The following is a 56,572-nucleotide window of genomic DNA, read 5'->3' as shown; positions in this document are numbered from 1 at the left end:
CCCAGCGCGTGGAGTCCCTCGCCCCGGCCCACGGCGCGAGCTGAAGCCGCCGCACGACCGGCCGCCCCGCCCCGCCCCGCCGCGGACGAGGCAGGCGATGCCACCCGCGGCGGCGGCCCCGACGGCCGGGGCCGCCGCCGCTACACCCGCTCCAGCCGCCACCACTGGCCCGGCGAGTCGGTGTCCTCGCACTGGCGGGCCCGGCCCTCGGCGTCCGCCTCCAGCGGGAGACCGCTGATGGCGGCGACCAGCGAGACCACGCCGGGGGCGTCGAGGTGCTCCTCGACCAGCCACTCCTGCGCCCCGAAGGCGTTCGCCTTCCACACCTGCACGCGGGCGCCGCTCTCGGTGGAGGCGTTCGCCACGTCCAGGCGCCTGCCGTTGTGGACGCTCACCAGGTGGAACAGCCCCCCGCCCGCGTGCACGGGCGAGACCTCCCACCGCGCGGCGTCCGGCACCGGCCCGGCGTGCGCGACCACCACCCGGTTGCCGGCCTCCACCTGGAGGAGCAGCCCACTGGCGACGTTGCGGACCTCGTAGGTCCCGTCAGGGACGTTCACGCGCGCGAGTCCCCCCGGCCCTCAGACGTCGAAGACGGACGGGTCCGGCCCGATCCGGCGGCCGGCGGCGCCCGCGCCCAGCGCGTCCAGCGCCGCGACGTCGGCGGCGTCCAGCTCGAAGCCGAAGACGTCCAGGTTCTCCCGGATGCGGGCCGGGGTCACCGACTTGGGGATCACCACGTTCCCGTGCTGGAGGTGCCAGCGCAGCACCACCTGCGCGGCGGAACGCTCGTGCCTGGCGGCGATCGCGGCCACCTCCGGCAGCGCCAGCAGCTCCTTGCCCTGGCCCAGCGGGGACCAGGCCTCGGTGACGATCCCGCGCTCCGCGTGCAGGGCGCGCAGCTCGGTCTGCGGAAAGAGCGGGTGCAGCTCGATCTGGTTCACGGCCGGGACCAGCGGACTCTCCGCGGCGAGCCGGTCCAGGTCCGCCGGGCGGAAGTTCGACACGCCGACCGCCTTGGCGCGGCCGCTCTCCGCGAGTTCCTCGAAGGTCTTCCAGATGGCGAGGAAGTCCTCGCGCATCGGGCGCGGCCAGTGGATCAGGTACAGGTCGACGTGGTCCAGGCCCAGCTTCCCGAGCGAGTCGTCGAACGCGCGCAGGACCTCGTCGCGCCCCCACGCCTGCGACGGGCCGTTCCACAGCTTGGTGGTGACGAACAGTTCCCCGCGCGGCACGCCGGAGCCCGCGACGGCCCTGCCGGTACCGGCCTCGTTGCCGTAGACGGCCGCCGTGTCGACGCTGCGGTAGCCCGCCTCCAGAGCGGTCGCGACGGCCTGCTCCGCCTCGTCGTCCGGCACCTGCCACACGCCGTAGCCGAGCTGGGGCATGAGCGTGCCGTTGTTGAGCTTGATGGTGGGGACCTGGTTCACGTCTGGCCGTTCCCTCGCGTCGGTTCGGTTGCGTCGTACGGGGGCGGCAACCGGCCCCCCGTACGACGTATTCCCGCCACGTCAGGGCACCCGCCCCCCGTACGGAAGGCCTCCCCTCAGGAGGTTCCCAGGTACGCCTCCCTCACGGACGGGTCGGCCCGCACCTCGGCCGCGGTCCCCTCGGCCAGCACCGTCCCGAGGTCCAGGACCACCACCCGCGTGCAGAGGTCCATCACGAACGCCACGTTGTGCTCGACCAGCAGCACCGCGCAGCCGTCCTCCCGTGCGAGGCGCCGGATCACCGCCGCGAGCCGCTCGCGCTCGGGTGCCGACATGCCGGACGCCGGCTCGTCCAGCAGCAGCACCCGCGGCGGGTCGGCCACCGCGCGGGCCAGCTCCGCCATCCGGGCCTGCCCGACGGGCAGTCCGCCCGCGTACGAGGCGCCGAGCGCGCCGATCCCGCAGCCCGCCAGCACCCGCTCGACCCGGGCCCGCCGCTCCCGTTCCCGGGCCAGCCGGGCGGGGAACGCCAGCAGGTCGGCGGCGAGACCGCCCCCGCCGCCCCGCCACTCCTGCGCCACCAGCACGTTGTCGGCGACGCTGAGCTGGCCGAACAGCTGCTGGCGCTGGAACGTCCGGCGCATCCCGTGCCGGGCCCGCCAGACGGGGGAACGGCGCGTGATGTCGGCGCCGTCGAGCAGCAGCCGCCCCTCGTCGGGCCGCCGGATGCCGGACAGCACGTCGAACAGCGTGGTCTTCCCGGCCCCGTTCGGCCCGATCAGCCCGCACACCTCCCCGGCCCGGACGCCGAGGTCCACCCCGGTCAGGGCCCGGACACCGCCGAAGCGGACGCTGACGCCCGTGGCCCGGAGCACGTCGCCGCTCATGTCGCCATCCCCAGGTAGGCCTCGGTGAGCCGGCCCGCCTCGACCTCGGCCCGCGGACCGCACCACGAGACCCGGCCCTGGGAGAGGTACGCGACCGTGTCCGCGACCCCGAGGATCCCGGCCGCCTTCTCCTCCACCAGCAGCAGCGCCGTACCGGCCCCGCGGAGCTCGGTCAGCAGCGCGTACACCTCCTCCACGACCCGGGGCGCGAGCCCGAGCGAGGGCTCGTCGGCGATCAGCACCTCGGGCGGCCGCTGCAGCAGCGGTGCCAGCGCCAGCATCTGCTGCTCCCCGCCGGACAGGGACCCGGCGGCCACCCCGCGCCGCTCCCCGAGGCGGGGGAAGCGGTCATAGACGGCGGTCCGGGCGTCGGCGTCCCGGAGGTACAGCGCGAGGTTCTCCTCGATGGTGAGCGCGGGGAAGATCCCCCGGCCCTCCGGGGCGAGCAGCACGCCGGCCCGGGACCGGCGCACGGGCCCGTCCCGCGTCGCGTCCCGCCCGGCCACGAACACACTCCCGCCCCCGGCGGGCAGCAGCCCGGCGGCCACCTTGCAGGCGGTGCTCTTCCCCGCACCGTTGGGCCCGAGGACGGCGAGGATCTCCCCCCGCCGGACCACGAGGTCCACCCCGTGCAGGACGAGCCCGCCGTCGTACCCGGCGGTGACCGCGCGCAACTCCAGCGCGGGACGCGCCTCGGCCGTCGCCGACACCGGCCGGGGACCGGGGACCGGGGCGCCGGAGCCCGGACCCGGGCCGGGACGCGGGACCGCGGAGATGCCCGTCGGCCCGGTCCGGCCGGCCGGGGCGGCCGCCGCCCGGTCCGCGGGGCCGCCCGCCCGCGCCACTCCGCCTGCCCGTTCGGCCTCGTCTGCTCGCGCCACCCCGTCCGCCTGCCCCGCTCCGTCCGCCCGCGCCACTCCGTCCGCCCGCTTCGCTCCGACCCGCCCGGTGCCCGCGGCGCGCCTGCGCGCCCACCGCACCGGAACGGCGGCGCAGTAGCCGTCGGGATCGTTGGCGAGGGCCAGGCCCGCCAGGCCGAACAGGATCACCGGCAGGTGGGCCGACTCCGTCACGTAGTCCGCGAGCAGCCGCGGCGCGACGGCGAACACCAGCCCCGCCACCACCGCGTACTGCGGCCTGCGCACTCCGGCCGCCACCACCACGGCCAGCCACACCAGCCCCGTCATCGCCGTGAAGTCGGTCGCGGTGATCCGGGTGTTGTACGAGGCGTACAGCACGCCCCCGAACCCGGCCAGCCCCGCCGACAGGGTGAACATCAGCAGCTTCGTCCGCAGTACCGACACCCCCGAGGCCATCGCCGCCGCAGGAGCCGACCGTACGGCGAGCATCGCCCTCCCGGACGGCGAGTTCCGCAGCGCGCTCAGCCCCGCCGCGACCGCCGCGACCAGGACGACCAGGGCCACCCCGAGCGCCCGGTCGTCGGACAGGTCCACCGGCCCGAACACCGGTCGGGGGATCGACCACCCCGCGTCCCCGTTGCGCAGCCACCTCAGCTGGAACAGCACCTGGTCGGCGAGGAACGCCAGTGCCAGCGTGGCCAGCGCCAGGGACCGGCCCCCCAGCCGCAGCGCCGGCAGCGCGACCAGCGCCCCCAGCAGCGCGGCCACACAGGTGCCCACCGCCAGCGCGGCCACGAACGGCCAGCCGCGGCTCATCAGCAGCCCGGCCACCAGCGCGGCGCCCGTGACGAAGGCGGCCTGGGCCAGGGACACCATCGCGCCGAGCCCGGTCACCACCGTGAAGGACATGAACACCAGGGCGATGGCCAGCCCCTGGGCCAGCAGTCCGCTCCAGAACGGTGTCGCCACCGTGTAGAACGCCGTGCCCAGCAGCACGGCGCCCGCCGCCCACCCGCCCCAGCGCCGCAGCCAGGACGCCCCGGCCAGATGGTCCACCGGCGGCGCGTCCACGGCGGAGGTCCCCGCGGTCCGGGCCCGGCGGGTCAGCACGAGCAGCCCGCCGAACAGGATGAGGAAGGGCACCGCCGTCCGCAGCCCGGTGATGTCCTCGGCGAAGGAGGCGTACCCGGCGACGAGGTTCTGCAGCACGCCCAGGCCGAGCCCGCCGGCGAACGCGAGCGGCACCGACGCGAACCGCCCGATGACGGCGGCCGTCGCCGACACGAACAGGAACAGCGTGAAGTCGTGCGCCGACAGCCCCAGCAGCGGCGTCGCCAGTACGCCCGCCAGTCCGGCCAGCCCCGACGCGATCATCCACGCCACCGAGGAGAGCCGGTCGGCACTGATCCCGCGCAGCTCGGTCAGCGAGCGGTTGTCGACGGCCGCCCGCAGCCGCAGCCCCAGCCGCGTGTGCCGCATCAGCACCCACAGGGCGACCGCCACCAGCGCCGTCACCACCCAGGTGATCAGCTGGTCGGAGTCGATGCCGACGCCGTCGGCGAGCTGCCAGGAGACCGCGGGGCTCGGCCCCACCCCCGGCAGCCCGAACTGGTTCTCCGCCGGTTTGACGGGCGCGCCCGCGTCCGCGAGCAGCTCCACCGCCCATAGCCCGGCGGCCGGCAGCGCGACCAGCAGTCCGATGGTCGCGACGATCTGCGCGGTCTCGCCGACCCGTGCGAGGCGGCGGAACATCAGCCGGTCCAGCGCCCATCCGAGGCCGGGCGCCAGCACGAACACCACCAGCAGCGCCGCGGGGACGGCCGGCCAGCCCAGTCCGGAGTGCAGTTCGTAGAAGGTGAGCGCGCACAGGTAGGCGGTGGCCCCGTGGGCGAAGTTGAACAGCCCGGACGCCGAGTACGACAGTACGAGCCCGGTGGCCAGCAGCGCGTACAGGGCGCCGGAGACCAGACCGCTCAGCACGAAGACGAGCAGATCTCCCATTCGGCTGCCCGGCCCCTACGAGAAGGGGATGGGTTCGTGGCACTTGAACGGGACCGACACCTTGTACGCGCCGTCCTTCAGCTGTACGAGCGCTCCGCAGCCGAAGCTGTCCTTCTGCCCCTTGGGTTCCGCCCGGTCGCCGACGAGGGTGCCGGTGTCGGAGAAGCCCTGCGCGGCGGCCTGGAAGGACTCGACCGTCAGGTCCTTGCCCGCCTTCCGCGCGATGGAAAGGAACAGGTCGGCCGACATGTACCCGGTCACCATGTGCATGTTCAGCGGCACATCCTGCCCGCCCGCCGCGGCCTTGATGTCGGCCTTGAACTGCGTCATCTTCGGGTTGTCCGACTCGAAGGGCTCGAACTGGAGCAGTACGTGCACCCCGTCGAGGGCCTGCTTGGTGGCCTCCTTCGCGAGCAGGCCGGGATCGTAGTCCGTGGGGTCGGAGATCAGGCCCTTGTAGCCGGCGCGCTTGAGCGCGGTGAACAGCCCGATGTTGTTGGGCGTCTGCATGACGGACACGACGGCGTCGGGCGCCTTGCCGCCGTTGCTCTGCATGATCTCCTTGACGTACGCGGACCAGTCGCTCGGCACGGCGGTGGCGGGCACGGATGCCTTGGCGTACGAGACGGTGAACCCGGCGCTCGCGAAGCCCTGCTGGAAGGTGCGGATGCCGAACTTCCCGGCATCGCTGTCGTTCGCGATGACCGCCACCGACTTGCCCGCGGCCCCGCCGAGCACCTGGCCGATGCCTTCCGGCCAGGTCTGGTTGAGGGTGCCGCCCGGGGAGGGAACCAGGCAGCCGTTGAAGCCGTAGATGTACTTGGGCCCGCAGAAGGAGGGGAGGGTGCCCCAGCCGAAAGTGGGAACCTTCTCCTGCTCCAGGAAGTCGGCGCCGGAGAAGGTCACCGAGCTCATGGGGGAGACCGCGAACACCTTGTCCTGCTGGACGAGCTTGCGGGCGGCCGCCATGTTCTTCGCCGGGTCCTGGCCGTCGTCCTCCGCCCCGAGGTAGTCGATCTTCCGGCCGTTGACGCCTCCCTCGGCATTCGCCCTCAGGTACCGGGCCTTGGCCCCGAGATCGGTGTCCTTCTTGCTGTAGCCGCTGGCGGTGGTCATCGACACGATGCCGCCGACCTTGATCGAGTCCGCCGTGACGCCGCGGGAGTCGCCGGACGTGCCGGGGGGCGCCTTGTCGGGGGTGGCGGCGGAGTTGCAGGCGGAGACGAGCGCGAGGGCCGCCGCCGCGGCGGCCAGGGTGCGGATCGATCGCAACATCGAGGGTTCCCTCCGGTCGGGATCCCCGCATTCTGTGTGTGACCTGACGGATCGTCAATATCGGCGGACGAAGTGAAGTGACGGTGTGTCAGATTGCGGCCGGGCCGTGATGTTCACGTCTGGTACAGCGCCGCGACCTCCTTCGCGTACGCCTTCTCGATCGCCCGCCGCTTCAGCTTCAGCGACGGGGTCAGCAGGCCGAGCTCCTCCGTGAACTGCCCGGGCAGCACCCGGAACGTACGGATCGCCTCCGCCTGCGAGACCAGCGTGTTGGCGGCCACCACCGCCCGGCGGACCTCCGTGGTCAGCTCCGGGTCGTGCACCAGCTCCGCCGCCGGACGCTGCGCCAGACCGCGCATCGACAGCCAGTGCGCGATGCCCTCCGCGTCCAGGGTGAGCAGCGCCGCGATGTACGGCCGGTCGTTGCCCACCAGCACGCACTGCGACACCAGTGGATGCGAACGCACCCGCTCCTCCAGGGCGGCGGGCGAGACGCTCTTGCCGTTGGAGGTCACCAGGATCTCCTTCTTGCGCCCGGTGATGGTGAGGTAGCCGTCCGCGTCCAGCCGCCCCAGGTCCCCGGTCGCCAGCCACCCGCCGCGCAGCACCGCCTCCGTCGCCCGCGGATCGTTGAGGTACCCCGAGAACACGTGGCCGCCGTGCAGCCAGACCTCCCCGTCGTCGGCGATGTGCACCGTGCTGCCCGGGATCGGCGGGCCCACCGTGCCGTACTTCGTCGCCCCCGGGGGGTTCGCGGTGGCCGCCGCGCTCGACTCGGTCAGGCCGTACCCCTCGAACACCGTGATCCCGGCGCCGTCGAAGAACAGCCCGAGCCTCCGCGACATGGCGGACCCGCCCGACATGGCGTGCCGCACCCGGCCGCCCATCGCCTCCCGGACCTTCCTGTACACCAGCTTCTCGAACAGCTGGTGCTGCACGCGCAACCCCGCCGACGGCCCCGGCCCGGTCCCGAACGCCTTCGCCTCGCGCGCCTCCGCGTACCGTACGGCCGTCTCCACCGCCCGGTCGAAGGGGCCCCGGCGCCCCTGCGTCTCCGCCGTGCGGCGGGCCGCCGCGAACACCTTCTCGAACACGTGCGGCACCCCCAGCACGAAGGTGGGCCGGAACGCGGCCAGGTCCGGCAGCAGTTCGGCGGCCGCCAGCACCGGCTGGTGCCCGAGCTTGACCCGCGACCGGACGGCCGCCACCTCGACCATCCGCCCGAAGACGTGGGCCAGCGGCAGGAACAGCAGCGTGGACGGCCGCTCGCCCGGCCCCGCCTGGAACACCGACTCCCAGCGGCTCACCATCGTGTCGGCCTCGTACATGAAGTTGGCGTGGGTGAGCACGCACCCCTTGGGCCGGCCCGTGGTCCCGGAGGTGTAGATGACGGTAGCGACCGCGTCGGGCGTCACCGCGCCCCGGTGCCGGTGCACCACGTCCTCCGCGACCCCCCGCCCGTCGGCGACGAGCGCCTCCACGGCCCCGGCGTCGAGCTGCCACAGCCGCCGCAGACCGGGCAGCCGGTCGATCGCCGAACCCACCGTCATGGCCTGGTCCTCGTCCTCGACGACGCAGGCCACGCAGGCGGAGTCCTCGAGGATCCAGTGCACCTGGTCGGTGGAGGAGGACGGGTAGACCGGAACCGGCTGCGCCCCGATGGCCCACAGCGCGAAGTCGAAGAGCGTCCACTCGTACCGGGTACGGGACATCAGCGCGACCCGGTCCCCGAACCGCACCCCCTGGGCCAGCAGCCCCTTGGCCAGGGCGAGCACCTCGGCCGCCAGCTCGCCGGAGGTCACGTCACGCCAGACGCCGTCCGTCTTGCGGCCGAGCACCACGCGGCCCGGGTCCTGGTGTGCGTACTGGAAGACGACGTCGGCCAGGCCGCCGACGGGCGGGCCCGTGACGACGGGTGGGACGGTGATCTCGCGCAAGGCCCCGCTCCTCTCCGCACAGCGCGGCGACGCTACCCCACGCCTGGCGGCAGTTGATCAGCCGGCGAACTCCTCCACAAGACCTCCGCAGGGGGCGCCTGACCACCTGGTACGGCGCCGAGCGCCTCGGCTTCGGCCGCGCCGACCGCATCGCCATCCAGTTCGCCGGCTCGAAGAAGAGCCTGGCCGCCGGACTCCCCATGGCCAGTGTGCTGTTCGGGGCCCACGCGAGCCTCGCCGTGCTGCCGCTGATGCTGTTCCACCAGATGCAGCTGATGGTCTGCGCCGTCCTGGCCCGCCGCCGGGCACGCGACGCCGAACCCGCGCCCCACCGTGTGGCGGAGGTCTCCCGGGCGCCCCAACACCCCGCCCCCCGGGCCCGGTAACGTGCGGCGGTGACCTGGATACGCCCGATCGCCGCCCGCACCGAACGCCCCTGCACCCTGGTGGTCTGCCGGGGCTGCTGCTGCGGCGACCCCCGCAAGAACCCCGGCTCCGACCACGCCGGCCAGCTCGCCCGGCTGCGCGCGGCCGCCGCCGATTCCGGGGGGCGGCTGGCCGTCCGTACGAGCGAGTGCCTCGGCCCCTGCGCGCAGGCCAACGTCATCGTGGTCCAGCCCACCAGCGAGGCCCGCCGCCGGGGCGCCCGCGCGGCCTGGTTCGGCTGGGCCCTGGACGACACCGCGACCGACGAGATCATCGCCTGGGCGCGATCGGGCGGCCCCGGAACCACCCCGGTCCCGGACACCCTGGACCTCCACCGCATCGACCCCCCGGAGCCCAAACCGGCCGCGAACCCCTCCCGCCGCTCACGCCGCGGCCGCTGAAGGCGGCCGGCGGTGGCGGCCGGCGGCGCACGGCTACACCGTGATCCGCTCCTCGCCCGCGTAGATGTTCATGTCCGGCCCCCGCAGGAACCCGACGAGCGTCATCCCCGACTCCAGCGCCAGGTCCACGGCCAGCGAGGACGGCGCCGAGACCGCCGCCAGCACCGGGATCCCCGCCATCACGGCCTTCTGGGCCAGCTCGAACGAGGCCCGGCCCGACACCAGCAGGACCGCACCCGTCAGCGGCAGCCGTCCGGCCTGGAGCGCCCGCCCGACGATCTTGTCCACCGCGTTGTGCCGGCCCACGTCCTCCCGTACGTCCAGCAGCTCGCCCTCCGCCGTGAACAGCCCCGCCGCGTGCAGCCCGCCCGTACGGTCGAAGACCTTCTGGGCCTCGCGCAGCCGGTCCGGGAACCGGGCGAGGAGCTCCGCGGACAGCCGTACGGGGTCGGCCGCCGCGGCACCCGGGAACCGGCTCGCGGTGCGGACCGCGTCCAGGCTGGCCTTGCCGCACAGCCCGCAGGAGGAGGTGGTGTAGACGTTCCGCTCCAGCGTGATGTCCGGCACGGGCACGCCGGGCGCCAACTGCACGTTGACGACGTTGTACGTGTTCGTGCCGTCCTCGGCCGCGCCCTCGCAGTAGGTGACGGCCCGCACGTCCGCCGCCGCACCGAGCACGCCCTCGCTCACCAGGAAGCCCACCGCCAGGGCGAAATCATCCCCCGGGGTGCGCATCGTGATCGCCAGGGGCTTGCCGTTCAGCCGGATCTCCAGCGGCTCCTCGGCCACCAGCGTGTCCGGGCGCACCCCGGCCACCCCGTTCCGGATCCGTACGACCCGGCGGCGCTCGGTGACGCGTCCCATGGTGTTCCCCCACCTCGTTCTGTTTCCTGCCGCGGCCGACATGGTCATTGTCGCCGTTCCGCTTCCCGCGGGGCTCCCGGCAGGCAGATCCTCGGGAATCTCCAAATTCCGGTGCCCGAATCCTGTCGGATCACGCGCACTCGTACCCATCGGTAGCAGGCGAAGCTGGGTGGTCATGACTGCCAACGAGGGGGGACCCCGCCCATGACCGGTTCACGCGTGGTGGCGCTAGGGCACTACCAGCCCGCGAGAGTGCTCACCAACGAGGACCTCTCGGCCATGGTCGACACCACCGACGAGTGGATCCGGTCCCGGGCCGGGATCAAGACCCGCCACATCGCGGGCCCGGAGGAACCGGTGGACGAGCTGGCCTTCCAGGCGGCCGGCAAGGCACTGGCCGGTGCCGGCCTGACCCCGGACGACATCGACCTCGTCCTGGTCGCCACCTCCACCGCGATCGACCGCTCGCCCAACATGGCGGCGCGCGTCGCCGCCAAGCTGGGCATGGGCGGCAACCCGGCCGTGATGGACATCAACGTCGTCTGCTCGGGCTTCACGCACGCCCTGGCCACCGCCGACCACGCGATCCGGGCCGGCTCGGCCACCCGCGCGCTGGTCATCGGTGCCGACAAGATGACCGAGATCACCGACTGGACCGACCGCACCACCTGCGTCCTCACCGGCGACGGGGCGGGCGCGGCCGTCGTCGAGGCCTGCGAGGAGCCGGGCATCGGCCCCGTGCTGTGGGGTTCCGTGCCCGAGATGGGCAACGCGGTCCGCATCGAGGGCTCGCCGCCGGTCTTCGCCCAGGAGGGCCAGTCCGTCTACCGCTGGACCACCAGCCAGCTCCCGCCACTGGCCCGCAAGGTCTGCGAGAAGGCGGGGGTCGCTCCCGAGGAACTGGCCGCCGTCGTCCTCCACCAGGCCAACCTGCGGATCATCGAGCCCCTCGCCGCCAAGATCGGCGCGGTGAACGCGGTCATCGCCCGCGACGTCGTCGACTCCGGCAACACTTCGGCTGCCAGCATCCCGATGGCCCTGTCCAAGCTGGTGCAGCGCGGTGAGATCCCCTCCGGGGCCCCCGTCCTGCTCTTCGGCTTCGGCGGGAACCTCTCCTACGCCGGCCAGGTCATCAGCTGCCCGTGACGGCCACCGCGCCCCCGTCCTCCCCGTCCGCGGGCAGGACGGGGGCGCGGTGCGTTCCCCACTCGCATCACGGTGGCGAGACGATCCGTCTCGCTGAGCCCTTCGGCGCATGCCCGCAGGTCAGCACGGCGTGGCGGGCGATCACGGCTCGGATAAGTGGTCGGAAGCCCGACGATCCTTTGCTATGGTTGTCCATGTCGCCGCGGGAAACCGGGGTCGATCACCTGGTCCGGGTGGCGGAATGGCAGACGCGCTAGCTTGAGGTGCTAGTGCCCTTTATCGGGCGTGGGGGTTCAAGTCCCCCCTCGGACACAAAGACGAAAACCCCACTCCGGTGGGGTTTTTCGCGTTTCCGGTACGTGTTTCCGGTACGCGCGTCCAGTACGGGGTGCTGCCCCGGCCGCCCCTCCCCGCGGCTCAGGCCCGCAGGACCACCAGGCCGTTCGGGGTCGTCAGGGCGCCCGCCGTGACCGGGGCGAAGGCATGGGGGAGGGACAGCCGGGGCCGGTCCGGGGAGTCAGGGGCGTCCGGCGGGATCGCGCCCGACAGGAGCAGCGCGAGGAGCACCGGGACCGCCTGGCCGCGCGGTGTCCCGGTGGCCGGGCGCAGCCGGTGGGCGTGGGCCGCCGGCAGCGAGAGCGCGAGGCTCCCGGCCGCGTCGCCGGCGGCGATGGGGACCGCCGGGCAGACGACCCCGGAGGCGTACTCCCGGAGGTCGAAGACAGCGGCGCCCGGGGACAGCGCGTCCAGGGCGGTGAACAGGGTCCGGACATCGGTGATCGTCCGGGGGGTGGGCCGGTCCGGGCGGTGCCGGGCCACGTACGCGGCGCGGCGGTGGTGGTCGAGCCGGGTCAGCGGGCGCGTGCCGACCGCGCCGGCGTGCGCGGCCGCCCGGAAGTCCGCCCACTCCCGCACCGGCGGGGTCCCGGGCCCGTCCGCCATCCGCGTGATCGGCGCCTCGCCCTCGGCGAACCGGCTGAGGTGGACCGCCGCCGCGGCGCCCGCCCTGTCCCGGGCCGGGGACAGGGTGCGCTGGAGCTGGTCCGCCAGACCGCGGCCGCCGGGGGCGGCGAGCCGGTCCAGGGCGGGCCCCCGCGCGTACACCTGCGCGCCCGGCCGCTGCGCGTACCCCTCCTCGCACAGCATCGCGAGGAGCGGGCGCAGGGCCGCCGCACCGAGGCCCGACTCCCGCTGCAGCTGGGCCGGCCGCACCCCCAGCGGGTGCCGCTCCAGGACCCGTACGACGGCCAGCGCGCGGCGCGCCTGCGCCAGGGCCTCGCCGGTCCCGGCCTGGACCACGGTCCCGCGGGCGGCCGCCGTCAGCGCCGGGTGGCGCAGCGGGCCGGTGGACAGCCGCGGCGCCGCCACCCGTACGGAGACCGGGGCCGGCGGGCGGAACGCGGCCAGTACCGCGGTCAGCCCGGGCCTCGGCAGCGGCACCGGGCCCAGGTCGGGATCGTCGAGCTGGTCGACGTAGCGCAGTACGGCGGCCTGCGCGCACAGCCGCACCTCGCGCGGGTCCCGGCGGCCCCCCGGGCGGTAGCCCCGGCGGCCCAGTTCGCGGGCCCAGAACCGGGCGTCGTGGTGCTCGCCGCGCCGGGAGTGGTCCAGGAAGAGGCAGTACGCGGCCGAGGAGGTCCGCGCGCTCCCGGACCCGGCGGCGAACTGCCACCAGAACCCGGCCCCTTCGCGCAGCCCGGCGAGGTACAGCAGGCAGCCGAAGACGACGGCGCCGGGCAGGTCGGCGTGGCCGCCGGTGACGAAGGCGGCGAGCTGCGTCTCGGCCTTCGGCGCGCAGACGGCCGCCAGGCAGACGGCCTTGAGGTCGCGGCGGGCCCGTTCCGCGTCGAGCGGGCAGTCCCGTGCGGGGTCGCTCCACCCGTGGGCCGACCGGCGCCGCGCGCGGTGTCCGGGGACGGGCGCGTACGGGGTGGCGCGCAGCAGGCGGGCCTCGGCGGCGCCGAGGTCGTAGTGCGGGTAGCGCTCGCGCACCCCCGCCCGGGCGAGGAACTCGGCCAGGGAGCGCGGGGCCGCGTGGTCCTCGCGGAACCCGTGCGCCTCGTGGGGCCTCATGACTCGGCGGACGTGTCGAGCAGGCGGGCGAGCCGCCGGTGGGCCTGGCCGAGGTGCGAGCTGACGGTCGCCTCGTCGACGCCCATCACCGCGGCGGCCTCGCCGGGGGTGCACTGGAGGCCGTACCGCAGGAGGACGGCATCGCGCTGCCGCTCGACGAGCCGGGAGACCGCGGAGTAGAAGCGGATGGCGTCGGTGAGCACCTCGTACCGGTCCGCGCGGGCCTCCTTGAGGGCCGCTTCGAAGGCGCTGGTGTCCATCGGCTCCGGCCGCCGCCGCCAGGGGGTGCGGCGGTGCAGGTGGTCGACGATGCAGCCCTTGAGGACGGTCCAGGCGTACGCGTCGAGCCGGTCCATGTGCAGCATCCGGAGCCACTCGGCCATGATCGAGTCGAAGGCGGCGTCGACCGCCTCCTCCGCGCCCGCGTCCGAGCCCAGGTGCAGGTACGCGAAGCGCATGTACGCGGGCCGCCGGTTGGTGTGGAAGGCCCAGTACGACAGGCGTGCCGTCGGATCCCACTGGCTCATGGGGGTCGGCCGCCGGTGCCGGCTCGGCAGTCCCACGCTCCCACCGGACTCCTCCGGTCCGCCATCGCTCACCGCTCCACCTCATCCCCTGTGCGGTCCAGGAAACAGCGCGGGCGCACTCGGAGGGCGCAGAAGAGAAACATGGAAATATTACGTTCGGTGATGATCGAGTCGTGATCGATGTCGACCGAGCAAGGTTCTGGCCAGCGCGTATGCATATGCCGACCGTGGCGGACGGGCGGGTGACGGGCGGCGCACGGGCGGGCCGCGGCGCACCGCGTGTGACCATCGCAAGATTCACTCGTTTGTCGGAGGGTGAGCACATCGCAGCGATTCGGCTCCACCGCCGTCGAGCAGGCCGAGGCGGTCCTCGTCGAGCAGTACCCCCAACTGGTACGGCTCGCCTACCTCACCCTCCCCGAGTGCCTTCCGCGCCACACCCGCGTGCTGCTGGCGCACAAGGCGGTGCAGCACGCGCTGCCCCGGGGATCGGGGGCCCCGGGCCCGGGGCCCGGCGCCGCGGAAGGCCCCGGCGGGCCGGGCGGGCCGGGCGAGCCGTCAGGGCCCGGCGGTTCCGGCGAGCCCGGCGGTTCCGGCCCCCGGGGGCCCCTGGGGGGTCCCGACAGTCCCGGCGGGCCGCTCTCCGAGATACGGGTACGGGTGCTGCGCGCCGCCCTCGCCCCGGCCGGCCGGGTCCGCTCCGCCCTGGCCAAGGCCGGCTGGCCGCCCGTCCCCCCGTTCGTGTGGGGGCTGAGGCTCTGGCCCCCGGCCGGCGGGATCGACGAGGCGGCCGGGGTGCTGGCGGGCGCGCCGGGACCGGTCCGCGCCGCGTTCGTCCTCCACCGCATGGACGGGCTCCCCGAGGAGGCCGCGGTCCGGCTCCTCGGGGCCGCGGGCGCGGACGACCCGTCCGACGCCGTGCGCGAGGCCCTCGCGCTGCCCGTCGGCGCACCGCTCCCGGCGACCCCGCTCACCCCGGAGTTCGACGCCAGCGTCGTCAGCGCCCGCCCCACCGACCTGCTCCGGCGCCGCCGCCGGGTGCGGGCCGGGTGGGCCGCCGCGGCCGTGGTCGCGCTGGTCACCGGGGTACTGGTGGCCGACGCCTCGCCGCCGCGCCCCGAGGCCACGCCCGCCGCCGGGCCGGTGGCCGCCCGGGCGCTCGACCCCGACCGGCTGCTCCGGGTCCCGGCGGAGGCCTGGGCCGACACCGCCCGGGTGGACTTCACCGCCTGGCCGGCCCGCGGCGGCCGCACCGCCGACCGGGCTCTGCTGGCGCGGGCGCTGGGCACGTGGGCCGCCCGGCCCGGCGGGGTCCCGGTCACCGCCGCCCCCGGGACCGCGACCGACCCGCCCGCCCGGCCCCCGCAGCTGCTGCACGCGGGCGACAGCGAGGGCCGGGCCGTGGTGCTGCTGCTCGACGGGGACCGCGTGGTCCGCTACGCCGAAGCGGCCGCCGGGCCCCGCGGGCGGGAGCTGGCCTTCGCCCGTACCGACGAGGCCGGCGTGACCACCGCGGCCGCGCTGGCCCTGGTCCGCACCTCCGCCGACGGCCCGGCCCGCTACCTGCTCGCCCCGTGGATCGAGGGGGCCGCCACCCGCGACCTGCTCCGCACCGGGGAGGACGGCGCCCCGCTGGCCATCGGCCCCGACGGGGTCACGGCTCCGGCGGCGGTGCCCCGTACGGCCGGGGGCTGCGGATCCTGGCCCGTACTCGAACTCACCTCCTCCGCCCGCATCGTCGAGAAGCACTCCTTCGTCCTCGCCGACCTGGGCGCGCTCTCCCCGGTGCACCTCACCTACACGCCGCTGCCCGACGGCCCCGGCGCCGTGCCGGCCCGGCAGCCGCGCGAGGCCACCGGTCCGGCCGCGCGGGCCGCGTGGGCGCCGACCGCGTGCCGGCTGCGGGAACTGGGCGGCGGCTCCGTCCGCGCCGTCAACGTCTGGGACTTCGCAGGCTCCGAGCTCCCCGACGGCGGCGGCCGCGCCGTGTGGTCCTGCACCCGCGCCTCCGGCTGGGCCGGCCCCGGCGACGTGCTCGTCCAACTGCGCCCGCCGGCCGGGCCGCCGCAGGACGTGGTGCGGGCCCGGTCCACGGCGGCCTGCGGGCGCTTCGGACAGCACCTGCTCGCCGGCACCCGGTGGCGCTCGCCCGCGGGCCGCTGGTACGTGGTGGCCGCGGGGAGCCGCGAGGTCGTCGGCATCACCGCGGCCGGCGCGGTCCGGGCGGAGGCCGGCGGCCGGACCCTGGCCGCGTCCGCCGGCCCGGAGGGGGCAGCGTTCTCCCTCACGGGCCGCCTCGCGAGCGGAGCCCGGATCACCGCCCTCGACGGCGCGTCCGGGGGCTGGGAGTAGGTTCCCCGGCGGCCGCGACCGGGCTCCGTGGCCGCCGCGACCGGGCTCTGCGGCGGTCGGGGGCGCCGCCGTCCGGCTGTAGCATGGGCGCGATTGCGAGGGCCGTGACGGAGAGGTCACTGCCCTCGCTTTTGCGTTCTGCCCACCCGAACAAATGCGGCGCGTGGCCTTCGGGCCGTTCGATACGATGAACAGCGTTCACCGTCCGTGACGCCACGTGTACCGCACAGAGGAAATGGAGCATCCGAGGATGGCTCGACACCTGATCACCAGCGCGCTTCCGTACATCAACGGGATCAAGCACCTGGGCAACATGGTCGGGTCGATGCTTCCGGCGGACGTGTACTCCCGGTACCTCCGCCAGCGCGGCCACGACGTCCTGTACATCTGCGCCACCGACGAGCACGGCACGCCCGCCGAGCTCGCCGCGAAGGAAGCCGGCATCTCCGTCGCCGAGTTCTGTGCGCAGGCCCACGACGCCCAGAAGGCGGTCTACGACGGCTTCGCGCTGTCCTTCGACTACTTCGGCCGCAGCTCCTCCCAGCAGAACGCCGAGATCACCCAGCACTTCGCGCGGCAGCTCCAGGCGAACGGCTTCATCGAGGAGCGCGCGATCCGGCAGGTGTACTCGCCCGCCGACGGCCGATTCCTGCCTGACCGCTACGTCGAGGGCACCTGCCCGCACTGCGGCTACGACAAGGCCCGCGGCGACCAGTGCGAGAACTGCACCCGCGTCCTGGACCCCACGGACCTGATCGAGCCCCGCTCGGCCATCTCCGGCTCCACCGAGCTGGAGGTCCGCGAGACCACGCACCTCTTCCTCCTCCAGTCCAAGCTCCAGGTCGAGGTGGAGGCCTGGGTGGCGGAGCACGAGGAGGAGTGGCCGCAGCTGGCGTCCTCCATCGCCCGCAAGTGGCTGACCGAGGGCCTGCACGACCGCGCCATCACCCGCGACCTCGACTGGGGCGTCCCGGTCCCGGCCGACACGTGGCCCGAACTGGCCGCCGACGGCAAGGTGTTCTACGTCTGGTTCGACGCCCCGATCGAGTACATCGCCTCCACCAAGGAGTGGGCGGACGCCGACCCGGCGAACCGCGACTGGAAGTCCTGGTGGTACGAGGCCGAGGACGTCCGCTACACCCAGTTCATGGCCAAGGACAACGTCCCCTTCCACACCGTGATGTTCCCGGCCACCGAGCTGGGCACCCGCGAGCCGTGGAAGAAGGTCGACTACGTCAAGGCCTTCAACTGGCTGACGTACTACGGCGGCAAGTTCTCCACCTCGCAGAAGCGCGGCGTCTTCACCGACCACGCGCTGGAGATCCTCCCGGCCGACTACTGGCGCTACTTCCTCATCGCCAACGCGCCCGAGTCCGACGACTCGTCCTTCACGTGGGAGCACTTCACCGCCACGGTAAACAAGGACCTCGCCGACACCCTCGGCAACTTCGTCAACCGCGTCCTGTCCTTCTCCCGCAAGCGCTTCGGCGACGACGTCCCCGCGGGCAACGCGGCCGGCGATGCCGAGGCGAAGCTGGGCGGCCAGATCGCCGAGTTGCTGGCCGAGTACGAGGGCCACATGGACACGCTCCAGTACCGCAAGGCCGCGGCCGCGCTGCGCGCCCTGTGGTCGGCCGGAAACTCCTACCTGGAGGAGAAGGCCCCCTGGCTGGAGATCAAGACCGACCCGGAGGGCGCGGCGCTGACCCTGCGCACCGCGATGAACCTCATCCACCTCTACTCGGTGGTCTCCGAGCCGTTCATCCCGGCCTCGGCGCGCGCCATGCGCTCCGCGTTCGCGCTCGCCGACGACACGGCGGCCTGGGTGACCCCGGAGCAGGCCCGGTCCCTGGACGCGGTCCCCGCCGGGACGCCGTTCACCGTACCGCCGGTGCTCTTCGCGAAGATCACCGAAGAGGACCTGGACTCGTACCGGGAGCGCTTCGGCGGCTCCCCGGACGCCTGAGGCCCCACCCCGCGAGCCCGTGAGGGGCGCCGCCCCGGGAGTTCCCGGAGCGGCGCCCCTCTGGCGTATCCGGGGCCCGGCGGCGGGATCTCGGCGTAGATCACCGGCGCGGTGTCGGGCAGGTCGATCCGCTCGATCGTGGGGACGCCGGCCTCGCGCAGCAGGGAGACGACCAGGTCGTACGCCTCCTGGACCGGTTCGGCGGGGTAGCCGGGGAAGGCGACGGACGGGATCGCCGCCAGCCGCTCCAGATCGGCCCGCAGCCCAGGCAGTCAGGGCGTCGGCCCGGCCCGCCAGGCTGTCGCGACCGTCCGGTTCCATCCGCCACCGTCCCCTCTGGTCCCTGGTCGACGGGTCGGTGCCCGGTGCTCCCTCCGATCATGGGGTGGGGAGGGGGAGCGCGGCGTGACGGGTTGCGCCGGGTGAGTGAACCGGTACGAAAAGGGCATAAGTCGGTTGGCGGGGTCCGGGGCGGAGCGGATGGTCGCGGCACTGACCACCCACCCCCGCCTTTCCGCCCCGGTGCTCCCGGGGCCGTCCCGCCGGCCCGGCCGGGACACGCGGCGCCGTCGCCGCGGTCCGCCGGCCCGCGCTCTTCGCAGGTGACCGGGGTCCGACCCTAGGATTGAGGGCATGAACCAGACAGGCCCCAAGGCAGAACTCGGAGACTTCCTGCGGTCCCGCCGTGGGCGGATCCGTCCCGAGGACGCGGGCCTGCGCTCCTTCGGTGGCCGCCGCCGGGTGCCGGGACTGCGCCGGGAAGAACTCGCCCAGCTCGCCGGCGTGAGCGTGGACTACTACACCCGCTTCGAGCAGGGGCGCGCCGAGAACATCTCGGACACGGTGCTGGGCGCCGTCGCCTCCGCGCTCCGCCTGGACCCGGCGGAGACGGCGCACCTGACCCGCCTGGTCCGCACCGCGGGGCGCCGAAGTGACCGGGAGGGCGCGGCCGCGGGGAACGGGCCGGAGGAGCCGCAGGAAGTGCGGGCCGGGCTGCGCAGGCTGCTGGAGGCGATGCCCGAGACCCCCGCCTTCGTCGTCGGCCGCCGCACCGACATCCTCGCCTGGAACCCGCTCTTCGCCATGCTCGTCAAGGACTTCGGCGCGCTGCCGCCCGACCGGCGTAACAAGGCCTGGCTGGTCTTCCTGGACCCCGAGGTGCGCGGCCGGTTCGTGAACTGGGAGCGCAAGGCGCGCGACCTCGTCGCCTACCTCCGGTTCGACCTCGGACGACACCCGCACGACCCGCGGTTCGCGGCGCTCATCGCGGAACTGGGCGAGCGCAGCCCGGAGTTCACCCGGCTCTGGGAGGAGCGGGAGGTCCGGGAGGCGACGCACGGCGGCTACCACCTGCGCCACCCGCTGGTCGGAGAGTTCACCCTCGCCTACGAGAGCCTGAACCTTCCGGACGACCCCGACCAGAGCCTGATCACCTACACGGCGGAGGCCGGCTCGCCCTCCGAGGCGGCCCTGCGCATCCTCGCGCGGGCCGCGGCCGCCGCGACGGACACGGCCGCCGACTCCGCCGGGCCCGGCGGGGAGCACCCGTCCGCGCGCAGCGACAGCCGTACGTAGGGCGCCGCGTTCCCGCCCCGGGCGGTGCCGGGCGGGGCCGCGGTCACATGGTGAGGCGGCCGATGTCCTGGGGGTCCAGGCCGGTCAGCTGGACGATCCGCGTCGCGGGGACGCCGGCCGTCAGGGCGCGGTGTACGAGGCCCTCCCAGTCCTGGGTCGTGTCGCGGAACTGGAGGAGCTCCGTCTCCACGTCCGTCACGGACTGGGGCGCGCATTCCTGCTGCACCCGAAGCGCCTCCTCCTCGCTCAGGGGCAGCGGCAGGCGCTCGGCGTCACTCGGGACGAACGCCTCCGCTCCGGCGGGGAGGATCCTGACCTGCTCGGAGGACGCCGAGACGCCGTGCGCCTGGAGCCAGCCGTGGACCGCCGGGGAAGTGGCGCACTCCAGTGTGCCGACGGAGGCGAAAGCGGCCCCCAGTCGTGGATGCCGGTCAGGAAGGAGGAACAGGTATGCGTCATCGGCCATCGCGAAAAGCCTTCCCTATCAGCCGTCAGAGGGGCTGATGGTAGCGCCCGGTGGCGGGGTCGACCGCCACCGCTCCGCCCGGGCGTCGCGCCCGGTGCGAAGTCCGTCTACCCCGCTTGAGTTGGATTACCTCATCGATGAGGTGGCGAAAACCTGTGTCAGTCGTGGTAGATAATGAGTGGTACTGTGGTTGCTTTTTCTCTGCAGTGCAGAGAGGTCGCGCCCCGCGACGTCAGGATCGACCCGAGTACCGGTGGTGGTCGGATCAGGTCAGGCGCAGGGTGGTGCCGATGGTCTTGCCGCCGGGATGGCTGCTGATGTCGACGCGTTCGGCGAGCCGCTGGACGAGCGGCCACCCGTAGCCGCCCGGATGGTCGACGCTGCCGGTGCGGGGGACGGGCGCGCGGGGGCTCGCGTCGCTGACGGACAGGATGAGGGCGTCGTCCGCGATCTCGGTGTGGAAGGCGGTGATCCCGCCGCCGTGACGGATCGCGTTGGTGACGAGTTCCGACGTCACCAGCAGGGCGTCCGCGGCGGTGACGCTGTCGAGGCTGATGCCCGCTCGGCGCAGCAGCTCGCACACCCTGGCGCGGGCCGCGGCGGCGGTCGCCGGCGTCGCGTCGTCCGCGCGGGCGCGGTCCCCGCGGCGGGTGGATCCGCGGGTGTCGTCGGCTGCTGTGGGCGCGTTCATACCGTCATCGCCTGCCCAGGGTCGTGAGGGTCCATGCCGACGCCCGTCCGGTGGGACAGCCGGTCACCGTACCGGAGCCGGTCAGCATGTCATCGCGTCCTCCAGGCTGTCCGCCATGTGGAACGCGGGTCCGGTTCCGGTGATGTCGAACAGCCGGCGGACGGCCACCTGCAGCGGGCCGGCCAGGACGAGTGCGGTTCCCGCGGCGCGATGGGCCTTGTGGGCGTCGAGCAGGGCGTGAAGGACGGAGGAGTCCGCGAAGCGCGTGCGGGACAGGTCGACCACCGTACGCGGAGCCCCGCTCGCCGCCGCTTCGGCGAGGATCCCCGTAAGGAGGGGCGCGCTGTCCTGGTCGAGGTCGCCCCGCGGGCGGACGACGGTCATGCCTTCGTGGGTGGTCGAGGTCACCACCGGTTCGTCTCCGATCACCTCGACATCTTCCTACATCGCGGAACGGGGATCACCCGGAGGGGTGCTTCCCGGCGGGGATCCACGGTTCCGGTCGCAGCACTGGGCGCGCCCGCGGACCGCCCACGGACCGCCCGCGTCAACGGGGCGGCAGCCGCAGCCGGGTGACGTCGTCCGGCCCGCTCCGAGGGTCGGGACGGCCGACTCGCCGACGCCGCCCGGGGCTCGGCCGGGCGCCCGCCCGCCCCGCCGGAGGAGAACGTGTGCGCGGCCGGTGTGCGTGCGGTGGGGGACGACGCGCCGTGCGGGGGGCCTGGTTGCCAGGGGAAAGGCGGATGGGGGATGGTTGCCGGAGGGCAAGGGTTTTTCCTTCGAGGCGATGAGGTGAGGGGTTCGCACAGCGAGCCTTCGGCGTTTGGCGAATTCCACCCAGGCAGTGTCCACTCCCACCGCGGTGGGCAACACGTGGAGTGAGGCCCCGTACCCCGTGCTCGTGGCGGACGCCCGGGCGGTCCTGGTGATCGCGAACGAGGCGGCGGGCCTGGTCTTCCCGGGCATCCGCCCGGGCTCGGAACTCGCGGACGCGGTACCCGCCTGGCTGTCCTCGGCGCACGCGCACGTCCTGCGTACCCTCCCCGGACAACGACCGGGAGCCGTACGGGACCGGACGGTCCAGGGACCGGTCGGCGACCGTACGTACGAGGCGCATCCGACGGTGCGCGACGACGGAACGGTGGTGTGGTGGCTGGTCGACGACACCGACCACCGGCTGGCCCGCGAAGCCCTGCGGATGGAGCGGGAACGCACCGCCTTCCTGACCCGGGCGTCCAACCTGCTGCTCTCCTCGCTGAACCTGGACCGGTGCATGGACGTCACGGCACAGATGGCGGCTGAGCACCTCGCCGACGCGGCGCTGGTGATCGCCCCCTCGCGCGGCCACGAGCTGCCGGTGGTGACCTGCCTCCGCGGCGGAACGCCGTCGCCGTCCCGCGTGGCCGTCGACCCCGAGGAGGTACCGGGGCTGGGAGAGGCGCTCCAGGGCTTCCCGCCCGTTCCCTCCCGCTGGATCGACCCCGCCGCCGCCCCGGCCTGGCTCATCCCGGAGGGCTTCGGCCCGGTGGCGTCGATCGTCATCACCCCCCTGCCCGGTCACGGCGTACCCGCGGGCGCCCTGGTCCTCCTGCGCGGTGCCGGCGGGGCCGCGTTCACCGAGGGCGAGGAGGTCTTCGCCCGGCTGTTCGCCGCCCGCGCCGGGGCCGCGATGTCGGCCGCCCGCCTCTACGCCGAGCAGGCGTCCATCACCGACACCCTCATGCGCGAGCTGCTGCCCCCGGCGCTGCACCAGGTCTCCGGCGTGGAGTACGCGGGCGGCTACCGGCCCTCGCAGGACCACGAGCGGGTCGGCGGGGACTTCTACGACGTCCACCCCGCCTCCGTGGAGGGCGAAGCCTCGCTCGTCGTACTCGGGGACGTCTGCGGCAAGGGCCTGGAAGCCGCCGTGATGACGGGGAAGATCCGCAACACGCTGCACGCCCTGCTGCCGATGGCGGACGACCACCAGCGGATGCTGAGCCTGCTCAACACCTCGCTCCTCAACTCCCGCAACGCCCGCTTCGCGACCATGGTGCTCGCCTCCGCGGCGCGCGACGGGAACGCCGTGAAGCTGAGGCTGACGAGCGCCGGCCACCCCGCCCCGCTCATCGTCCGCTCGGACGGCCGCGTCGAGGAGGCCCGGACGCAGGGCACCCTGGTCGGCGCGCTCCCCGACATCACCACCGAGACGGCGCTGGTGACGCTCGCTCCCGGCGACACCTGCGTCCTCTACACGGACGGGATCAGCGAGGCGCGCGGAGGCCCGATGGGCGGAGCGATGTTCGGTGAGGAGCGGCTGCACCGCGCCCTGTCGGAGTGCGCGGGCATGCCCGCCGAAGCGGTGGTGGAGCGGGTGCAGATGCTCGCTTCCCAATGGGTGGGCACCGGCCGCCACGACGACATGGCCGTCGTCGTGATCTCCGCCCCGCGCACCAGCCACCTCAGCGCCGTGGACGGCCACACCCGGGGCCGGTTCACCGCATGAGGGTGCGGAAGCGCGTTCTCATGCCCGGCTCCTGGGATAAGAAACAAATAAGATCGAATGCATGGGTGGGGCGTGGCCGGGCACACGGTGTCTCGGAGGTTGATAACTATGGTTCCCCTGCTTCTCGTTCTTCTGCTGGTACTGATCCTCTTCGGCGCGGGCTTCGCGGTGAAGATTCTCTGGTGGGTCGCGATTGCGGTCCTGATCCTGTGGCTGATCGGCTTCGTCGCCCGCCCCAAGAGTGGTGGCGGCGGTCGCTGGTACCGCTGGTAGCCGTATGACGACACCGCGGTTCTGACACCGCGGTTCTGACACTGCGTGGCGGTGGCCTGCTTCCCCATTCGAAAGGGGGAGGCAGGCCATCGCCATGTCGTCGTGCCGCCCGGCGTCGTGGCCGCCGGACCGGCCCCGTCCGGGGCCCGGCCGAGGGGACGTCAGGGGCCTCCGGGTCCCCGGCACGGGGAGCTCGACCCGGATGCCGCGTGTCGAAGCGGGGCCGTGATCGTTTCTTCAGCCGTAACCCCTGCATCTGCTGCGGAATCGGGAGGACGCGCGGTGACCGCATGGCAGTACCTCGCCGGGGCCGGTCTGGTGGCGGCCCTCTGTCCGCTGCACGGCCACGTGGCCGTCGCGGGCGACGGCCACGGCCGCGGCGCCCGGGTCGACCTGTGCGTTCCGGCGGGCCGGCCGGAACGCCCCGACCGGCCCGCGCAGACCGGCCGGCCCACCGTGCGGCCGCCCGAAGCCCGGCCCTCGGCCCGGCCCTCCGCGCGGCCGTCGGTACGGGCGACCGTGCCCGGTACCGACCGGGCGACCGTGCACCACCCGGGGCGGGCCGCCCTGCCGGCGGCGCCGGCGGCGCCGGGCGCGCAGAGCCCACCGGAGCCGTACGCGGAGGCCGGGGCCGCGGATCCGAAGCCGCCGGAACCCGCACCGGGCGCCGAGCCCGCTCCGGCGCCGGTCCCGGCGGTCGCGGCCGCCCCGCCCCGGTCGGCCGCCGCCGCACGGGTGAGCGCCTTCCACGTGCGCCCGTACCGAGCCGTGGCCCTGGAGCGGCGCGGCCCGGGCGGCCTGTCCACCATGATGCTCATGGTCGTCGTCACCACCCCGGCCGTACTCGCGGCCGCCGCCCTGCGCCCGCGTTCCAAGGGCCGCGGCTGATCCGCCGCGCGGGCCCGTCCGCCGAACCGCCGACCTCCGACCCCCTGACGCGCCGACCCCCTGACGCGCTGATGCGCTGATGCACCGATGTACTGATGCACCGTTTCGCCGATTCACCGATTCCCAACGGGAGATTCCACGTGTCCGAATGGCTGGTCCTGGCCATCGCCATGGCGCTCGTCTGCGCCGTCGTCCTCGCCATCACCGCGATCCGGCACCGCCGGGCCGCCGATGACGAGGACACCAGCGAAACCCCCGACGTCATCGAGTACATGACGATGATGGTGGGCGTGGTCTACGCGATCGTGCTGGGTCTCGCCATCGCGGGCGTCTGGGAGGCGCGCGGCGCCGCCGAGGACAGCGTGCGCCGCGAGGCCCAGTCGCTGTACGAGGTGACCCAGCGCGCCGACGTCTATCCGGCGCCCGTACGCGACCGGATCCGCGGCGAGGTGGACGCGTACGTCTCCCACACCGTCGCGGTGGACTGGCCGCTGCTCACCTCCGGTGAGGGCGCGTCCAGCGAGGGCGCCCAACTGCTCGGCAAGCTGCGCAGCGACGTGACCCACCAGAGCCCGGCCACCGAGCTCCAGGCGCAGGCCTACCAGCCGCTGCTGGACCACATCGCCGCCGCCGACGACGCCCGGCACTCGCGGACGCAGAGCGACGAGTCCACGCTGCCGGGTGTGGTGTGGTTCGGGCTGCTGGTCGGCGGCGTGGTCACGGTGGGTCTGATCTTCACCCTGCAGATCCGGCGCTCCGGGCGGGAACTGCTCCTGGCCGGGCTGTTCAGCGCGCTGATCGTGTTCCTGCTGTTCATGGTGTGGAGCTTCGACGCCCCGTACGGGCGGGACGGCATCGACTCCGCCGGGCCCTTCCAGGAGCTGTTCCCGACCCTGTCGGTGGCCGCCGCTCGCTGAACCGGCGCCGGCTGAACGGGCGCCGGCTGAACGGGCGGGCGCTGTACGGGCGGGCGCTGAACAGGCGGTACTCCCGCCCCGCAACGCTCCGCCCCGTCGACCCCCGTCAGCCGGCCGGCAGCGCCGTCCGCTGCCGCACCGCCTGAACCGCCGACGAGTGCCGCAGCGCGTGGGAGATCCGCAGCAGGTCGCGCGGCCCGTCGGAGGTGTCGGGCACCATCTCCTCACCGGCCCCGATGACGACGTTGCCCTCGGGGTCGCCGGAGCGGGCCCGGACGGCCGCCGTGACCATGACCGCGTCGGCGACCGCGCGGGCGGTGTCCTCGTCGGCGCCGTCCGCGGCGGCGCTCTCGTAGGCGCCGTCGCGCAGGCCGCGGTCGAAGTACGGCCCCAGGTTCAGGAACCCGTCGTGAATGTCCGACTCGCGCTGGATGACGCGCAGTTCCGCCGCCGCCCACCAGGACATCCGGACGGAGGGGGTGCCGTCCGGCGCGGAGATCTGCACCTCCTGCCAGAGCGCTCCGAGCCTGCGGTACGTCGTCCAGGTCTGCCAGTTGTCGGACATCCGCTGGCAGACCAGCGGGACCACGAAGCCCAACGCGCTGATCAGCGCGCCCAGCGCGGCGAGCGGCGGGGCGACGTAGGTGCTCAGGTCGTCGAGGTCGTGGCCGAGCCAGCGGGCGACGACGGCCGACATCTTCGTGGCGTCATAGGTGAGGTTGAAGACGTAGCCGGACACGATGATCACCAGGCCGATGCGCAGCCAGCCGCGCACCTGGAGCGACCAGCGCCAGCACATCGCCACCATCACGACCGCGGCGACGTGGTGCGCCAACAGGTAGAGCCCGATCATCTGCCGCATGTACGGGGTGTTGGCGTAGTACGTGTCGAAGTCCCGCAGCCGCTCGACCGGGGCGTCCCCCAGGACGAACAGCACGATCAGGGCCACGACGATGATGCTGTAGCCGGTGATCCAGCGCCGCGACACCCGCCGGGTCCGCTCGGGCGGGCCGCCGCGCCAGTTGACGACCAGGACCAGGCACGAGGCGCTGAAGGCGGTGATCAGGCAGTAGACGAGAGGGGCCGAGACGTTGCTGATCCCGGTCCAGCGGTTGACCGCCGCGATGGTGGGCGGGGCGGCGAAGGTGAAGACCGCGCTGGCGAGGGTGAGCAGGGCGCAGACCGAACGCAGCAGCGGATCGCGCCAGTTGTGCCGCAGGGCCGGCAGTTTGAAGGCGAGTGCGATTGCCATCGCGGCTGCCGGTATGTAGTAGTCCTTGCCGTTCAACGGTCGTTCCTGTGCCCCCGGTATCCGAGCGAGGCCTCGATGCGGCCCGCCAACTGATCACGCTGGGCCGGGGCCCGGTGGCCGGCCGAGCCGGCCAGCCAGGTTCGGCACCTGCTGCCCAGCAGCAAGCCGAAGGTCTCCGCCTCGGTCTCCTCCTGGACATCGGCGCGCGTGCGCGCCGCGACGCGGCGAATGGTTTCGCCGATGTCCGCCTCGTCGGACAGGAGTCGGGCGGCGACGGCTGCGCCGTCGACGTGGTGACTGCAATGGCCGGCCTTCATGTGCCACAGCTCGTGGCCCAGGATCACCAGTTGGTGGTCGGGTGCGGTGCGTTCCTCGATGACCACGAGATCGCGGTCCGCCATGTCGAGCCACAGACCGCTGGCCGTCCCCGGCGGGAACGAGGCCATCCGGAAGTCCACCCGGCGGCCGCGGTGTCTGCTCATGCCCTCGCAGAGGGCGGCGTAGAGGTCCACGGGTTCCACGGGGGCGGCGAGCCGGATGCCGGCCACCAGTTCCCCGCACAGCCGCCGCTGCTCTCTGCCTATGCTCACCGTTCTCCCCGTCGGCGCGGATCCGGATCAGGACTCAAGGATCAGGCCCAGGTTTTCGACTGGGTCACGATTCATTCGGTTTGACGCTTTCGAGGAGCATGTCCAGCCATTCGGTCACCTTGTCCCGGTGCTTGTCGCTGGGCAGTTGGGCGGCGCGCCAGGCGATGCCCCGCACGCCGTGATTCTGGAGGAGTCTTGCCAGCGGATCGCCCGCCGAAGCGGCCGCGACGGGTGCTGTTTCCCGCGCGCGCCCCGCGAAGTCCTGGAGCAACTGCTGTTCGGTGCGCTGGAGCGCGTCGGTGAGGGCGTCCGCGTCGTGCGCGGTGAGGAATCCGGCGTGCACCCCGAAGAAGCGCTGGATCGCGTCACAGTGCTCCATCGTGGGGCGGCGGTCCCCGTTGATCAGGGCTCCGGCCTGCTGCCGGGACATGCCCGCGCCGTCCGCGATCTCCTGCTGCGTGTAGCGGCGGCCGTTGGGCTTGACCCGGGTGCGCCGCAGCAGGTCCAGGCGCTGGAGGAAGCGGGTCTGGAGGTCGGGTTCGCCGGCGGGCCTGCCGTCGAGCAGGATCCGGACCACGTCCGCGGGCACGCCGGAGGCCTCGGAGAGCCGGCGCAGGTCGAAGACCTGGTTCGGGTCGCGGCCCATCTTGCTCGCGAGTTCGGCAACGCGTGTGACGGTGGCGGCCAGGGGTGCGTGGGCCACCGCGACGGGAGCCGGGAAGCCGTCTGTCACCAGTGGTTCTCCTAGATCGCGCGAAGTCGGTTCGGGCACATGGTCGGCATCTGGAATCTATCCGTTCGGGCCCCGAAGGGCTATAACGTGCCACAGCTGTGGCGGGAATGAGCTGTCGCGAGGCTGGAATTGCCACGATAGTTGACACTCGAATGAATTCGGTAGCAGGATCGCCACACGGAAATGAAGATCCAGACCGTGAGGAGGGGGAGCTCTCGGTGCTACATCTCGCAGCGGTGGGCCCGTCCGATGGCCTCGCCCGAGCCGGTGAGGAGCGCCTGGCGGGCGAGGAGTCCGCACGCGGCGCCGTGCGGTCAGAGCGACGCAAGGAGATATTGCGCCAGCGCCGCGAAGAACTGGGCCTGAGCCAGGAGGATCTCGCCGCGCGGCTGCGCATCAGCGTCCGCGCTTACGGGAACTGGGAACGCGGGCTCGTCAAGGAGTGGACGGACCGCAAACTGCTGGCCCTGGCAGAGGCGTTGGAGATGAGCGAGCGGCAGTGCTTCTGGCTCTTCCGCGTGATGGTCGACCGCGACCCGCCGCCCACGTGGCGCGCCGCGGAGGAGAACCGGCTGCCGGAGGATCCGGCGCAGCGCGACTACCTGTGCGACTACGCCGCACTCATGGAGTCCGTGCCCTACCCCAGCTTCCTGGTGGACCACCGCTGGGACGTCGCGCTCACCAACTCGGCCTTCGACCAGCTGTTCCAGTCCGTTCGGCCGCACCCGACGGCCCTGCCGGACGACAACTTCCTGCGCTTCGTGCTGTTCCACCCGGACGCGGCCGGAGTGCTGGAAGACCACGAACCGGCCTGGTGCGTGCCGCTGTTGGCCCGGTTCGCGACCGCGCTGGCCGCGGCCCCGGACGACGAGGGGCTGCGCAGCATCCGCCAGGAGGTGGCCCGCGACCCGTTCATGGAAGCCGCCTACCGGTACGGCGTGCCGCACTGGCTGAGCACGCACGGAGCGGCCGCCGCCGAACCGGACGGGGCGGTGCGCACCGTGCGCCACCCCGACCCCCGCCGGGGTCTCGTCCGTTGCCGGATGGTGGCCGAAAGCAGCCGGATGCTCGACGCGATGGGGCTGACTCGGATCACCCTGATCCTGTCCGCCCCGCAGGGCGCCCCGGCCGGTCCGGCCCGGGGCGGGGGGCTCGCGCCGCCGCTGGGCGTGCGACTGCGCGCCGTGCCGTCGCTCGGGGAGTAGCCGGCCCGGGCAGACTGGTGTCCCCGCGGCGCGTCCGCGCGGCGGGGATGCCACGGATCGTGGCACCGGCCGCGCCCGGAGGCGCAGTCCCGGTCGTTCCGTTCGCCCGCGGGGCAGGAGCGGGCGCGACGACACCCCCGGGTCCGGCGCGGTACGGCTACGGGTGAAGGGCGGTTCGGACGTGCGGCTGACGATCCTCGGAGGAGGCGGGTTCCGGGTACCGCTCGTCTACGGCGCACTGCTCGGCGACCACGCCGAGGGCCGGGTCTCCCACGTGACGCTCTACGACGACGACCCCGGCCGGCTCGCCGCCATGACCCGTGTCCTCGCCGGCCAGGCCGCGGCCGCCGGAGTGCCGGACGCCCCCGCCGTCACGGCGACGCGCGACCTCGACGAGGCCCTGCGCGGCGCCGACTTCGTGTTCTCGGCCATCCGCGTCGGCGGCCTGGAGGGGCGCGCCGCGGACGAGCGGATCGCCCTGGCCGAGGGAGTGCTGGGCCAGGAGACGGTGGGCGCGGGCGGGATCGCGTACGGCCTGCGGACCGTGCCGGTGGCCCGGGAGATCGCGCGCGAGATCGCCCGCGTGGCCCCGGAGGCGTGGGTCATCAACTTCACCAACCCGGCCGGGCTGGTCACCGAGGCCATGGCCGAGGAGCTCGGCGAGCGGGTGATCGGCATCTGCGACTCGCCCGTGGGCCTCGGCCGGCGACTCGCCCGGCTGCTCGGAGCCCGCCCGCAGGAGGCCTGGATCGACTACGTCGGGCTCAACCACCTCGGCTGGGTGCGCGGGCTGCACGTCGCCGGCCGCGACGAACTGCCGCGGCTGCTGGCCGACACCGAGGCCCTGGAGTCCTTCGAGGAGGGCCGGCTCTTCGGCGCCGAGTGGCTGCGCGCCCTCGGCGCCGTCCCCAACGAGTACCTGCACTACTACTACTTCAACCGTGACACCGTTCGGGCCTACCAGGAGGCCAAGCAGACCCGCGGCGCCTTCCTGCGGGACCAGCAGCGCGGCTTCTACGCCGAGGCCGGCCGGACCGGGCAGAGCGCCGGAGCCGCGCTCGCCGCCTGGGACCGCACCAGGGCCGAGCGCGAGGCCACGTACATGGCCGAGAACCGCGAGGCGGCCGGCGTCGGCGAGCGCGACGAGAGCGACCTGGAGTCCGGCGGCTACGAGAAGGTCGCCCTCGCCCTGATGCGGGCCATCGCCCGCGACGACCGCGCCACGCTCATCCTCAACGTCCGCAACGGCTCCACGCTCCGCGTCCTGGACGCCGAGGCCGTGATCGAGGTGCCCTGCCTGGTCGACGCGAACGGCGCCCACCCGGTCGGCGTCACCCCGCTGCCGCTCCACGCGGTCGGCCTGGTGACGGCGGTCAAGGCCGTCGAGCGGGAGGTCCTGGAGGCCGCGGCGGGCGGTTCGCGGGCTGCGGCCGTGAAGGCCTTCGCCCTGCATCCCCTGGTGGACTCGGTCGGGGTGGCCCGGCGGCTCGTGGACGCGTACGCGGCGGTCCACCCGGGCCTGGCCTACCTGCGCTGACGCCCGCCCGCGGGGGAGGGACGCGGCCTCACCCGTACGGCGGCTTGCCGCATGCGGGGCGCCGGGGGCGCTGTGAAAGTGCGAGATGTGACCACAGCCCCCGCCGCAGCCGCGGCGCCACCCGTGCTCGACCGGCGGCGGCGCAATGTCATCTTCGGCACCATCATGCTCGGCGTGCTGCTGGCGGCCCTCGACCAGACCATCGTGGGCACCGCGCTGCCCACGATCGTGGCGGACCTCGGCGGCGCGGCCCACATGTCGTGGGTGGTGACCGCCTACCTCCTCGCGGAGACCGTCGCGACGGTGCTGGTCGGCAAGTTCGGCGACCTCTTCGGCCGGAAACTGATCTTCCAGGTCTCCGCGGTCATCTTCATCACCGGCTCCTTCCTGTGCGGACTCGCCGGCAACATGACCCTGCTCATCCTGTGGCGGGGCGTGCAGGGCATCGGCGCCGGCGGGCTGATGGTCACCTCGATGGCGCTCATCGCCGACGTGGTCCCGCTGCGCGAACGCGGCAAGTACCAGGGCGCCATCGGCGCCGTCTTCGGCGTCGCGACCGTGATCGGACCGCTGCTCGGCGGACTCTTCACCGACCACCTCAGCTGGCGCTGGTGCTTCTACGTCAACGTCCCGATCGCGATCCTCGTGGTGGTCGCGGCAGCCAAGACCATCCCGTCCGTGCGCGCGGCCGGACGCCCGGTGATCGACTACCTGGGCATCGCGCTCGTCGCGATCGGAGCCAGCGCCCTGATCCTGGGCACCAGCTGGGGCGGCAACGAGTACGCGTGGGGCTCGCCCGTGATCATCGGGCTGTTCGCGGGCGGCGTCCTCGCCCTCGCCCTGTTCTGCCTGGTCGAGACCCGGGCGGCCGAACCGATGCTGCCCATGCGGCTGTTCCGCAACCCCGTCTTCTCGGTCTGCTCGGTGCTCAGCTTCGTCGTCGGCTTCGCGATGCTGGGCGCGATGACCTTCCTCCCGACGTACCTCCAGTACGTGGACGGGGACTCGGCCACCGTCTCCGGTGTACGGACCCTGCCGCTGGTCATCGGCCTGCTGATCGCTTCCGTCTTCAGCGGCAACGTCGTGAGCAAGACCGGCCGGTACCGGATCTTCCCGATCGTCGGCAGCCTCGTCATGGGCGTCGGCCTCTACCTGCTGTCCCTGATGGGCCCGCAGACCGGCGTCTGGCTGGAATCGACGTACATGTTCGTCCTCGGCGTCGGGATCGGCCTGTCCATGCAGGTCCTCACGATCGCCGTGCAGAACACCGTCGACTACGCCGACCTCGGCACGGCCACCTCGGGCGTCACCTTCTTCCGCACCCTCGGCAGCGCCTTCGGGACCGCCGTCTTCGGCACGATCTACGCCAACACCCTGGAGCCCGCGCTGGAGAAGGCCGTCGCGGAGGCGGCCCGCGCCACCGGGACCGACCCGGCGCGGCTGGGCGCCGCCGCACAGAGCCCGGAAGGCGTGCACGGGCTCGACCCGGCGGCCGCCGGTCCGGTCATCGGCGCGTACACGCAAAGCCTCCAGACGGTGTTCCTGTGGACGGTGCCGGTGGCGGCGGTCGGATTCGTCGTCGCGCTCTTCCTCAAGCAGGTGCACCTGCGCGACACCGCCCGGGCCGGATCCACCGACATGGGCGACGGCTTCGGCTCGCCGGCCACAGCCTCCGGGGACTCCGCCAAACTGCTGGAGCTGGCGGTCGGCAAGCTCGTACGGACCATGGGGCCGGACACGGCGCGCGGGATCGTCCACGCCTCCGACACCCGGCTCGACATGGCGGGCGCGTGGGTGGTCATGCAGGTCGACCTGATGACCCGGACGGTCGGGTACGCCAGCCTCGGCCTGATGGCGGGACGCAGGTCACTGCCGCCGGAGGTCCTGCTCCCGGTCTTCGACCGGATGACGGAGGAGGGCTTCCTCAGCCGCGAGGGATCCTTCTTCACGCTCACCCCGGCCGGCAGGCGGGAGGCCGACGTCATCTCCGCGGCGTGGGCCGGCTGGCTCGGCGACCAGCTGGAGAAGGACCGGGGCCGGCCGCGGAGCGCGGAGCTGCGGGTGGCGGCGGACGCGATTGCCAAGCGGCTGCTGGCGGAGGACCTGGGCGACGGGAACTTCGCGCCGAGGGCGGCGCTGCGGGGGTAGCGGGGGCGGGGCGGGGGGTTCCTTGCTTCGGGGCTTCGGCTTTCCGGGATTCCGGGGTTCAGGCCGTGTCCGGGGTCTGCGCCCGGAGCGGGTAGTCGTACGCGGGCACGCGCGGCAGCGCCGTCAGCTCCGGTCGCCAGGTGCGCAGGACTGCCGCCGAGGGGGCGTAGAGGGAGGTGGGGATCTCGGCGGGGGCGAACCACCGCCAGCGGACGATCTTGTCGGGCTCGGTCACGGCCGGGACGCCCCGGGCGGTGGTGGTCACGGCGGCGGCCGTCAGCCGGGTCGTGCCGGACGCGTCGTCGATCCGGACCGCGAGCACGCGCACCCCCTCGGGGGCCACGCGCAGGTCCGTCTCCTCGGCGAGCTCCCGGGCGGCCGCCTGCTCGAAGCCCTCCCCGGGGTCGACCTTGCCGCCCGGCAGCTCCCAGTGTCCGTCGTGCGCCTGGCCGAGCAGCACCCGGCCGTCCTCGCCGACCACGACCAGCCCGACGCCGACGACGGCGTTGGGCCGCGGGGCGGCACGCTGGTGGTGCGGGGAGGGTCCGGCTTCGGGGCCCCGGAGGTGGTTGGGGTGCTCGGGGTGCTCGGGATGCGCACGGTGCTCTTGGGACTCGGGGTGCTCGTCGGCGGTGCTCATGGGCGTCCTTCCGTCGGGGTGGTGGGCCTGGCGCGGACGTGCATCCGCTCGCCCTGCGGACCGAAGAGGCTGAGGAACTCGGCGGGCCGCGGACCCGCGTTGACGAAGGCGTGCGGGGTGCGGGTGTCGAACTCGGCGGCCTCGCCGGGGCCCAGGACGAGGTCGTACTCGCCCAGCAGCAGCCGCAGGCGCCCGGAGAGCACGTACAGCCACTCGTACCCCTCGTGCACGCCGAACTCGGGCTCCGGCGCCGGGCCCTCGGTGGCCGGCAGGATCTGCTTGAAGGCGTGCAGGCCGCCGAGGTTGCGGGTCAGCGGCACGTAGGTGGTCCCGTGCCGGACGAACGGCCGGGGGCGGACGCGGGGATCGCCCGTCTCCGGGGCGCCGACCAGCTCGTCGAGCGCCACGCGGTGAGCCCGCGCGAGGGGGAGCAGCAGTTCGAGGGTGGGCCGTCGCCCGCCGGACTCCAGCCGGGAGAGGGTGGAGAGGGAGATTCCGGTGGCCTCGCTGAGCTGGGCCAGCGTGGTGCCGCGCAGACGGCGCAGGGCGCGCAGCCGGGGCCCCACGGCGCTGAGCACGCCCGCGAGTTCCTGGTCCTGGGCTTCGGTGGCCATGGCTCCATTTGCCGCATCGGCAACATCATTTGTCAAGCGGGCGCGCGTCGGCGCACGCTCGCGGTATGGACGAAGAACACGTTGCGCCGACGGGCCGGGCCGTCGGCGCCGAGCAGTCCGATCGACCCGATCGACCCGATCGACCCGATCGACCCGATCGACCCGATAGGCCGGATCAGCCGGATCAGGCCGAGCGGTACGAAGTGGTCGTCGTGGGTGGCGGCGCCGCCGGGCTCGCCGGGGCGCTCACCCTGGTCCGCGCGCGCCGTTCGGTACTGGTCATCGACTCGGGCAGCCCCCGCAACGGGCCCGCCGCGCACCTGCACGGCTACCTCGGGCACGACGGCGCGAGCCCCGCCGATCTGCTCGAACGGGGCCGGACGGAGGTGGCCGGCTACGGCGGGCGGATCCGGTCCGGCACGGCCGTCGCCGCCGACCGGCTGCCCGACGGGGGCTTCCTGGTCCGCTGCGGGGACGGCTCCACGGTCCGCGCCGGGCGGCTGCTGGTCGCCACCGGCCTGGTGGACGAGCTTCCGGCGCTGCCGGGGCTCGGGGCGCGGTGGGGGCGGGACGTGCTGCACTGCCCGTACTGCCACGGCTGGGAGGTCCGGGACCAGCCGCTCGCGGTACTGGCGGACGGCCCGTCGGCGGTGCGCCAGGCGGTGCTCTGGCGGCAGTGGAGCGAGCGGATCACCCTGCTCGCGCACACCTGGCCGCCGACCGCCGAGGACCGGGAGCTGCTGGCCGCCCGGGGCGTCGAGGTCGTCGAGGGTGAGGTGACCGGCCTCGTCGTCGACGACGACCGGCTGACGGGGGTGACGCTGGCCGACGGGAGCTCCGCCGCGTGCCGGGCCCTCGTGGTGGCGCCGGTCTCCGCCGCCCGGTCCGGCGTCCTGAACAGTCTCGGGCTGTCCGCGGACCCCGTGGCGCGGGACGGTCGGGTGGTCGGAACCAGTGTCGCTTCCGATCCGGCCACGGGGGCCACCGCGCTCGCGGGAGTCTGGGTCGCGGGCAACGTGGCGGCTCCGCTGGAGAAGCTCGCGGGCGCTGCCGCCCACGGTGTGCGGGCCGCGGTGGCCATCAACACCGACCTGATCGAGGCGCAGACGTGGCGGGCGCTGGAGTTCCGGCGGGCGGCGGAGGACCGGCGGGCACGGCGGAGTGGCGCGGTCGGACGTACGAACTGATGTCGGACAACCGTGCTGGTTTCGGTCGGGTGTCGTTCGTGCAGGCTTGAGCGGTGTGATCGTCGTACGGTTCATCGACTCGAGGGGGCGCAATGGCACATGTGCTGGTCATCGGCGGAGGGGTCGGCGGTCTGGCCACGGCCCTGCTCGCCGCGCGGCAGGGGCACAGCGCCGAGCTCTTCGAGCGTGACACCCGCGCCCCCGGCACCGCCCTTGACCGTGACTTCTTCGGCTGGCGGCGGCCGACCGTCCCCCAGGCGAGCCAGCCGCACGCGCTGCTCGGCGCCGCGCGCAACGTCCTGCGGGACGACCTGCCCGACGTGTACGAGGAGATGCTCCGGCTCGGGGCCCGCGAACGCCACGAGCTGGACTGGTTCGACGAGCGTCCGCCCGCGCGCCCCGGCGACGAGGACATCGTCATGCTCCAGGCCCGGCGCATCGTCCTGGAAAGCGCGCTGAGCACCTCGCTGCGCGCCGAACCGGGGGTCGTCGTGCGGTACGGGGAGCCCGTCACCGGGCTGACGACGGCCCCCGGGGCCGCGGAGCGGGGCGCGGGTGGGGACCCGGACCCTGACCCGGTCCCGGGCGTGTGCGTCCGCGTGACGGGTGTGACCACCGAGGCCGGGAGCTACACGGGGGACCTCGTCGTGGACGCGGGCGGCCGGCGCGGCGGCACCGAGCGCCGGCTCGCCGCGGCGGGCTGCCGGCCACCGGTGGTGGAACGGCATCGCACGGGGCTCGCGTACTTCTGCCGCTGGTACCGGCTGCCCGAGGGGATGCCGGAGGGGCCGCGCCGGCCCTGGGCAGTGACCGGCGGCTCCTTCGCCGGGTGCGCGGTCTTCCCGGCGGACAACGGGGTCTTCGCGGTGACGCTGTTCGTGCACACCGCCGACGCCACCCGCTCGGCCCTGCGCGATCCCGACGTGTTCGAGGCCGCCGCCCGCGCCTTCCCGCCGGGCGGGGCCTGGCTGGAGCTGGGCGCCGAACCCCTGTCGGAGGTACTGGCCACCGCGAGCCTGGACAACCGGTGGAGCGCGCTCGTCGACGAGCTGGGCCCCGTGGCCAGCGGGCTGGTGCCGGTCGGGGACGCCGTCGCGCACACCAACCCGACCCTCGGGCAGGGCACCTCGCTCGCCCTCTGGGCCGCGCGCAGGGTGGCCCGTACGGCGCACCGGGATCCGGGATCGGAGCGGTTCGCCGCCGAGCACCACGACTGGGCCGTCCGCACGCTGAAGCCGTGGTTCGACTTCCAGGTGGTCGCCGACTCGGCCATCGGGGAGCGCTTCGCGACCCGGGCCGGGCGTACGGGGACTGCGCGGGAGGTGGCCGCGCTGTTCGCCTGCGCCCTGGAGGACCCGGAGGTGATGCGGGCGCGGGCCAGGGTCCGCCACCTGGCCGACCCGCCGGAGCGGGCGTACGCGAACCCGGAGATCCGGGCCCGGGTGGCGCGGTGGCTGGCGGCGCGGCCGGACTACGCGCCGAACGAGGTGGGGCCGGACCGGGCGGAGTGGGAGAAGCTCACCTCGGGGTGAGGCGGGGACGGGGACGGGGCGCGTCGGGGCGGGGCGCGCCGGGACGGGGCCGGACGGGTCGCAGTCCGTCCGAGGTCACCCGGTGGTGGCCGGCGGCGGGCCGAGCACCTCGGCGAGGTCGTAGCGGACGACCTCCTCCAGCTGCCCGTACGTACAGCTCTCCGGCAGCCGGTCGGGCCGCCACCGGCGGAACTGGGCCGTGTGCCGGAAGCGGTCGCCCTCCATGTGGTCGTACTTGACCTCGATCACCCGCTCGGGGCGCAGCGGCACCCATGACAGGTCCTTCTTGCCGGTCCAGCGGCTCTGCGCGCCGGGCAACCGGGCGCTCTCGTGGGCGGATTCCTCGGCCCACGAGGCCCAGGGGTGTTCCTCGGGGTCGGGCATGCGCAGCGGTTCGAGCTCCTCGATCAGCTCGGCGCGGCGTTTCATGGGGAAGGCGGCGCAGACGCCCACGTGCTGGAGGACGCCGTGCGCGTCGTGGAGGCCGAGCAGGAGCGATCCGACAATCGGACCGCTCTTGTGGAAACGAAAACCCGCGAGGACGACGTCGGCCGTACGCTCGTGCTTGATCTTGAACATGATCCTGGCGTCGGGCCGGTAGGGGAGATCGAGGGGTTTCGCGACCACCCCGTCGAGCCCGGCGCCTTCGAACCGCTCGAACCACTCCTGCGCCAGCGCGGGGTCGGTGGTCGCGGGCGCGAGGTGAACGGGGGGCCGAGAGGTGGAGAGTGCCTGGGCGAGTGTGGTCCGGCGTTCGGCGAGCGGGGTGTCGAGGAGCGCCTCGTCACCGAGCGCGAGCAGATCGAAGGCGACGAAGGCGGCCGGTGTCGTCTCCGCGAGGAGCTTCACGCGCGAGGCGGCGGGGTGGATCCGCTCGGTCAGCCGGTCGAAGTCGAGCCGCCCGCCCTGAACGATCACGATCTCGCCGTCCACGACGCAGCGGGCGGGCAGGTTCTCCTTCAGGGCCGTCACCAGCTCGGGGAAGTACCGGGTCAGCGTCTTGCCCGTTCGGCTGCCGATCTCGACCTCGTCGCCGTCACGGTGGACGATGGCGCGGAAGCCGTCCCACTTCGCCTCGTACTGCATGCCGGGCGGAATCCTGGCCATGGACTTGGCGAGCATCGGCTTCACGGGCGGCATGACCGGCAGATCCATGCCTCCGATTGTGCGTCGGCCCGTCCGGGCCCGCCCGGTGTGCGCACCCGTCCGGGCCCGCCTACCGTGGCGCTCATGGGTGCTGCCGGGAATGCGATCGAGCTGGACGCGGGCGGACGGACGGTGCGCCTGTCCAGTCCGGACAAGGTGTACTTCCCGGAGCGCGGCCTCACCAAGCGGGACGTGGCCGAGTACTACCTCGCGGTCGCGGACGGCATCACGCGCGCCCTGCGCGACCGGCCCACGACGCTGGAGCGGTTTCCGGACGGGGTGGAGGGCGAGTCCTTCTTCCAGAAGCGGGCGCCGAAGAACCTGCCCGACTGGATTCCGACCGCCCACATCGCCTTCCCGAGCGGTCGCTCGGCCGACGAGATCTGCCCGACCGAGCCCGCCGCCGTGCTGTGGGCGGCGAACCTGGGCTGCCTCACCTTCCACCCCTGGCCGGTGCGGCGCGAGGACACCGACCGGCCCGACGAGCTGCGGATCGACCTGGATCCACAGCCGGGCACCGACTACCACCACGCCGTGGCAGCGGCCCATGAACTCCGGGCTTTGCTGGAAGAGTTGGGCCTGCGCGGCTGGCCCAAGACCTCGGGGGGCCGCGGACTGCACGTGTTCGTGCCGATCGCTCCGCGCTGGACGTTCACGGAGGTGCGGCGGTGCGCGATCGCCCTGGGGCGTGAGCTGGAGCGCCGGATGCCGGGCAAGGTCACGACGGCCTGGTGGAAGGAGGAGCGGGGCGAGCGGATCTTCGTCGACTACAACCAGACGGCGCGCGACCGGACGATCGCCTCCGCCTACTCCGTCCGCCCCCGCCCGCACGCCCCGGTGTCGGCGCCCCTGCGCTGGGACGAGGTGGACGACGCGGAGCCCCGGGACTTCGACATCGTGACGATGCCGGCCCGCTTCGCCGAACTGGGCGACCTGCACGCGGACATGGACGAGCACGCCTTCGTCCTGGACGCCGTACTGGAGCTCGCGGAACGCGACGAACACGACCACGGCCTGGGGGACATGCCCTACCCGCCGGACTACCCGAAGATGCCGGGAGAGCCGAAGCGCGTACAGCCGAGCCGCGCGAAACGCGACCCCTGACGGGCCACCCGCTTCCCTGACGCGTTCCCCCGGAGTCTCGGCATCGCCACGACCGGGCAGGGCGCGCAGAACAACACGGCGATGGTGCGGCTCTGGGGGAGTGGGGCGCCGTCGGCGGGCTCGCCGCCGCCGTCGGCCCGGCATCGGCGGACTGCTCGTCGAGGCGCGGAACTGGCGGGCGATCTTCCTGATCAATGTGCCGCTCGGCCTCGTGGTCCGCCGGGCAGCGGTCCGCGCCGCGCCCCCGGCCGTACGCACCGGACGCCGCCCCCCGGCGCGGACCGTGGCGAGCTGCAGGTCCTCCCGGGAGCCGAACAGGTCGAAGACGCCTCTCTTGCTCAGGCCCAGATCGGCGGCGATCTTGCCGAGGGACAGGCCTTCCCGTCCGTCCACGGAGGCGACGCTCATCGTTCGGTCGAGCACGGTCCGTCGCGTCTGGTTGCCGCGTTCCACGCGTCCGTCTGCCATTCCGCCGTCTTTCCGAACGCACGGTCGTGCACCCTGTGGGACGGCCGCTGTCAGTAGGGGGTGCCATGCTCGGCGAGGGCACTGGAGGCAGCCGGCGACCGGGGATTGATCGGTCGTTGATCAGACGTCCATCCGCGCCGGTGAGTATCTTCCGCATGTCGATGAACACCACCACCGCTGCCACCACTGACACGCCCACCGCCTGGTACGAGCTCGCGCTGTGCGCCCAGACGGGCCCGGGCTTCTTCTTCCCCGAGCCCGGCTCGTCGCTGCGCGACGCGAAGCGGCTGTGCGGGGCGTGTGAGGGACGGGCGGCGTGCCTGGAATACGCTCTGGACAACGACGAGCGCTTCGGCGTCTGGGGCGGTCTGTCGGAGTCGGAACGCCTCATGCTGCGCCCGCGCCGCCGCTGATCAGGTCTGCGTACCCTTCCCGCTGCGCCGCATCAGCCCGACCCGCAGCGCAAGCCCGTCATCCCCACCGCTCCACCCCTCCGGAGGCACCTTGTCGGGTACGACCCGCACGGGATAGTGCCCCCCGACGGGAGAAACGACCCCGCCGAAGCGGGGATCTCCGGCGAACCAGATCCTGTCCGGGTGGTCGTTCTCCCGCTCCGCGAGCGCGATGGGGAAGGGGCCGATCCGAAACGTCGGCGCGAAGTCCTCGCGGAACGGGATGGCGATGGTCGCGGGACTTCCCGTCGCGCGGGGAGGGTGCAGGCACGGCAGTTCGCACCAGGGGTATGCCTGCAGGACCGCCGCCACGCGGAGGCGACGCCAGTACGCGATGGCCATCCAAGGAACCCAGCTGATGAAGCCGATCATGGACATGGTGAAGATGAACGCCACTTGCCTCATGACGTCGAACCACAGGCAAGCTGCGGTGAGCATCAAAGGGAGGGCAAGGCCGATCAGCCCGACGGCTCGTCGGAGAACCAGTCTCTTGTAACCGGCGGCCGTTGGAGGGTGGTCCCAAGCCACTTTGGTGAGCTGGAAGGTCACAAGCAGACATCCAAGATGCGTGAGGTCATCGGGCTGCTGGGGGAAGCGGGATTGGGGTCGGTGAAGGTGAGCGTGTGGGCGATCGCCTCAAGGATGTCGACGTAGGCCTCGTGATGCTGGCCTGACGCGCTGGTGAGGTCCAGAACGAGCAGGTGTTGGCCTGCTGGATGGCAGGTCGCGATTCTGGCCTGGAACACCTCCCGCTCCACGTCCGGGGGCGCAATGGTCCCGGCAACGAGGTAGCAGGGGAGCGATGAAGGCAGGTCGATGCACGCCGTGCCGATGTGGTCCAGAGGGTGGAGCGGGAGATGCCAAGGGCGGTTCTCGCAACGGCGACTTGTAGGTCGGGTCGTCAGCAGGCCTTGCGGTCAAGGAAAACAGCGACGTGCAGACGCCGACTGGTTCGTCCGGATGCAACCCGACCGCGGTGTGTACGACGTCGAGCCCCTTGAGCAGGTCGAATCCGTCCATGAGCTGAGCCAGCTCCCGTTGGGCGGCAGGACTGGCCGTGGCCCGAGCAATCGCGTCCAAGGCCGCGCGGTCTTCGGGTCCAACGTCATGGAATCCCGGAGGTAGACGACACCAGAGGGGCGGCGTGTCGTTCCCGCACATCAAGGCCTCACCACCGTCCAGAAATGGCTGGATTTCGCAACAGCAGAGGGGGCCTCGTCCAGGACCCCACGGGCGCCGTCGACTGCTGTGGAGCCCTGCTCAACCGCATCGTTGTCGCTGGTGTAGTCAAGGGTTGCCGTGATTGCGCCCGCGCTGGCCACCCCCACGCCCACGCGGTCCCTGGTGCTTTGCGGCGACGCTCGCAAGGCCCATGCCGCGAGCGGGTTCTCCACCTCGCGCAGCGTGCCGGCCGTCGACCACGTCGTGCTTCGGAACGCCGAGGCGCCCGGGGAGAGGGCCGTCAGGGCGCTTGCTTCCGGGGCGGCGGTCATCGCCGCGCGGGCCGCCGCCGTGCCGGCCCTGGCTCCTGTGGCGACCGCCGTTACGCCCGGGACCGAGCCCGCCGTGTCGCCGAGGAGGGTCACCGCGCTCTTCCAGAAGTTCGCGTCGAACTCCCCCTTCGTCGCGCCGTCGACCAGCGGCTTGCGGAACTTCGGATCCGCCAGGTGCGTCGTCAGCGCCGCCAAGGACAGGCCCCCCGCGACCAGCATCACCGCCAGTCCCGCCGGCGGGCAGAAGAGGGCCACTCCGGCGCCGATCGCGCCCGGTTCCTTCGGCGCCAGCCGGTTCGCGGCCGCGTCCAGGGTCTGGGCGACCCGGCGGGCCGCCGCGCCGTGTTCCGGGGCCAGGCGGCGGGCGTCCGCATGGGACTGCTCCGTCTTCGCGGCGGCGGCCTGAGACTCGTACCGGGCCGCCAGCGCGCGGTGTGCGACCAGGGTGTCGTGCCACGAGGTTGAGCCGCCGGGCGGCCTCCGCGAGGGACGTGTGGGCCGAGCCGAGGTAGCGGGGGAGGTCCTTCGAGAGGGCGGCGCGGAACGCCGTGGCGGCTTCGCCCTGCCAGGCCGAGCTGTGGGCGACGAGCGACTTCATGATCCGGGAGGCCTCGCCGAGGGAGGCCGCCGAGGCGGAGAGCTTCTTCGCCAGGGCGAGGACCGCCGCCGGACTCCCCGGCGCCGGGTCGAAGCCCAGCGCGGCGTGCTCAGGCACCGGACGCCTCCGCCGCCTCGCGGAAGGCCGCGCGGATCGCCTTCTCCAGCTCCGCGTACTCCGCGGCACTGCGGTCCACGCCCTCGCGTACCGCCTTGACGCGCTTGGTCAGCTCACGGGCGCCGTAGGACCATCTCTCCTGGAAGCCGTCGCAGGCCGCGTCCAGGTCCGCGGTCCCCAACTGGTCGGCCCGTACGTGGTCCAGCGCGCGCCGGGCCTCCCGGAGGGAGACCAGGGAGGAGTCCAGGGCACGGGTCAAGCGGGTCAGCTGGTCGATGTCGACCTGGAGCGAGGTCATGACGAGAAGCCCTGGCAGAGCGCGGCTCTGCCAGGGCAATCGACTTCACTCGGCCGGGCGAGCGGAAACCGGTCAGCCCTTGCGGGCCGCGATGCGCGCCGCGCGGGCGGCCAGGCGCTCGTCGAACTTGCGCGCCTCGGAGTCCAGGCCGTCCATGAACAGGCCGAGCTCCTCCTGGGCCTTCTGGCCCTCGGGGCCCAGGCCCTCGATGTCCATGACCTTCAGGAAGCGGATCACGGGGCTCAGTACGTCGTCGTGGTGGATCCGCAGGTTGTAGACCCCGCCGATCGCCATCTGCGCGGCCATCCGCTCGAAACCGGGCATCCCGTGTCCGGGCATCCGGAAGCCGACCACGACGTCGCGCACGGCCTGCATGGTGAGGTCCGGGGCGATCTCGAAGGCCGCGCCCAGCAGGTTGCGGTAGAAGATCATGTGCAGGTTCTCGTCCTGCGCGATGCGGGCCAGCATCCGGTCGCAGACCGGGTCACCGGACTGGTGGCCGGTGTTGCGGTGCGAGATGCGGGTCGCGAGCTCCTGGAAGGCCACGTACGCGACCGAGTGCAGCATCGAGTGGCGGTTGTCGGACTCGAAGCCCTCCGACATGTGATGCATCCGGAACGCTTCCAGCTTGTCCGGGTCCACGGCGCGCGACGCCAGCAGGTAGTCGCGCATCACGATGCCGTGGCGGCCCTCCTCGGCCGTCCAGCGGTGCACCCACGTGCCCCAGGCGCCGTTGCGCCCGAAGAGGGAGGCGATCTCGTGGTGGTAGCTGGGGAGGTTGTCCTCGGTCAGCAGGTTCACGACCAGCGCGATCTTGCCGATCTCGGTGACCTTGGACTGCTCTGGGTTCCAGGCCTCGCCGTCCTCGAAGAAGGCCGGGAAGTTCCGGCCGTCGGCCCACGGCACGTAGTCGTGGGGCATCCAGTCCTTGGTGACCTGAAGATGCCGGTTGAGCTCCTTTTCGACCACTTCTTCCAGCGCGAACAGCAGCTTGGCGTCCGTCCACGCCTCCGAGCTGCCGAGGTGGGGAGAGGTGATCGTCACGGGTACTCCTGGGTGCAAAGCGAATTACCTACGGTTCCGTAGCTTACGGACTCGTAGGTTAAGCGCGACATCAAGGCGAGCCAAGCCCCAGTCAAGTGTATGTCCGGTTACATCCAGTTATCTATGCAGTTTGAGGGCGCCCAGTTGGGGCAGTGTGGGGTCAAAGTCATGGCGGAATGTGATGCTCCGCGTCCACTTGATGGTGCGAATCCGCGCCGTGAGGGTCTCGATCACGTCCGCGGCGGGGGTGATCGGCAGCATCTGGCCTCCGCGTGCTCGGGGCTGACTGGAGATATCACGAGAAGTCAGTAAGTAGTGGCACAAGTAGTAGAACTGAGAACCAGGTTGGGCTACGGTCGGTAGCGCAAGTCTCACACGGGGCGACGCCGTGGTCTTGCACGAGCACTCCGGGACCGCACCGGTCTTCGATCACACCGCCGTCGATCACACCCATACTTGGAGCAGCACGATGACGGGCACTCTCCGTGGCCTGAGACCGGTCCGCGAGATCCTGCAGATACCGCCCGAGGCGGAGAAGCTGAACTACTCGATAGGCCTGCACGGCAGCGCGTACTGCGCGGGCACCGCGCGATCGGTGGTCCGGCCCCTGCTCACCCGGCACGGCCTGTCCGACCTGCGTGACGCCGCAGCCCTCGCGGCATCCGAACTCGTCGCGTGCGCGCACCGGTTCACACCCGACACCGAGATGGTACTCAAGGTCCGCTGGCAGTTCGACGCGTTGCGGATCGTCGTCTACGACCAGCACCCGGCGCACTCCTCGCCCGAAGCGCGCGAGGAGTGCCGGAGCCGGCGCAACCGCGGGATGTGGCTGCTCGCCGCAACCGTCGAGACCTGCGGCGGGGACTGGGGACTCACCCCCGTCCTGACCGCCACGGGGGGCACCAAATCCTGGGCCTTACTGCCGCGCCAGCCCAAGGGGTGAGGCGTTCTCCGTTGGCCGAACGTTCTCCGTTGGTTGTCAGGCGTTGTCAGGCGTTGTCAGGCGTTGTCGGGTGTCGGGTGCGTGAGGGCGTGGCGGGCCCGGGCCCGCCACGCCCTCACGCGTCGGGGGCTACCCGTGCCACAGCGCCTCCCGGACCTCCTCGGCCGTGGTCGCGCGCAGTTCGCCGTCCAGCAGTAGCCACCGCGTGACCCCGATCGACTCCAGGAACGGCACGTCGTGGCTCGCCACCACGAGGGAGCCCTCGTACGATTCCAGCGCGTCCGTCAGCTGACGGACGCTCGCCAGGTCCAGGTTGTTCGTCGGCTCGTCCAGCATCAGCAGCTGCGGAGCGGGCTCCGCCAGCAGGAGCGCCGCCAGCGCCGCGCGGAAGCGTTCGCCGCCGGACAGGGTGCCGGCCGGGCGGTCCGCGCGGGCGCCCCGGAGGAGGAAGTGCGCAAGTCGCGCCCGGATCACGTTGTTCGTGGCCTGCGGGGCGAACCGCGCCACGTTCTCCACCACCGAACGGCTGGCGTCCAGTACGTCCAGCCGCTGCGGCAGGAACCGCGTCGCCACATGCGTCACGGCCTCACCGGACACCGGGTCCAGCTGCCCCGCGATCGTGCGCAACAGCGTGGTCTTGCCCGATCCGTTGCGGCCCACCAGGGCGATCCGCTCCGGACCGCGCAGCTCCCACTCGCCCCGTACGGCCGCCGCCCCGTGGGCCAGTCGCAGGTCGCTCAGGGTCAGGACGCGCCGCCCCGGCGGGACCCGGGTCGCCGGCAGCCGGATCCGGATCTCGTCGTCGTCGCGCACCGCCTCCACCGCCTGGTCCAGGCGCTGCCGTGCCTGAACCAGTTTCTCGGAGTGCATGATGCGGTGCTTGCCGGCCGACTCCTGTGCCGCCCGCTTGCGGGCGCCCATGACGATCTTCGGTTCGCGCTTGTTGTCGTTCATCTTCTGGCCGTACCGCTTGCGCCGCGCCAGTTTGACCTGGGCGTCGGCCAGTTCGCGCTTCTGCCGCTGTACGTCGGCCCCGGCGACCCGGACCATGCGCTCGGCCGACTCCTGCTCGGCGGCGAGGAGTTCCTCGTAGTCCGTGAAGTTCCCTCCGTACCAGCGGACTTGGCCGTCTCGCAGGTCGGCGATCTGGTCGACCCGCTCCAGCAGCTGCCGGTCGTGGCTGACCAGGACCATCACCCCGGTCCACGACTCGACCGCCGCGTAGAGGCGGCCGCGGGCGCGCAGGTCGAGGTTGTTGGTGGGCTCGTCCAGCAGTAGTACGTCGGGCCGGGCGAGCAGCAGCGCGGCCAGCCGCAGCAGCACGCACTCGCCGCCCGACAGCTCGCCGACCGTACGGTCCAGGCCGATCCGGGCCAGTCCGAGCTGGTCGAGCGTGGCGGCGGCCCGTTCCTCGACGTCCCAGTCGTCGCCGATGGCGGTGAAGTTCGCCTTGGTGGTCTCGCCCGCCTCGATGGCGTGCAGGGCCGCGCGGGCGGTGTGGATGCCGAGTGCCTCGTCGACGCGCAACGCGGTGTCGAGGGTGACGTGCTGCGGCAGGTGACCCACCGAACCGGCGACGGTCAACTGGCCTTCGGTGGGCGTGAGTTCACCGGACGCGAGCTTGAGCAGGGTGGACTTGCCGCAGCCGTTGAGCCCGATCAGGCCGGTGCGTCCGGGGCCGACGGCGAGCTGCAGCCCGTCGAAGACGGGAGTGCCGTCGGGCCAGGCGAAGGAGAGGCTGGAGCAGGTGATGAACGTAGGGGCATGACTCATGGAGGCCTCCAGGTTGCGTGAGTGGTGCGTGCAACGCGGGGAGACAGCCGACGGACGGACGATGGCGGCGGACGCCAGGGCGGGTCGGTGTCTCGAACCTCAGACGAGCAATGTCCTGCTCCGTTTCGGCGGCAATGGGGCGCCTACGAAGCTACGGGCGGCCGGAGCCGTCCGCAAACGAATTCAGAGCGGGGCCGGCGGCCGCCGGCCGTGAGTGCCGGAGTTTTGGGCGGCGGCGGCGGCGGTGGTGGTCAGCAGGTGTCCCGCATCAGCTCGGCCAGGCTGTGGTCCATGTCGAGGTAGAGGTGCTCCAGGCCGGGCGGGACCACGGTCGAGGCCCGCTCGAGGAAGTGGTGCAGGTCGGCCGTCACCACCAGCACGATCGCCACCCCCTCGGACGCGTGGAACTCGATCGTCGTCCGGTCGGCGTCGTACGGGCGCACGCGCACGTCTCCGCTGCCCGACGCGCGGTTCAGCCCGGACTCCAGCAGCTCGCGGGCGAAGGTCCAGGAGATCTCGATGCCCTCCAGGGTGGCCGGGGCGGGGAATGCCATGCGGACGGCGAACGGATCCGCCCGGTCGTAGCAGAGGGTGACGGGCACGGTCTCGACCTTCGGCGCGGTGGCGACCAGACGGGCCTGCACGGCCTGCTCGATGACAGTGATCAAGGCACACTCCCTTGCGGCGGATCTGCTGCCGGGCTGTGGGTGGAACCCGGCAACCCGGTAGACGCCGGAATCGGCGATTCCGTGCATGGAGGGTGACGTGACCTGTGTCACCGATTGGCCGGAAGTCTCCTGTGTGATCGCACAGAGTGACCAGGTGGCCGGATACGCCCGAAGGGCGGGCAGTGTGTGACACGGGCCGCGCGACTGCCTGAAAAGGGCCGGTTACCGCTCACTCGACAGGCCCAAGCACCGCCCGAACACCCGTTGAGCACCGCCCCGAGCACCGCCCGAGCACCGCCCGAGCGCCGTCTCGCCGGGGTGGGCGGTGAGGCGCCCTGGACGGCGGTTCCGGGGTGCGTTAGCTTCCGGCGCCATGAGACTTCTGGGATTTGGGGTGGGCGTGGGAGCCGCGGCTCTGCTGGTGGGGGTGCTGGCGGCCCCCGCGCAGGCGGGTGCGGAGCCCGGAGGTACGGAGCCCGGAGGCACGGAGACCGGCGTGGCGGAGGCGCTGGGCGCGGAGTTGGCGGGTGCCGCGTCCGGTGCGTCCGGGGCAGAGGCGGCGGGGAGCGGGCGCGGGGGGTACGGCCTGCGCGGTGTGGGCTGGGCGCTGAAGGAGACCGGCGAGAGCGCCGCGGGCTCACGCTTCCGCGGGCTGGCCGCCGTCAGCCGGACCACGGCCTGGGCGGCCGGCTCCAAGGGAACCGTGCTGCGCACCGTGGACGGCGGCCGAAACTGGCGGGACGTCTCGCCGCCCGGCGCGGTCGCGGAGGCGCTGGAGCTCCGCGACGTGGAGGCCTTCGACTCCCGGCGGGCGGTGGCCCTGTCCATCGGCGAGGGCGAGGCCTCCAGGGTGCTGCGTACCGAGGACGGCGGCGCCACCTGGACCGAGACCTTCCGGAACTCCGACCCCCGGGCCTTCTACGACTGCCTGACCTTCTTCGACTCCCGGCACGGGCTGGCGGTGAGCGATCCGGTCGACGGCAGGTTCCGCATCCTGGCGACCGACGACGGCGGGCGGACCTGGCGGGTGCTGCCGGACAAGGGCATGCCGTCCGCCCTGCCGGGCGAGGCGGGCTTCGCCGCGAGCGGCCAGTGCCTGACCGCCGCGGGCTCGCGGGACGTCTGGCTGGCCACCGGCGGCGGGGCGACCGCACGGGTCCTGCACTCCGCCGACCGCGGTCTGACCTGGCGGGTCGCCGAATCCACCCTCCCGGCCGGCGACCCGGCGCGCGGGGTCTTCGCCCTGGCCTTCCGCGACCGTACGAGGGGACTCGCGGTCGGCGGTGACTACCGCACCGGCGAGGCTTCGCCGCTGGCCGCGGCCCGTTCCTCCGACGGCGGCCGCAGCTGGCGCCAGGCGGCGACCCCGCCCCCGGCGTACCGGTCGGGTACGGCCTGGTACCCGTACGGCGCGGACACGGCGCTGGCGGTGGGGCCGACGGGCACGGACGTCACCGCGGACGGGGGCCGCACCTGGCGGCCGCTGGAGGCGGGGTCGTTCGACACGGTCGACTGCGCCCCCGACGGCGGCTGCTGGGCGGCGGGCGAGAAGGGCCGGGTGGCCCGCCTGGAACGGAAGTGACGCCGCGGGGCCTGGTGACCAGGCCCGACCCGCCCCCTTACCCCCGCCCCCTACACCGCCGGGTTCTCGCGTACCGTCGACAGGTCCGCCGAGGTCTTCGTCGCGATGAACTCCGTGATGCGGTACGCGCAGACGTCCGCCACGACGAAGGGGTCCTCGGCCGCGATCTTCTCGATCTCCCCGCGGGAGACCCCGCCGGCCAGGATGATCCCCCCGTCGCGCGGGACCTTGCGGCCCGACGCGAGGAAGATGCCCGCGGCGTAATGGCCGTCCAGCCAGGCGATGTGGGCGTCCATCTCGTCCTCGACGGCTTCGACGGGCGCGGTGTAGGTGAGCTCCATGACGAACATGATCGCCAGGCTACTCTCGCCCCATCATGACAAGTGTGAAGACCCCCGCCGACGAGGCCGAGGCCCGGGCGATACAGGACGAACTACGCCATCAGGTCGTGCTCACCGAGCTCGGCCCGCCGCCCGGACTCGGACTCGTCGCCGGAGTGGACGTCGCCTACGACGACGACCGGGACCTGGTCGCCGCCGCGGCCGTGGTGCTCGACGCGGCCACCCTCGAGGTGGTCGAGGAGACCACCGCCGTCGGGCGGGTCAGCTTCCCGTACGTGCCCGGGCTGCTCGCCTTCCGCGAGCTGCCGACCGTACTGGCCGCCCTGGACGCGCTCACCACCGTGCCCGGCCTCGTCGTCTGCGACGGCTACGGGCTGGCCCACCCCCGCGGCTTCGGCCTGGCCTGCCACCTCGGAGTGGTCACCGGGCTGCCGGCCATCGGGGTCGCGAAGAACCCGTTCACCTTCACGTACGAGGAGCCGGGCGCCCGGCGGGGCGACGCCGCCCCGCTGCTCGCGGCCGACGGCGCCGAGGTCGGCCGGGCGCTGCGGACCCAGGACGGGATCAAGCCGGTGTACGTCTCCGTGGGCCACCGAGTTTCGCTGGAGAACGCCTGCGCGCACGCCCTGGCCCTGAGCCCCCGCTTCCGGATCCCCGAGACCACCCGGCACGCCGACTCCCTGTGCCGCCGGGCGCTGAAGGAAGCCTCCTGAGGCGCGCGGCCCCGGGCCGCCCGGCCCGCAGGGTGTCGGGGAGTCAGCGGGCCCGCGTGCCTCAGCGGGCGTCCGCCACCCGGAAGGTGATCCCGGCCTTCCGGAGGCGGGGGATCAGCGCGTCGCCCATCGCCACCGCGGTCGTCAGCTGTCCGGCGGCGTCGGGGAGGGTGTCGTACGCCAGGCAGAGCGCGGACTCGGCCAGCATCTTCGCGGTCTCGCCGTACCCCGGGTCGCCGCCCGAGACCTCGGTGAACACGCGCCGCCCGCCCCCCTCGCCCACGAAGCGCACCGTGAACCAGCTGCGCGCCCGCCGCTCGGCGTCCGGTCCGCGGCCCGGCTCCCAGCGGTTCATCAGCCAGCGCCGGGCCGGCGGGACCTGGGCCAGGGCCACCGTCGCGCCGATCGCCGCCGTACCGCCCACCGCGACGGGCAGGTGCTTGACGGAGGCGTAGTGCCGGTAGCGGAAGTCGGGCCCGTACCGCTCCAGGGCGGCGGCCGAGCGGGCCACGATCGCGGGGTCCAGCGTGGGCAGCGGAAGCGCCCACGTGCCGGTCTCCCGGCTGTACCGGGGCGTTCCCACCGGCCCGCGGGCCCGGCGGTCGAACCGCCGGGGCTCGTGCAGGCGCCGGGCGCGCGCGGCCGCGAGGGTCTGCGGGCCGCGGCTGAGCGCGGTCAGCGCCGACGTCAGGGTGCCGCCGGAGAAGAAGGCGTTGGACCTCAGGAACCCGTCGACGCGCAGCGGGACGCCCGCGGGCAGCTGTCCGACCGTGAAGTACGCCCCCAGGTCGGCCGGGATCGAGTCGAAGCCGCAGGCGTGGACGAGCCGGGCGCCGGTCTCCCGGGCCCGTGCGTCGTGCTCGACGTACATCCGGTCCACGAACTCCGGCTCGCCGGTGAGGTCCACGTAGTCGGTCCCGGACTCGGCGCAGGCGGCGACGAGTTCGGCTCCGTACCAGATGTACGGGCCCACGGTCGTGGCCAGCACCCGCGTGGAGGCGGCCAGTTCGCGCAGGGCGTCCCCGTCGTCCGCGTCCGCCCTGAGGAGCGGAAGGTTCGCGCACGCCGGGTCGATGGCGGCGAGCCGCTCGCGCAGCAGCTCCAGTTTCGCCGGGTTCCGGCCGGCCAGGGCCCAGCGGCAGCCCGCGGGCGCGTGCGCGGCGAGGTACTCGGCGGTCAGCGCTCCGACGAAGCCCGTGGCGCCGTAGAGCACCACGTCGTAGTTACGTTCCTGGTCCATCGCGCGAACTCCTTCGTCCGTCATCGCGTCCTCTGGCCGCTGTCGCCCGCCGAGGCTAGCGTGCCCGCGCCGGAGGTCCGTGGGGGAGGTCCGGGCGGGCGGTCCGTACAGGGCCGTGCCCCGGGGACGGCCGGAGCGGCCGTCCCCGGGGCACGGGGTGCAGAGCTGGCTGGTGGTCAGCTCTTGTCGTAGTAGCCGAAGATGTCGACGATCAGGTGGGTGGTGCCGTAGCTCTGGTTGAAGAAGTCGACGATGCCGTCGGGGCCGCCGGTCGCCTGGACCAAGTTCGGGACGGTCTTGCCCGGCGTCCAGTTCAGGGTGGACGAGGTGGGCGCGGGCGGCCACGACGCGAAGTCGTTGTCGTACGCGTACACCGTGTTCGGGTCCGGCACGACGCCGAGGAAGCCGTTGGCCTTCGTGTCGGTGACGGTGGTGTTCAGGACCCAGCTGGTCTCGTGGGAACGGTTGTGGCCCAGCGGGATGTAGGCGTAGCCGAAGTCGTCGAGCGGGCCGGAGTCCCAGTTGTCGTCGCCGCGGGTGTCGAGCAGGCGCTCGGGCTGGACCGGACGGTAGGCGCCCTCGCCGGCCGGGCTGTAGAAGCCGACGACGTCGACGATGACGTCGGTCGCGCCCCAGGCGCCGTTGCGCACGCTGATCTTGCCGTCCTGGCCGACGGGGACGATCACCGCGTTGGCGATGGTCTGGCCGGCGCTGAAGTTCAGGTTGGACGTCGTGGCCTGCTGCCCGCTCGGGAACACGCTCAGGTGGCCGTCGCTCTTGGGCTCGGTGATGGTCACGTTCAGCGCGACCGCGGTCACGCCGGAGGCAGGAACGTTGTTGCGGCCGGCGATCTGGACGTTGAACGTGCCGGCCCCGGGCACCTGCCCCCTCTGCGTGCCGAGCCCGGAGCGGGTGTCGACGAGACGGGAGGGGGCCAGCGGGGTGTAGCCGCTGGACGTGGTGTGGGTGAAGTAGCCGGTGACGTCGGCGATCAAGTCGACCGTGCCGCCACTGCGGTTGTACAGGTCGACGTAACCGTCTTCGCCGACCGGCACGATCACCAGGTTCGGGACGGTCTGGCCGGCGTTGTAGTTCACGTTCGACGAGGTCGGGCGGTCGTCGCCCGAGCCGTACGCGGTGATGTGGCCCGAGCTGGTGGCGTTGGTGACGGTGACGTTGAGGACCACGGCCGTGACGCCGGCCGGGATCTTGGCATTGCCCTCGATCTTCACCTTGACGGTGCCGAAACCGGCGACCTTGGCCCGCGGTGCGCCCGTGCCGTCGCGGGTGTCGAGCAGGCGGGTCGGGGTGTGCGGGGTGAAGTCGGAGCCCAGGGTCCACAGGTCCATCGTGTTGACGGCCCGGGCGCCCGAGTTGTCGGACAGGGTGACCTTGGCCGTGTAGTAGCCGATGTCCTTGTAGGAGTGCTGCAGCGGCACGGTCTCGTTGCCGTAGACGTTGAACTGGTCGGTGCTGCCGTCGCCCCATTCGACGCTCAGGCTGAGCAGCGTCGAGTCCGGGTTCGTGACCGTGGCGTCGATGTGGACGCCGCGCGCGCTGGTGCCCCAGCCGCTGAGCCCGACCGTCGGGTCGGCGGCGGCGACGGCGTCCTGGGCCTGCGGAGCGGCCGTGCTCTTGGCGTCGACCTTCGGCGCGAACTGGACCGTGCGCTCGGCCGGGCTGCTGAACTTCTGCTGTCCGACCTCGGTGAGGTCGGGCGTGCTGTCGACCCCGTGGGCGTCCGGCTTGCTGGACTTGGTGGGCTGGACCGGGTCGGCCGCGTGGGCCAGACCTGGTATGAGACCTACACCGGCCGCGATGACGGCGGCGGAAAGCATGAGTCGGCGATTGCGCACCGGCCCCCCTATTTTCGTTTTTTGAACTTGATCAGGTTTGAAACCAGGCTCAGAGTACATAGCCGCACGTGGCTTGATCAGGGGGGTAGGGCATCCAGTTTGGCGGAGGCAGGCGCGGTCCACCGCCCCTATCCGCCCTGATCGGGACAGACTGCTAAGCGCTTGCTCGCCCAAGGGCTTGTGCGGAGGGCGGCACGTTCCTAGCATCACTGGTGTTACATCAGTTGTGTCACACAGTCGCAGACCAGAGACGCTGGGGGCCCGATGGCAGTGACAGGGAACGGTCCGCTCTCCGGGGTGCGCGTCGTCGAACTGGCGGGCATCGGCCCGGGCCCGTTCGCCGCGATGCTCCTCGCCGACCTGGGGGCGGACGTCGTACGGGTGGACCGGCCCGGCGGGGGCGGGCTCGCGGTCAATCCCGCGTACGACGTCACCAACCGCAACAAGCGTTCCGTCCTGCTCGACCTCAAGTCTGCCGGGGGCCCGGCCCGCGTCCTGGACCTCGTCGAGCGGGCCGACGTGCTCGTCGAGGGCTTCCGCCCGGGGGTCGCCGAGCGGCTCGGCGTCGGCCCGGCCGACTGCCACGCGCGCAACCCGCGGCTGGTCTACGGCCGGATGACCGGCTGGGGCCAGGACGGCCCGCTGGCCCACACCGCCGGGCACGACATCGCCTACATCGCCGTGACCGGGGCGCTGGGCATGATCGGCGAGCCGGACGGGCCCCCGGCCGTCCCCGCCAACCTGGTCGGGGACTACGCGGGCGGCTCGCTCTACCTGGTCATCGGTGTCCTCGCCGCCCTCCAGCACGCGCGTGCCACCGGCGCCGGCCAGGTCGTCGACGCGGCCATCGTGGACGGCACCGCCCACCTCACCGCGATGATCCACGGCATGATGGCGGCCGGTGGCTGGCAGGACCGGCGCGGGGCCAACCTCCTCGACGGCGGCTGCCCCTTCTACGGCACCTACGAGACCTCCGACGGGCAGTACATGGCGGTCGGCGCGCTGGAGCAGCAGTTCTACGACACCTTCACCGAGCTGCTCGGCATCGCCGACCGGGCCCCCGCCCGCAAGGACCTCGCCCGGTGGGGCGAGCTCCGCGAGGCCGTCGCCGAGCGCTTCCGGACCCGTACGCGCGCCGAGTGGACGGCGTTCTTCGAGGGGACCGACGCCTGCGTCGCGCCCGTGCTTTCGCTGCGAGAGGCGCCGGACCACCCGCACCTCGCGGCCCGCGGCACCTTCACCGACTTCGGCGGGATCGTCCAGCCCGCACCCGCGCCGCGGTTCTCGGCGACCCCGGCGTCCGTGACGAGCGGCCCGGCCCGCCCGGGTGCGCACACCGAGTCGGTGGCCGCCGACTGGGGCGTGCCGGCGCTGCTGGAGGCGGATGCGGATGCGGATGCGGACGCGGTGGAGGCGGCGAAGGCCGAGGAGCTGCAGCCCTCCGCGCAGCAGTCCGCCGAGCGGGAGCCGGGGGAGGAGGGCTGATGGAGCTGTCCATGACGCTCCACGCGGGCTACAACGACCTCGCCGTCGCCTACGGGTACGGCGAAGCGGCCCGGAAGATCCAGGAGCTCTACCTCGCCGGGCGCACGCGCGACGCCGCGGCCGCCGTACCGGACGAGTTCTGTGAACTGATGACGCTCTGCGGGCCCGAGGGGTACGTCCGCGAGCGCGTCGAGGCCTTCCGCGAGGCGGGCGTCACCATGCTCAACGTCACGCCGGTCGGCCCCGAGCCGGCCCGGCTGATCGAAACCGTCAGGAACTGGCTTTAAGGAGCCGACCCATGCAGCGCCAGATCTTCGACGCCGACCACGAGGCGTTCCGCGAGACCGTCCGCACCTTCCTCGCCAAGGAGGTGCTGCCGCACTACGAGCAGTGGGAGAAGGACGGCATCGTCAGCCGGGAGGCGTGGCGCGCCGCCGGCCGCCAGGGGCTGCTGGGCCTGGCCGTCCCGGAGGAGTACGGGGGCGGCGGCAACCCCGACTTCCGGTACGCGGCCGTGATCGCCGAGGAGTTCACCCGGGCGGGCGCCCCCGGGCTCGCCATCGGGCTGCACAACGACATCATCGGCCCGTACCTGACCTCGCTGGCCACCGAGGAGCAGAAGCGCCGCTGGCTGCCCGGCTTCTGCTCCGGCGAGACCATCACGGCCATAGCGATGACCGAACCGGGCGCCGGCTCCGACCTCCAGGCGATCCGTACGACGGCCGAGGACCGCGGCGACCACTGGGTGCTGAACGGTTCGAAGACCTTCATCTCCAACGGCATCCTCGCCGACCTGGTCATCGTGGTCGCCAAGACCACGCCCGACGGCGGGGCGCACGGCCTGTCGCTGCTCGTCGTCGAGCGCGGCGCCGAGGGCTTCGAGCGCGGCCGCAACCTCGACAAGATCGGACAGAAGGCCCAGGACACCGCCGAGCTGTTCTTCCACGACGTGCGCGTGCCGAAGGAGAACCTGCTCGGGGAGCTGAACGGCGCCTTCGTCCACCTGATGACCAACCTCGCGCAGGAGCGGATGGGCATCGCGATGGCCGCCATCGCCGCCTCCGAACACCTGCTGGAGATCACCACGCGGTACGTGAAGGAGCGCGAGGCCTTCGGGCGGCCGCTCGCCAAGCTCCAGCACATCCGGTTCGAGATCGCGGAGATGGCCACCGAGTGCGCCGTCACCCGTACCTTCCTCGACCGGTGCATTGCCGACCACACCGCGGGCGAACTCGACCACGTCCACGCCTCCATGGCCAAGTGGTGGGCGACCGAGCTCCAGAAGCGGGTCGCCGACCGCTGCCTCCAACTCCACGGCGGATACGGCTACATGACCGAGTACCGGGTGGCGCGCGCCTTCGTCGACGGCCGCATCCAGACCATCTACGGCGGCACGACCGAGATCATGAAGGAGATCATCGGCCGTTCCCTCCTGGGCTGACCCGCCCCACCGACCTTCCCGGCCTCCCCCCAGCACCCTGCGAAAGGCTTGACCAGTGAGCACCGAAGCTTACGTATACGACGCGATCCGCACCCCGCGCGGGCGCGGCAAGGCCAACGGCGCCCTGCACGGCACCAAGCCGATCGACCTGGTCGTCGGCCTCATCCACGCCCTGCGCGAGCGCAACCCCGGACTGGACCCCGCCACCATCGACGACATCGTGCTCGGCGTCGTCGGCCCGGTCGGCGACCAGGGCTCCGACATCGCCCGGATCGCCGCCATCGCGGCCGGGCTCCCGGACACCGTCGCGGGCGTCCAGGAGAACCGCTTCTGCGCCTCCGGCCTGGAAGCCGTCAACATGGCCGCCGCGAAGGTCCGCTCGGGCTGGGAGGACCTGGTCCTCGCCGGCGGCGTGGAGTCCATGTCCCGCGTGCCGATGGCCTCCGACGGCGGAGCCTGGTTCGCCGACCCGATGACGAACTGGGACACCGGCTTCGTGCCCCAGGGCATCGGCGCCGACCTGATCGCCACCATCGAGGGCTTCTCCCGGCGCGACGTCGACGAGTACGCGGCCCTCTCCCAGGAGCGCGCCGCCGCGGCCGTCAAGGACGGCCGGTTCGCCGGGTCCGTCGTCCCGGTGACCGACCGCAACGGCCTGGTCGTCCTGGACCACGACGAGTTCATCCGCCCCGGCACCACGGCGGACACCCTCGCCCGCCTGAAGCCGTCCTTCGCGGACATCGGCGACCTCGGCGGGTTCGACGCCGTCGCCCTGCAGAAGTACCACTGGGTCGAGAAGATCGACCACGTCCACCACGCGGGCAACTCCTCCGGCATCGTCGACGGCGCCTCGCTCGTCGCGATCGGCTCCCGCGAGGCGGGGGAGCGGGGCGGCCTGCGGCCGCGCGCCCGGATCGTCTCGGCGGCGGTCT

Annotated in this window: 51 protein-coding genes, 1 tRNA gene and 2 pseudogenes (2 of these 54 only partly in view); 26 read left to right on the top strand and 28 right to left on the bottom strand. The window is 73.0% G+C overall.

What is annotated here, in order from left to right; translation table 11 throughout:
- Positions 1 to 44, top strand: the end of a protein-coding gene (locus tag OTB16_RS15020) for a 4a-hydroxytetrahydrobiopterin dehydratase (protein ID WP_267720650.1). It extends 262 nt beyond the left edge of the window; the window shows 44 of its 306 coding nt (coding positions 263-306); its start codon lies beyond the left edge, outside the window; the stop codon is at positions 42 to 44.
- A gap of 96 nt (positions 45 to 140) precedes the next feature.
- Here the strand turns inward: OTB16_RS15020 and OTB16_RS15015 are convergent, their stop codons facing one another.
- From OTB16_RS15015 to OTB16_RS14990, 6 genes are all read right to left on the bottom strand, one after another.
- The gene (locus OTB16_RS15015; RefSeq protein WP_267720649.1) at positions 141 to 560 is read right to left on the bottom strand and encodes an RICIN domain-containing protein; all 420 of its coding nucleotides are present in this window, start codon (positions 558 to 560) and stop codon (positions 141 to 143) included.
- Between the two features lie 21 nt (positions 561 to 581).
- Complete coding sequence (locus tag OTB16_RS15010; protein ID WP_267720648.1) at positions 582 to 1,430, bottom strand: aldo/keto reductase; 849 nt, start codon at positions 1,428 to 1,430, stop codon at positions 582 to 584.
- Between the two features lie 116 nt (positions 1,431 to 1,546).
- Positions 1,547 to 2,317, bottom strand: a complete 771-nt coding sequence (locus OTB16_RS15005; RefSeq protein ID WP_267720647.1) for an ABC transporter ATP-binding protein — start codon at positions 2,315 to 2,317, stop codon at positions 1,547 to 1,549.
- Entirely contained in the window at positions 2,314 to 5,178 is a 2,865-nt protein-coding gene (locus OTB16_RS15000) for an ABC transporter permease subunit (protein ID WP_267720646.1), read from the bottom strand. Before OTB16_RS15000 ends, OTB16_RS15005 begins: the two co-directional genes overlap by 4 nt.
- Before the next feature lie 15 nt (positions 5,179 to 5,193).
- Positions 5,194 to 6,453, bottom strand: coding sequence for an ABC transporter substrate-binding protein (locus OTB16_RS14995; RefSeq protein WP_267720645.1), 1,260 nt, complete (start codon positions 6,451 to 6,453; stop codon positions 5,194 to 5,196).
- A gap of 113 nt (positions 6,454 to 6,566) precedes the next feature.
- Positions 6,567 to 8,390 (bottom strand): AMP-dependent synthetase/ligase, encoded by a 1,824-nt coding sequence (locus OTB16_RS14990; RefSeq protein WP_267720644.1) that lies wholly within the window; start codon positions 8,388 to 8,390, stop codon positions 6,567 to 6,569.
- Positions 8,391 to 8,494: 104 nt separating this feature from the next.
- On the opposite strand from OTB16_RS14990, the pseudogene OTB16_RS14985 reads away from it, so the two are divergent.
- A pseudogene (locus tag OTB16_RS14985) lies at positions 8,495 to 8,776 on the top strand (bile acid:sodium symporter); the annotation flags it as partial.
- A 9-nt stretch (positions 8,777 to 8,785) separates the two neighbouring features.
- Positions 8,786 to 9,217, top strand: coding sequence for a (2Fe-2S) ferredoxin domain-containing protein (locus OTB16_RS14980; protein ID WP_267720643.1), 432 nt, complete (start codon positions 8,786 to 8,788; stop codon positions 9,215 to 9,217).
- Positions 9,218 to 9,250: 33 nt separating this feature from the next.
- On the opposite strand, the gene fdhD is transcribed toward OTB16_RS14980, so the two are convergent.
- Positions 9,251 to 10,081, bottom strand: coding sequence for a formate dehydrogenase accessory sulfurtransferase FdhD (gene fdhD, locus OTB16_RS14975; RefSeq protein WP_267720642.1), 831 nt, complete (start codon positions 10,079 to 10,081; stop codon positions 9,251 to 9,253).
- Between the two features lie 204 nt (positions 10,082 to 10,285).
- Here fdhD and OTB16_RS14970 point away from each other — a divergent pair, with 204 nt between their 5' ends.
- Together OTB16_RS14970 and OTB16_RS14965 are read left to right on the top strand one after the other, a co-directional pair.
- Entirely contained in the window at positions 10,286 to 11,227 is a 942-nt protein-coding gene (locus tag OTB16_RS14970) for a beta-ketoacyl-ACP synthase III (RefSeq protein WP_267720641.1), read from the top strand.
- A gap of 227 nt (positions 11,228 to 11,454) precedes the next feature.
- Positions 11,455 to 11,539 (top strand) — tRNA-Leu (locus OTB16_RS14965).
- Between the two features lie 105 nt (positions 11,540 to 11,644).
- Here OTB16_RS14965 and OTB16_RS14960 read toward each other — a convergent pair.
- Together OTB16_RS14960 and OTB16_RS14955 are read right to left on the bottom strand one after the other, a co-directional pair.
- The gene (locus OTB16_RS14960; RefSeq protein ID WP_267720640.1) at positions 11,645 to 13,300 is read right to left on the bottom strand and encodes an IclR family transcriptional regulator domain-containing protein; all 1,656 of its coding nucleotides are present in this window, start codon (positions 13,298 to 13,300) and stop codon (positions 11,645 to 11,647) included.
- Complete coding sequence (locus tag OTB16_RS14955) at positions 13,297 to 13,863, bottom strand: RNA polymerase sigma factor (protein WP_267720639.1); 567 nt, start codon at positions 13,861 to 13,863, stop codon at positions 13,297 to 13,299. The genes OTB16_RS14960 and OTB16_RS14955 overlap by 4 nt, the downstream gene beginning before the upstream one ends.
- Before the next feature lie 279 nt (positions 13,864 to 14,142).
- On the opposite strand from OTB16_RS14955, the gene OTB16_RS14950 reads away from it, so the two are divergent.
- The 3 genes from OTB16_RS14950 (at position 14,143) to OTB16_RS14940 (ending at position 19,720) form a co-directional block, all read left to right on the top strand.
- Positions 14,143 to 16,179: a hypothetical protein gene (locus OTB16_RS14950; protein ID WP_267720638.1), complete on the top strand. Its 2,037-nt coding sequence runs from the start codon at positions 14,143 to 14,145 to the stop codon at positions 16,177 to 16,179.
- 217 nt (positions 16,180 to 16,396) lie between these two features.
- Positions 16,397 to 18,145, top strand: coding sequence for a methionine--tRNA ligase (gene metG / locus OTB16_RS14945; protein WP_324290826.1), 1,749 nt, complete (start codon positions 16,397 to 16,399; stop codon positions 18,143 to 18,145).
- Positions 18,146 to 18,778: 633 nt separating this feature from the next.
- Positions 18,779 to 19,720 carry a helix-turn-helix transcriptional regulator gene (locus OTB16_RS14940; protein ID WP_267720636.1) on the top strand — a complete coding sequence of 314 codons (942 nt, stop codon included), beginning with the start codon at positions 18,779 to 18,781 and terminating at the stop codon, positions 19,718 to 19,720.
- Positions 19,721 to 19,763: 43 nt separating this feature from the next.
- Here the strand turns inward: OTB16_RS14940 and OTB16_RS14935 are convergent, their stop codons facing one another.
- The 3 genes from OTB16_RS14935 to OTB16_RS14925 form a co-directional block, all read right to left on the bottom strand.
- Positions 19,764 to 20,186: a DUF6003 family protein gene (locus OTB16_RS14935; RefSeq protein WP_267720635.1), complete on the bottom strand. Its 423-nt coding sequence runs from the start codon at positions 20,184 to 20,186 to the stop codon at positions 19,764 to 19,766.
- 265 nt (positions 20,187 to 20,451) lie between these two features.
- Entirely contained in the window at positions 20,452 to 20,877 is a 426-nt protein-coding gene (locus OTB16_RS14930) for an ATP-binding protein (RefSeq protein ID WP_267720634.1), read from the bottom strand.
- A gap of 81 nt (positions 20,878 to 20,958) precedes the next feature.
- Complete coding sequence (locus OTB16_RS14925) at positions 20,959 to 21,306, bottom strand: STAS domain-containing protein (protein WP_267720633.1); 348 nt, start codon at positions 21,304 to 21,306, stop codon at positions 20,959 to 20,961.
- Positions 21,307 to 21,721: 415 nt separating this feature from the next.
- On the opposite strand from OTB16_RS14925, the gene OTB16_RS14920 reads away from it, so the two are divergent.
- The 4 genes from OTB16_RS14920 to OTB16_RS14905 all read left to right on the top strand — a co-directional run bounded on the left by OTB16_RS14920 (position 21,722) and on the right by OTB16_RS14905 (position 25,440).
- Complete coding sequence (locus tag OTB16_RS14920; RefSeq protein ID WP_420717700.1) at positions 21,722 to 23,362, top strand: PP2C family protein-serine/threonine phosphatase; 1,641 nt, start codon at positions 21,722 to 21,724, stop codon at positions 23,360 to 23,362.
- A gap of 108 nt (positions 23,363 to 23,470) precedes the next feature.
- Positions 23,471 to 23,635: a hydrophobic protein gene (locus OTB16_RS14915; RefSeq protein ID WP_267720632.1), complete on the top strand. Its 165-nt coding sequence runs from the start codon at positions 23,471 to 23,473 to the stop codon at positions 23,633 to 23,635.
- A gap of 282 nt (positions 23,636 to 23,917) precedes the next feature.
- On the top strand, positions 23,918 to 24,523 hold the full coding sequence (locus OTB16_RS14910) for a hypothetical protein (protein ID WP_267720631.1): 606 nt from the start codon (positions 23,918 to 23,920) through the stop codon (positions 24,521 to 24,523).
- A 140-nt stretch (positions 24,524 to 24,663) separates the two neighbouring features.
- Complete coding sequence (locus tag OTB16_RS14905; RefSeq protein WP_267720630.1) at positions 24,664 to 25,440, top strand: bestrophin-like domain; 777 nt, start codon at positions 24,664 to 24,666, stop codon at positions 25,438 to 25,440.
- A gap of 106 nt (positions 25,441 to 25,546) precedes the next feature.
- On the opposite strand, the gene OTB16_RS14900 is transcribed toward OTB16_RS14905, so the two are convergent.
- From OTB16_RS14900 to OTB16_RS14890, 3 genes are all read right to left on the bottom strand, one after another.
- Positions 25,547 to 26,728 carry an MAB_1171c family putative transporter gene (locus OTB16_RS14900; protein ID WP_267720629.1) on the bottom strand — a complete coding sequence of 394 codons (1,182 nt, stop codon included), beginning with the start codon at positions 26,726 to 26,728 and terminating at the stop codon, positions 25,547 to 25,549.
- The gene (locus OTB16_RS14895) at positions 26,725 to 27,282 is read right to left on the bottom strand and encodes a toxin-antitoxin system, toxin component (RefSeq protein WP_267720628.1); all 558 of its coding nucleotides are present in this window, start codon (positions 27,280 to 27,282) and stop codon (positions 26,725 to 26,727) included. The genes OTB16_RS14900 and OTB16_RS14895 overlap by 4 nt, the downstream gene beginning before the upstream one ends.
- A gap of 64 nt (positions 27,283 to 27,346) precedes the next feature.
- Positions 27,347 to 28,015 carry a helix-turn-helix domain-containing protein gene (locus OTB16_RS14890; protein WP_267720627.1) on the bottom strand — a complete coding sequence of 223 codons (669 nt, stop codon included), beginning with the start codon at positions 28,013 to 28,015 and terminating at the stop codon, positions 27,347 to 27,349.
- Between the two features lie 218 nt (positions 28,016 to 28,233).
- Between OTB16_RS14890 and OTB16_RS14885 the strand changes: the two genes are divergently transcribed.
- From OTB16_RS14885 to OTB16_RS14875, 3 genes are all read left to right on the top strand, one after another.
- Positions 28,234 to 29,220 carry a helix-turn-helix domain-containing protein gene (locus OTB16_RS14885; RefSeq protein ID WP_267720626.1) on the top strand — a complete coding sequence of 329 codons (987 nt, stop codon included), beginning with the start codon at positions 28,234 to 28,236 and terminating at the stop codon, positions 29,218 to 29,220.
- A gap of 181 nt (positions 29,221 to 29,401) precedes the next feature.
- Positions 29,402 to 30,757 (top strand): 6-phospho-beta-glucosidase, encoded by a 1,356-nt coding sequence (locus OTB16_RS14880; RefSeq protein ID WP_267720625.1) that lies wholly within the window; start codon positions 29,402 to 29,404, stop codon positions 30,755 to 30,757.
- Positions 30,758 to 30,808: 51 nt separating this feature from the next.
- Positions 30,809 to 32,905, top strand: a complete 2,097-nt coding sequence (locus OTB16_RS14875; protein ID WP_267720624.1) for an MDR family MFS transporter — start codon at positions 30,809 to 30,811, stop codon at positions 32,903 to 32,905.
- A gap of 58 nt (positions 32,906 to 32,963) precedes the next feature.
- Here the strand turns inward: OTB16_RS14875 and OTB16_RS14870 are convergent, their stop codons facing one another.
- Both OTB16_RS14870 and OTB16_RS14865 read right to left on the bottom strand, forming a co-directional pair.
- Positions 32,964 to 33,545 (bottom strand): NUDIX domain-containing protein, encoded by a 582-nt coding sequence (locus OTB16_RS14870; RefSeq protein WP_267720623.1) that lies wholly within the window; start codon positions 33,543 to 33,545, stop codon positions 32,964 to 32,966.
- Positions 33,542 to 34,159: a helix-turn-helix domain-containing protein gene (locus OTB16_RS14865; RefSeq protein ID WP_267720622.1), complete on the bottom strand. Its 618-nt coding sequence runs from the start codon at positions 34,157 to 34,159 to the stop codon at positions 33,542 to 33,544. The genes OTB16_RS14870 and OTB16_RS14865 overlap by 4 nt, the downstream gene beginning before the upstream one ends.
- Before the next feature lie 65 nt (positions 34,160 to 34,224).
- Here OTB16_RS14865 and OTB16_RS14860 point away from each other — a divergent pair, with 65 nt between their 5' ends.
- Entirely contained in the window at positions 34,225 to 35,346 is a 1,122-nt protein-coding gene (locus OTB16_RS14860; RefSeq protein ID WP_420717699.1) for an NAD(P)/FAD-dependent oxidoreductase, read from the top strand.
- A gap of 92 nt (positions 35,347 to 35,438) precedes the next feature.
- Entirely contained in the window at positions 35,439 to 36,878 is a 1,440-nt protein-coding gene (locus OTB16_RS14855) for an NAD(P)/FAD-dependent oxidoreductase (RefSeq protein WP_267720620.1), read from the top strand.
- Between the two features lie 75 nt (positions 36,879 to 36,953).
- On the opposite strand, the gene OTB16_RS14850 is transcribed toward OTB16_RS14855, so the two are convergent.
- A complete protein-coding gene (locus tag OTB16_RS14850; protein ID WP_267720619.1) occupies positions 36,954 to 38,033 on the bottom strand; it encodes an ATP-dependent DNA ligase in 1,080 nt (359 codons plus the stop codon).
- A 75-nt stretch (positions 38,034 to 38,108) separates the two neighbouring features.
- Between OTB16_RS14850 and ligD the strand changes: the two genes are divergently transcribed.
- Together ligD and OTB16_RS14840 are read left to right on the top strand one after the other, a co-directional pair.
- The gene (gene ligD, locus OTB16_RS14845; RefSeq protein ID WP_267720618.1) at positions 38,109 to 39,128 is read left to right on the top strand and encodes a non-homologous end-joining DNA ligase; all 1,020 of its coding nucleotides are present in this window, start codon (positions 38,109 to 38,111) and stop codon (positions 39,126 to 39,128) included.
- 623 nt (positions 39,129 to 39,751) lie between these two features.
- Positions 39,752 to 40,009 carry a WhiB family transcriptional regulator gene (locus OTB16_RS14840; protein WP_267720617.1) on the top strand — a complete coding sequence of 86 codons (258 nt, stop codon included), beginning with the start codon at positions 39,752 to 39,754 and terminating at the stop codon, positions 40,007 to 40,009.
- Here the strand turns inward: OTB16_RS14840 and OTB16_RS14835 are convergent, their stop codons facing one another.
- The 5 genes from OTB16_RS14835 to OTB16_RS14815 form a co-directional block, all read right to left on the bottom strand.
- Entirely contained in the window at positions 40,010 to 40,597 is a 588-nt protein-coding gene (locus OTB16_RS14835) for a hypothetical protein (protein WP_267720616.1), read from the bottom strand.
- Positions 40,594 to 40,806, bottom strand: a complete 213-nt coding sequence (locus OTB16_RS14830) for a hypothetical protein (RefSeq protein ID WP_267720615.1) — start codon at positions 40,804 to 40,806, stop codon at positions 40,594 to 40,596. The genes OTB16_RS14835 and OTB16_RS14830 overlap by 4 nt, the downstream gene beginning before the upstream one ends.
- A gap of 402 nt (positions 40,807 to 41,208) precedes the next feature.
- Positions 41,209 to 41,763: a hypothetical protein gene (locus OTB16_RS14825; RefSeq protein WP_267720614.1), complete on the bottom strand. Its 555-nt coding sequence runs from the start codon at positions 41,761 to 41,763 to the stop codon at positions 41,209 to 41,211.
- 485 nt (positions 41,764 to 42,248) lie between these two features.
- The gene (locus OTB16_RS14820; RefSeq protein WP_267720613.1) at positions 42,249 to 42,554 is read right to left on the bottom strand and encodes a hypothetical protein; all 306 of its coding nucleotides are present in this window, start codon (positions 42,552 to 42,554) and stop codon (positions 42,249 to 42,251) included.
- 72 nt (positions 42,555 to 42,626) lie between these two features.
- Positions 42,627 to 43,598 (bottom strand): acyl-ACP desaturase, encoded by a 972-nt coding sequence (locus tag OTB16_RS14815; protein ID WP_267720612.1) that lies wholly within the window; start codon positions 43,596 to 43,598, stop codon positions 42,627 to 42,629.
- 469 nt (positions 43,599 to 44,067) lie between these two features.
- Between OTB16_RS14815 and OTB16_RS14810 the strand changes: the two genes are divergently transcribed.
- Entirely contained in the window at positions 44,068 to 44,541 is a 474-nt protein-coding gene (locus OTB16_RS14810) for an ATP-binding protein (RefSeq protein ID WP_267720611.1), read from the top strand.
- A 129-nt stretch (positions 44,542 to 44,670) separates the two neighbouring features.
- On the opposite strand, the gene OTB16_RS14805 is transcribed toward OTB16_RS14810, so the two are convergent.
- Positions 44,671 to 46,314 carry an ABC-F family ATP-binding cassette domain-containing protein gene (locus OTB16_RS14805; protein WP_267720610.1) on the bottom strand — a complete coding sequence of 548 codons (1,644 nt, stop codon included), beginning with the start codon at positions 46,312 to 46,314 and terminating at the stop codon, positions 44,671 to 44,673.
- A gap of 251 nt (positions 46,315 to 46,565) precedes the next feature.
- Positions 46,566 to 46,982, bottom strand: a complete 417-nt coding sequence (gene ssgD / locus OTB16_RS14800; RefSeq protein WP_267720609.1) for a spore wall synthesis regulator SsgD — start codon at positions 46,980 to 46,982, stop codon at positions 46,566 to 46,568.
- Positions 46,983 to 47,355: 373 nt separating this feature from the next.
- Between ssgD and OTB16_RS14795 the strand changes: the two genes are divergently transcribed.
- Positions 47,356 to 48,564 carry a WD40/YVTN/BNR-like repeat-containing protein gene (locus OTB16_RS14795; protein ID WP_267720608.1) on the top strand — a complete coding sequence of 403 codons (1,209 nt, stop codon included), beginning with the start codon at positions 47,356 to 47,358 and terminating at the stop codon, positions 48,562 to 48,564.
- 50 nt (positions 48,565 to 48,614) lie between these two features.
- Here OTB16_RS14795 and OTB16_RS14790 read toward each other — a convergent pair whose 3' ends face one another.
- A complete protein-coding gene (locus OTB16_RS14790) occupies positions 48,615 to 48,914 on the bottom strand; it encodes a YciI family protein (RefSeq protein ID WP_267720607.1) in 300 nt (99 codons plus the stop codon).
- Between the two features lie 26 nt (positions 48,915 to 48,940).
- Between OTB16_RS14790 and OTB16_RS14785 the strand changes: the two genes are divergently transcribed.
- Positions 48,941 to 49,618: an endonuclease V gene (locus OTB16_RS14785; RefSeq protein WP_267720606.1), complete on the top strand. Its 678-nt coding sequence runs from the start codon at positions 48,941 to 48,943 to the stop codon at positions 49,616 to 49,618.
- A 61-nt stretch (positions 49,619 to 49,679) separates the two neighbouring features.
- Here OTB16_RS14785 and OTB16_RS14780 read toward each other — a convergent pair whose 3' ends face one another.
- Together OTB16_RS14780 and OTB16_RS14775 are read right to left on the bottom strand one after the other, a co-directional pair.
- Entirely contained in the window at positions 49,680 to 50,858 is a 1,179-nt protein-coding gene (locus tag OTB16_RS14780; RefSeq protein ID WP_267720605.1) for a saccharopine dehydrogenase family protein, read from the bottom strand.
- A 176-nt stretch (positions 50,859 to 51,034) separates the two neighbouring features.
- Entirely contained in the window at positions 51,035 to 52,696 is a 1,662-nt protein-coding gene (locus OTB16_RS14775) for a hypothetical protein (RefSeq protein WP_267720604.1), read from the bottom strand.
- 282 nt (positions 52,697 to 52,978) lie between these two features.
- Here OTB16_RS14775 and OTB16_RS14770 point away from each other — a divergent pair, with 282 nt between their 5' ends.
- The 4 genes and pseudogenes from OTB16_RS14770 to OTB16_RS14755 all read left to right on the top strand — a co-directional run.
- Positions 52,979 to 54,199, top strand: a complete 1,221-nt coding sequence (locus OTB16_RS14770) for a CaiB/BaiF CoA transferase family protein (protein WP_324290825.1) — start codon at positions 52,979 to 52,981, stop codon at positions 54,197 to 54,199.
- Positions 54,200 to 54,228: 29 nt separating this feature from the next.
- A pseudogene (locus OTB16_RS14765) lies at positions 54,229 to 54,486 on the top strand (LLM class flavin-dependent oxidoreductase); the annotation flags it as partial.
- 11 nt (positions 54,487 to 54,497) lie between these two features.
- Positions 54,498 to 55,640, top strand: a complete 1,143-nt coding sequence (locus OTB16_RS14760) for an acyl-CoA dehydrogenase family protein (RefSeq protein WP_267720603.1) — start codon at positions 54,498 to 54,500, stop codon at positions 55,638 to 55,640.
- Positions 55,641 to 55,695: 55 nt separating this feature from the next.
- Positions 55,696 to 56,572: the 5' portion of an acetyl-CoA C-acetyltransferase gene (locus tag OTB16_RS14755; protein ID WP_267720602.1), read on the top strand. It continues 338 nt past the right edge of the window; only the first 877 of its 1,215 coding nucleotides appear in the window; its start codon is at positions 55,696 to 55,698; the stop codon falls past the right edge of the window.

It is taken from the genome of Streptomyces antarcticus, from assembly GCF_026627255.1.
Classification (GTDB): Bacteria; Actinomycetota; Actinomycetes; order Streptomycetales; family Streptomycetaceae; genus Streptomyces; species Streptomyces antarcticus.
Note: the sequence above shows the minus strand (reverse complement) of the source record. Positions and strands in the feature narration are given on the sequence as shown.

Bases quoted from the DNA above. Each gene is read 5' to 3' on its own strand.
- OTB16_RS15005 (WP_267720647.1), bottom strand. From the start codon at position 2,317: ATGAGCGGCGACGTGCTCCGGGCCACGGGCGTCAGCGTCCGCTTCGGC.
- OTB16_RS15000 (WP_267720646.1), bottom strand. From the start codon at position 5,178: ATGGGAGATCTGCTCGTCTTCGTGCTGAGCGGTCTGGTCTCCGGCGCC.
- OTB16_RS14995 (WP_267720645.1), bottom strand. From the start codon at position 6,453: ATGTTGCGATCGATCCGCACCCTGGCCGCCGCGGCGGCGGCCCTCGCG.
- fdhD (WP_267720642.1), bottom strand. From the start codon at position 10,081: ATGGGACGCGTCACCGAGCGCCGCCGGGTCGTACGGATCCGGAACGGG.
- OTB16_RS14970 (WP_267720641.1), top strand. From the start codon at position 10,286: ATGACCGGTTCACGCGTGGTGGCGCTAGGGCACTACCAGCCCGCGAGA.
- OTB16_RS14960 (WP_267720640.1), bottom strand. From the start codon at position 13,300: ATGAGGCCCCACGAGGCGCACGGGTTCCGCGAGGACCACGCGGCCCCG.
- OTB16_RS14940 (WP_267720636.1), top strand. From the start codon at position 18,779: ATGAACCAGACAGGCCCCAAGGCAGAACTCGGAGACTTCCTGCGGTCC.
- OTB16_RS14935 (WP_267720635.1), bottom strand. From the start codon at position 20,186: ATGGCCGATGACGCATACCTGTTCCTCCTTCCTGACCGGCATCCACGA.
- OTB16_RS14930 (WP_267720634.1), bottom strand. From the start codon at position 20,877: ATGAACGCGCCCACAGCAGCCGACGACACCCGCGGATCCACCCGCCGC.
- OTB16_RS14915 (WP_267720632.1), top strand. From the start codon at position 23,471: ATGGTTCCCCTGCTTCTCGTTCTTCTGCTGGTACTGATCCTCTTCGGC.
- OTB16_RS14875 (WP_267720624.1), top strand. From the start codon at position 30,809: ATGCGGGGCGCCGGGGGCGCTGTGAAAGTGCGAGATGTGACCACAGCC.
- OTB16_RS14870 (WP_267720623.1), bottom strand. From the start codon at position 33,545: ATGAGCACCGCCGACGAGCACCCCGAGTCCCAAGAGCACCGTGCGCAT.
- OTB16_RS14865 (WP_267720622.1), bottom strand. From the start codon at position 34,159: ATGGCCACCGAAGCCCAGGACCAGGAACTCGCGGGCGTGCTCAGCGCC.
- OTB16_RS14860 (WP_420717699.1), top strand. From the start codon at position 34,225: ATGGACGAAGAACACGTTGCGCCGACGGGCCGGGCCGTCGGCGCCGAG.
- OTB16_RS14855 (WP_267720620.1), top strand. From the start codon at position 35,439: ATGGCACATGTGCTGGTCATCGGCGGAGGGGTCGGCGGTCTGGCCACG.
- OTB16_RS14850 (WP_267720619.1), bottom strand. From the start codon at position 38,033: ATGGATCTGCCGGTCATGCCGCCCGTGAAGCCGATGCTCGCCAAGTCC.
- ligD (WP_267720618.1), top strand. From the start codon at position 38,109: ATGGGTGCTGCCGGGAATGCGATCGAGCTGGACGCGGGCGGACGGACG.
- OTB16_RS14840 (WP_267720617.1), top strand. From the start codon at position 39,752: ATGTCGATGAACACCACCACCGCTGCCACCACTGACACGCCCACCGCC.
- OTB16_RS14820 (WP_267720613.1), bottom strand. From the start codon at position 42,554: ATGACCTCGCTCCAGGTCGACATCGACCAGCTGACCCGCTTGACCCGT.
- OTB16_RS14810 (WP_267720611.1), top strand. From the start codon at position 44,068: ATGACGGGCACTCTCCGTGGCCTGAGACCGGTCCGCGAGATCCTGCAG.
- OTB16_RS14805 (WP_267720610.1), bottom strand. From the start codon at position 46,314: ATGAGTCATGCCCCTACGTTCATCACCTGCTCCAGCCTCTCCTTCGCC.
- OTB16_RS14795 (WP_267720608.1), top strand. From the start codon at position 47,356: ATGAGACTTCTGGGATTTGGGGTGGGCGTGGGAGCCGCGGCTCTGCTG.
- OTB16_RS14790 (WP_267720607.1), bottom strand. From the start codon at position 48,914: ATGTTCGTCATGGAGCTCACCTACACCGCGCCCGTCGAAGCCGTCGAG.
- OTB16_RS14785 (WP_267720606.1), top strand. From the start codon at position 48,941: ATGACAAGTGTGAAGACCCCCGCCGACGAGGCCGAGGCCCGGGCGATA.
- OTB16_RS14780 (WP_267720605.1), bottom strand. From the start codon at position 50,858: ATGGACCAGGAACGTAACTACGACGTGGTGCTCTACGGCGCCACGGGC.
- OTB16_RS14775 (WP_267720604.1), bottom strand. From the start codon at position 52,696: ATGCTTTCCGCCGCCGTCATCGCGGCCGGTGTAGGTCTCATACCAGGT.
- OTB16_RS14770 (WP_324290825.1), top strand. From the start codon at position 52,979: ATGGCAGTGACAGGGAACGGTCCGCTCTCCGGGGTGCGCGTCGTCGAA.
- OTB16_RS14760 (WP_267720603.1), top strand. From the start codon at position 54,498: ATGCAGCGCCAGATCTTCGACGCCGACCACGAGGCGTTCCGCGAGACC.